The organism is Luteibacter sp. NPDC031894 (assembly GCF_050273135.1).
Lineage (GTDB): Bacteria > Pseudomonadota > Gammaproteobacteria > Xanthomonadales > Rhodanobacteraceae > Luteibacter.
Genome location: NZ_JBNNMV010000001.1, coordinates 620372 through 678042 on the forward strand (window position 1 = coordinate 620372; position 57671 = coordinate 678042).

A 57671-nucleotide genomic window follows, 5' to 3' on the forward strand; every position below is an offset into this window, starting at 1 on the left:
TCGTCCCATGCGCACGAGGGTGACGGCGTTGTACAGAAGCTCGAACATTTCGAACACCATGCCGGGCAGCCTCGTGACGACGGCGGCCAGCCGGCCGCGGCCAACGGCTTGGTGATCCGCGCTTTCCCGTTCGGGATCGGCGCCGGGGAACGACATCACGGATACAGTGTGCCCCAGCTCGCGCAGCGCTCCCACGATGCCGCGGATATGGACGCCTTCGACATGACGACCGCGCGTGCGATGGTGGTACAGGATCCTCATGACGCGCTTCCTGGCAGCGCCGCGAATCGCATCCCCTGATCCATCCATTCCGGCAGGAGTACGTCCAGCGCACCGGCTGCCTTGTCGCTGTCGTCGTGCATGAGCACGATGTCACCGGCGCCGGGGGGATCGTTGCGCAGGCGGTCGATCAACGCTTCGACGGGGCGATCCTGGTAGTCCAGGCTGTCGTACGACCAGTACACGAGGCTACGGCGACGCCGGGCGAAATGGGCGAGCAGTTGCGCGCCCACGTAACCGTGTGGAGGGCGCATGCGGTGGTGCGGCCGGTCGTCGAACAGGCGCAGCAGCGCGTCGGTGCGGTACACCTCGTCCAACTGCTTCGTCAGGTTCATGTTCCGGAAGGACCAATGACTGTACGAGTGGTTGCCGATCATGTGCCCCTCGTCGACCAGTCGCGTCACGATCTCCGGGTGCTGTTCGATCTTCTCGCCGACGAGGAAGAAACTCGCCTTTACACTGTGCTTCGCCAGCGTGTCGAGAAGCCTGGGCGTATGCGCCGGATCGGGGCCGTCGTCGAAACTCAGGTAGCGCAGGTCGGCGTCCCGCGTCCGGGTCAGGACGAGGTTTTCCGGCAAGAGGCCGAGCAGGTCGTGCTTTTTCGGTTTCCAGTTCATGTGTTCGGTATGTGGTTTGGCAAGCCAGGCTCGCGCGAGCGCAGGGCGGCTCGAGCAAGTACTCGCTCGACCCGGTCGATGTTCTCGTCCCAGCGAAAGGTCGCTGCGTGCGCCGCGATCGCCTCGGGATCGAAGTGGCGCTCGAAGGCTTCCACCAGCGCGACGCCCAGTTCGTGCGACTGGTGCGGCGGCACGAGGATGCCCGCGAGGTCGGGGACGACCTCGGGGATGCCACCGACGGTGGTGGCGACAATGGGGATACCGCAGGCCATGGCTTCCAATACCACGTTCGGCACGCCTTCGTTATGGCTCGGAAGGCATAGCACGTTTGCCGCGCGGAACCAGTCGGCCAGCGCGGCGTGGTCGACCGCACCGGCGAAGCTCACCGCGGGGGCGCAACACAGCGAGGCGGCACGGTCCTCCAGATTGGCGCGGCTCGCGCCGTCGCCGACGTACACCAGTCGCGCATCGGGGTGTCGCCGGACGAGCGCCGGGAACGCCTCGATGAGGTCGTGACAGCCCTTGGTCGCCTTCAGGTTGCCCACATAGAGCACGATCGGCACCGTGAGGGGCAGGCCAAGGCGCTGTCGGGCCGCAAGGCGGTCACCTTGGTGGAACAGGACGGTGTCCACGCCGTTGTAGACGGCTTCGACATCGTCCTCGCGTGCACCGAGGGCCGTCGCCTTCCGGGCGAGTGCCTGGCTGACCGCGATCACGCCGCCTGCGCCACGCAGCGCCGAACGGATCTGCGGCCGGCGTAGCCGCGCTTCCGCCTGCACGTTGAGGTCGCTGCCATGCACCTTGACGACGTACGGGATGCCGAGCAGGCGCGCGAGCCACGCCGCGCCCGCGGCATCCGGGTACGCCCAGCTAGCAAGCATCACGTCATAGTGCGCGCGGCGCAGCTGCCGGCCACGCTGCCAGGCGATGCAGATGAAGAAGCAGACCGCGTTGAGGAAACGGCCGATGCCGGGCGGGTGGTAGAAGGTGAAATGGTCGCGCCTCACGCCGGGCACGTCGACCTTGCCGGCGCCCGCGCCCCTGCGTTCGCGGAAATCCACCGCGGTCAGGACATCCACCTCGTGGCGTTCGGCCAGGCGTTGGAATTGCTGCCGGTTGAAGGTGCCGCGGCGAGGGTCCCAGGGCGTCGGGAAAAGGTTGGTGACGACCAGGACCTTCACGAGACCGGTTCCATGTCGCCGAAGTAGAGCTGACCGTAACGCGCGGCCATGGCCTGCATGGAGCCGTTCGTCTCCACCCAGGCGCGCGCCGCCAGTCCGAGCCGGGAGGCACGATGCGATGCGTGCAACAGCTCGAGGATGGCGTTCGCGAGGGCAGGCGGGTCGCACGGCGGCACCAACCGGCCGGTGGCTTCGTCGCGCACGATTTCGGCGTTGCCGCCCACATCGGTGGCGACGATGGGCAGGCCCGCCGCGCAGGCTTCCAGCAAGGCCATCGAATAGCCCTCCGTCACCGATGACAAGGCGAACAGGTCGAACCCCTGCAGCAGGTCGCGGACGTCGTCGCGGTCGCCGAGGAAATGCACGCAACCGGCCACGCCTTCGTCGAAGGCGCAGGCGCGCAACGTCTCCTTCAGTTCGCCGTCGCCGACCAGCACCAACGCGGTATCGGGGCGAGCGTGCCGCACGATGCGGAAGGCGCGAATCAGGCCGGCCTGGTCCTTCGCCCAATTGAGCCGCCCAACCGTCCCGATGATCCGCGTGCCCGGCGGGACACGGATCAGCCGCGTGAGGCGCTCGTGCATGGCGTCCGAGGCGACGTCGAATCCGTCCAGGACGATACCGTTGGGCACCACGCAGGTTTTTCCAGCTGGGGCGATGCCGCGGCGCACCGCATCGTTGCGCGCCGCTTCGCAGACCGCGACCACGGCGTCCGTGGCGGCGAGTGCACGGCGGAACAGCCACTCCCGGCGTCCGGGTTTGCGTTGCGCGCCCATGCCATGCCGCGTATTCACGACCTGGCGGATCCCCATGCCGGCACTGGCGAGGACGGCCTGGTAGTGCGCGACCGCGTTATGCGTATGCAGGACCTCGGTGAAGTGCGTAGCCAGCCACTGCCGCGCACGGCCGAGGGCCCGAAAGTCGAAGCCCTTGCGCTTGTGGCACGCCCAGACCGGGATGCCAAGCGCGTCGAGTTCCCATGCCAGCGAGCCGCGCTCGAACAGGCACACGACCTGCACCTTATGGCCCTGGCGATGCTGCTCCTTGACGAGGTCGAGCACCATGCGCTCCAGGCCGCCCCGATTCAGGTTTTCGACGAAGTGGGTGATGTTCACGGAACCAGCTCCGAAACGGTGACGCGCAGCTTGCCGCTGCGGGTAAGCGGTATGTCGTCGACGAAATGGCAGTGCAGTTCCGCGCTGTCGCCGAGCACTTTGGCGACTTCGCGCCGGATGTAGTCGAGCGAGGCATCCTCGAAGTCGTTGCCGCGCACGATCGACAGGTCGAGGCGGTCGAGGCGGCGTTGCACGAGCTGGAAGCGCGTCAGGCCGGGCACGTCCTTGAGCATGTGCGGAAAGAACTCGCCCGGCAGGACGTGCCCGGCGGGCGTGCGGATGGCATCGAGCTTCCTGCCGTCCACGGAGGCGAGCATGGGCAAGCCCCGGCCACACGGGCAGCGCGCCGTCGACGGTGTCGCCATGTCGCCGTTCACGTAGCGGATGAAGGGCATGCCGTAGTTGAACAGGTCGGTGATGGCGACTTCGCCGCTGCCGGTGTGCGTCGGCAGGCCCTGCCCATCCAGCGTCTCCACCACGAGGTGGTCCGCGTTGATATGCAGCCCGTCGCGGTGTTCGCACTCCGACGCGATAAGCATGAATTCGCGGCAGCCATAGGTGTTGAAAGCCGGCGCACCGAAGGCGCGCTCGACGATCTCGCGCTGGAAGGGATGCAACGCCTCGGCCGCGCCGATGATCGAGGCGGGCCGCGCGACCTGCCGGCCCTCGGCGATCAGCCACTCCGCCAGCCGCACCAGCGGCCCGACATAGGCGACGATCACTTCGGGCCGATAGGCGTCGATGGCATCGGCATAGTCGGCCATGGTGGCTTCGCTCATGCGGAAGCTGTCCAGCAGCTTGCGCGCGAAGACGGCGTTGTAGATGCGGTCCTTCATCTGGTGCGACTTGGTGGGATCGCCCACGGCACCGCCCCAGAGGAACAACGTGCGCCGGCCCATGCGGGAGCCGGCCCAGCCGTAGCCGCGCCACATCACCGCCACGCGGCGGTCGTTGCTCTCGCGGGTATACCCGAAGCGCAACGGCTCGCCCGTCGAGCCGCCCGTGGCCTTATAGGACAGGGACGCCTTCAACGAGGTGGCCTTCAAGTCGTCAGCATGCTCGCGGATGTCGGCCTTCGTGAGCACCGGCAGCTTTGCGTAGTCGTCCATGCTGCGGATGTCGCGGGGCGCGATGCCCAGCGCGTCCCAGCGGCGCCGGTAGAACGGGACCTCGCGGTAGCACCAGTCGAGCAGGCGTTTCAGCCTTTCGAACTGCAGGGCCTGGATCTCCTTGGGCGCGAGCCACTGCTCGCGCTCGTAGCGGCGCATGTGCCGTGGCGTGTCGCGACGACGCAGGCCGCCTTCGTAAGCGGGCCAGAGGACGCGGCGCAGGAGTGTCTCGTAGGTCTTCATGTGGTTCGCAGCAGCACGGCGACGAGGACGAAAAGGGCGAACACGCTGCACGCGCCGGCGGGCACCCAGCGCCAACCGCCCTGGGAAAGGCGGAACATCGGCAACTCCGGCCAGCGCCGGCGCGCGCCCACGTAGTAACCGGCGACCATTGCCGCGATCAGGTAGAGCACCACCATGTAGCTGCGACTGAGGAAGAAGGCCGCGGCGAACAGGCCACACAACGACAGCAGCAGGGCAAGCGCCATCTGCCGTTCGTTCGTCCATGCCGCGCGCACGGCTGGATCGGCGTCCTCCGGCCGCTCATGGCGCACGATCGCCAACATCATGAGGAAACCGTAGGAGACGAAGGCCAGCCACAGCACGAAGCCGACGAAGCCGGTTTCCGCCAGTACGAGCACGAAGGAGTTGTGCGCGGTCAGGTCGTTGTATTCGGTGAAGTTGCCCGGACCCACCCCGAAGAGCGGATTCTCGCGGAACATCTCCAGGCCGGAATACCAGGCGTCGACTCGGCCCGCGGCGGACTCTTCACCCGCGTCCAGTTCGTCCATGCGCGAGGAGAGCAGCTTCATGGCCGCGAGGCCCACGACGCCGAGCATGCCCGCCACGACGATCCCCTTGCGATACCAGATGTAGCAGCCGGCGACGACGAGCACGGCGAGCATGGCGCCGCGCGAGTTGGTGAGGTAGGTGCCGTAGAGCAGGAGCAGGGCGGCGGCCAGCCAGACAGGCCGCATCGCACCCGCGCCCTTGCGGCCGAGGAAGACGGCCATGGGCAGCGTGGCCGCGAAGAGCAGGCCCAGGTCGTTGGGATCGTTGAAGATGCCCACGTACTGGATGCGGCCGCCATCACCCAACGGGATGCCGGTCCAACCGACGCCCACGCTCGCCTGTTGTACGCCGTGCAGTGCGAGGACCGCTGCACACGCCACGAACACGGCCATGGCCAACTGCACGCGTTTCTGTGTGCTGCACGAAGCGCCGAAGACGAAGAAGGCGATCACCACGGGGCCGAAGCGGGCCAGTTCGTCCACCGCGCCGCCGGTCCAGCCATTGGTGACCTGGGAGACCATGAGGATCAGCAGGAACGCCGGAAGGATCACGAACTGCGGCGCCTCGAAGGTCTTCGCGTTCGAGACCAGCCATGCGGCGAAGGCCATGAGCAACACGAGCGGCAGGATCGGCACGGTGTCGAGCCCGGGCACATAATCCTGCGGCCGGATGATGGTGAGCACCACATAAAGCAGGATCAGGGGGAACATGTCGATTCCCTCGGACCCGTCGCCGCGTGCGGCGGCGTGGGATAGCTCATCAGCTGCGGGAGCGCCAGCATCGCGGCGAACCAGCCCGGACCCATGTTGCTCTCCACCGGAAGGCGACTGAGCGAATAGCGGTTCTCACTGGGTTCCGCATTGGTGCCGCAGACGTAGCTGCAAGCCAGTTGGAAGCCGGCGTTGCGCGTGGCCGCGATCACCGCGGCGTTGTACGCGCGATCTCCGCCGACGGGGTACGACATGAGCACGGCGGGATGACGCAGTTCGCGATCCAGCGTGGCCTTGGAGGCACGGATTTCGCGTTCCATCTCGTCCTGCGGCAGGCGGGCCAACATGCGGTGGTGCACGCCGTGCGAGCCGAATTCGAGACCGGCCGCCTCCATCTCGCGCGCCTGGTCCCAGGTCATCGGCCGGCAGTCGGCGGGCCGGGCCTTCGCCGACGGCATGTTCCATTCCGCTTCCAGTCGTTCGGTCATCGCGGTCTGCTCGAGGGCGTCGAGCCACTTCATGCGCAACAGCACGTTGCCCGCGATGCGCCGGCGCAACGCGCGCTCCGCCGGAAGCGCCACGTCGATCGACAGCTCGGGCAGCACCAGCCTCGTGGCCTTCGTGAGCAGGATCATGTGCACCAGCCAGTCGTACGCATACGGCCGGCCCGTGTCGATATGCCCCGTCGACACGAAGAAGGTGGCGGGCACGCCGAGCTCGTCGAGGATGGGCGCAGCGATGCGGTAGTTGTCGTCGTAGCCGTCGTCGAAGGTCACCGCCACGGTGTCCGGTGGCAGGGCCTCGCCGGCGTCCAGCGCGGCGACCACGTCGGTGAGGCGCATCGGCCGGAAATGCTTCTTCAGTCGCAGCATCTGCTCGCGGAACTCGAGCGGCGGCGTGCTGATGAGTTCCAGGTCGAATTCGTAGGTGTCCGGGTCCGGCAATGGCATCACGCGGTGGTAGGCGAGGATGCGCAGGTCACGTTGCCACCAGGCGCGCACGCGCTGCAGCGAGTGCAGCAACCCGCTGGTGTAACAGAGTTCGCCGAGCCGGCCGCGAAGGCCGGGTGCGCCGCGCGGGGTCGTGTCGTTCACCATATATGGAGCCTGCGGTTGCGTGCGAAGGCGAGGAGCGCCTGTGCGGCGAAGAGATTGAGGTAGAAGAAGGCGACCGCGATGCGCAGCGGCAACAGCCGGCCCAGCGGCGGTTGCAGGCGTGCCAGCCCGACGAGCAGCAGGCCTGCGACCAGCCCGCCGAACGCGATCGCGTACATCGGGTGCCGCGTCACCAGCAGTCCGCTGCTGAGGGTGAGGGCGACCATCAGCCACGGCGCCAACAGGCGCAACAGCTTATGGCTGATGAAACGGAACCAGAGCGGATTGCACCAAGGCAGGAGGAGCCATGGCGCGAGCTGGATGAGCTGGTAGTTGCCGGCAAGCGTACGGATCTTGCGGCGCCGCTCGTCGGCCGGAACCTGTGACGGCTCGTCCCAGGCCATGGCCTTCGGCTCGAACACGACACGCTTGCCCTGCGCGGCGACCCGCATCGGCACGAGGACGTCGTCCAGCACCGTACCGGGCGGAAGCGGCTTGAAGAGCGAGCGGCGCATCGCGTAGATCGCGCCGGTGACGCCAATCGTGGAACCCGAGAGGCTCTCGGCGTGGCGGATGCCTTTCTCGTAGCGCCAGTAGAAGTCCACGCCCTGGGCGAAGCCGCTGCGCACATTCTCCATATGCAGCTCGCCGGTCACCGCACCCACGGCCGGGTCGCCGAGGTTGGCGACCAGTTCCTTCAACGCCATGGGCGAAAGACGCTGGCGTACATCGGTGAACAGCAGCACCTCGCCGCGCGTGAGGGCAACGGCATCATTCAGGCAGGCGGCTTTCCCGCGGCGGTTCGGATGGTCGAGCACGGTCAGGCGCGGGTCCGTCGAGCGGCGCGCCATGGCCACCGTCGCATCGTGGCATCCGTCGCACACCAGGACGATGTCGACCAACGCAGTCGGGTAATCCAGCTGCCTCAGATTGGCGAGCTTGGCGCGGATGTGGCGCTCGCCGTCATGCACGGCGAGCACGATGCTCACCGTGGGCAGGAACTCCGCCCGTGCCACTGGTCGCGGGCGCAGGCGCGCCAGCAGCCAGACCAGTACCGGATATCCGACGAAGACATGGGCCAGCAGCGCGGCCGAGGTCCAGCATACGAACCAGGCGATGTGTGTCATGGCGTTCCCCCCGGGCGCCGTAGGTCAGCCACGCCCGAGCAGGCGACTCAGCAGGCCGCGTTTACTCGCGGTCGGTGCCGGTGCCTGCGGAGCGATGGCCAGTTCTGCCGCGAGCGTTCCTAACGTGCCGTTCGCGATGTCCAACAAGTTCAGCTGCACGCCGGTCAGCTTCTGCACGCGGACCGCCATGTCCACGGCGAGCAGGGAATGCCCGCCCACGTCGAAGAAGTTGTCGCTCGTGCGTATGCGCGACATCCCCAGCAGTTCGGTCCACACCGAGGCGAGCAGGCGCTCGCTTTCGCTCTGCGGCTCCGTGCTCTCCACCGAGGGGCCGTGCTGGTGCTCCGCCGGCAATGGCAGTGCTGCAAGGTCCGGTTCGCCCGTCGGTAGCATGGGCAGGGCGTCGAGGACGATGACGTGCGCGGGCATCGACCAGGCGGGAAGCGTCGCGCACAGTGAGGCGCGCAACCCTTCCGCATCGGTGATCGCTCCCGGTGCGCCCACCGCATAGGCATCGATACGGGTGAGCCCGGCATGGTCCGTGCGCGGTACGGCGAGTGCCCGAACGATGCCCGCCTGGGTCAGCAGCAACGACTCGATCGCCGCCGGTTCCACGTCGAGGCCATGGCGGCGCACGCGGCGATCGGCACGGTCGAGGACCTGCAAGTGGCCATCGGGTAGCCAACGCCCACGGTAGCCGGTGCGCCGCACGCGTTCGTCGCCGGGTTGGCGCTCGCTCCCCGCGCGCTGGCCGAAGGGCAACGCGAGGGTAGGGCCGGCAACAGCCACTTGGCCGGTCGCCCCGATGGGACACGGTTCCCCATCCTCGTCGAGGATCCAGACCTGGGCGTGTGCGACAGGCTTGCCTTCGTGCAAGGCGTCGGCCACGCGTTCCACGCGGCCGCAGGTAGCGACCGGCGCTGTCATGGCATCGCCGAACAGCGTCCACAGGGCGGACGAGCCGGCGGCGATGCGCGCCGCCATGTCGGGACTGGGCGTGCCGCCGGTGACGACGGCGCGCATGTGCCCATCGCCGTGCCAGCCTCCTTCGAGCATGGCGTGCCAGGTATCCGGGCTCGCGATGAATGTGTCGAGGTCGTCGAGCCCGGCGAGGTCCTGGTGGGCGCCGATCCTGCCGGCGATGTCTGCCTGCGGGACGACCCATGTCGCCCCGCGTGCCAATGCCAGCAGCGACGCGATCGTCAGCATGGGGTCGGAAGGCAACGCATCGGAAGAGAGGCGCTCGCCGGCGCGAACATCCAGCGCTCCGGCCAGCCCTTCCACGATGCCCGCGAGCGCACGATGCGAAAGCGAAGCGCCGCGCGCCTTGCCATCGCCTGCCGCCGTGTGGAAAGCGATGGCCGCGGTATCCGGGTCCACGGCGTCGAACGTGGTGCCATCGATATCGACGGCATCCAGCTCGGCGTGGTCGGCGTCCAGCCATACCGCGCAGGCACGGGGCCAGTCGAGCGTCGTTTCCAATGCGGCGTCGCCAAGGAGAACGGTCATCCGCGCGTCGGCCAGGATGTCCTTGAGGCGTGCGGTGGGATCCGCGCGATTGAGAAGGAGCGCGGTGCCGCCGGTCATGGCGATGGCCAGTAGCCCGGCGATGCGATCCACGCAAGGGTCGACGCAGACGCCGATGACGCTGCCCCGGATCGCACCGCGATCGCGCAGCAGCAGCGCCATGCGTGTCGCGCGTCGCATCAGCGACGCGTACGTGACGTTGCGTGGCCCCTGTGCGAGGGCGACGGCGTCCGGGGTGCCCGCGGCAGTGGCGGCGACGATGGCGGGGAGGCTCGCGGGCAGGCCGATGGTCGCGGCCGTCTCGTTCCAGCCATGCATGCGTTCGCGTTCCGCGGCCGTGGCGGCGGTGAGTGTGCCCACGGCGATGGCGGGATCGGCGGCGACGCTGCGCATCATGCCGAGGTAGCGTTCGCGCATGAGCCGGGCCGTGTCCGCTTGCAGCAGGTCGGCGTTATAGGTCACGCCACCGACCATGCCCGCATGGCCTTCAAGGAACCACAGACCGAGATCTTCCGTGGCGCCGCTTTGGAACAGCAGGATCTGCTCGTGGGCGAGTCCCGCCCAGTCCACCACGCGCTGGCGTGCGTCCTGGAACGAGAAGAGGGCCTGGTAGAGGGTCGCGCCCGCCCCGTGGCCGACGCGCAGTTCGCGCTGGAGGTATTCCAGCGGCACGTCGGGGTGCCCGAAGGCCTCGATGGCGACGCGCTTGACGTGGCGCACGAACTCCAGGAACGACAGTGCCGGGTCGACGCTCACATGCAGCGGCAACAGGTTGTTGAAGTAGCCCATGACCGATTCCACCTCGGTCTGGTTGCGCCCCCGGACTGGCGTGCCCACCACCAGGTCGCGCTGGCCGGCGGAACTCGACAGCATCGCGAAGTACAGCGCGAGCAGGGTCATGTTGAGCGTGGCATCCGCCTGGCGGGCCACCTCGTGCATCGCGTCCGTGTCTTCGCGCGACACCCGGATCCACTCGGTGCGCCCAAGGCCGGACATGCCCGGACGCCGCGGATGGTCGGTCGGCAGCGCTCGCACGTCGCCCATCTGGGACAGGCGCTCGCTCCAGAACGCCAGCTGGCTGCGGAAGGCGGTGGACTCGAGCCAGTGCGCATGCCACTCGGCGAAATCGCCATAGGTCACCGGCAACGGCGCCAGCGGCGAGGGCAATCCGGCGGTGAAGGCACGATAGAGGGCCGACAGTTCGTTGTAGAGGATGTCGAACGACCAGCCGTCCCAGATGATGTGGTGCGGCATGAAGAACAGCGCGTGCTCGTCATCGGCGAGGCGGAACATGCGCGCGCTGAACAGCGGCGCCGTGCCGAGGTCGAACGGCGTGTCGGTCAATTCCTGCAGGCGCTCCATGAGCCGCGCTTCCCGCTCGTCGTGCGGCAGGTGGCTCAGGTCTTTGGCAGGGAACAGCGGGTAGTCGAGCCGCGGCTGCACCACTTGCGCGATGTCCTGGCCCAGGTCGCGGAACGACGTGCGCATGATCGGCTGGCGCTGGATCAACGCCTGGAAGGCCATGTCGAAGGCATGCTCGTCGAGCTTGCCGCGCAGGCGGTGCGCCGACGGTGCGTTGTAGGTGACGCGACCGGGATGCATGCGTTCCAACGCCCAGAGGCGGCGCTGCATCAGCGAGAGCGGGGCATGGTCCTGCGCCTCGTCGGCACGATGCGCGATGGGATCGGTCGCGGGCGCCACGCCGCTCGCCACCTGCGAGCCGATGGCCGCGGCCAGCTGCTCGATGGTCGGAGCGTCGAACAGGGTTCGGAAGGAAAGCGTCACGCCGAACTCGCGGTTGAGCCGTGCGGTGAGCTGGGCGGCGAGCAGCGAATGTCCACCCAGGGCGAAGAAATCGTCGCGGATGTCGAGGTCGGGCAGGCAGAGCACTGCTTCCATCGCGGCAGCGACGCGGCGCTCGTCCTCATTGCGCGGCGCCACGCGTTCGCCGGACGTGGCCACCGAGTGCGCCACCGGCGGCGGCAACGCCTTGCGGTCGATCTTGCCGTTCGGCAGCAGCGGGATCGCGTCTAGCACGAGGATGTGCTGCGGCACCATGTAATCGGGCAACCGGGCGCGCAACCGGGCACGCAGTGCTTCCTCGCTGGGCTGCATGCCCTCGCGGCCCACGACATACGCCACCAGGCGCACGTCGCCGGGGCGGTCTTCGCGCGCCATCGCGACGGCGCGGGCGACATCGGGTGCGTCTGCAAGCACGCTTTCGATTTCACCCGGCTCGATGCGGTAACCCCGCACCTTCACCTGGAAGTCGAGGCGACCCATGTGCTCGAGCAAACCGTTGCTCAGCCAGCGGCCGCGATCGCCCGTGCGGTACATGCGCGAATCCGGCGTTTCCGACCAGGGATCGGAAACGAACTTCTCCGCCGTGAGCTCGGGACGGTCGAGGTAGCCGAGGGTCACGCCGGCGCCGCCGATGTGGATCTCGCCAGGGACGCCGAGCGGGCAGTGGTTGCCGCGCTCGTCGAGGATATGCACGGTCGTGTTCGCGATCGGGCGGCCGATGTAGATGCCTTCACGCGGGTCCGAGACACGCCAGTAGGTGGAGTACACCGTGGTCTCGGTCGGGCCGTAGCCGTTCCAGACTTCGCCGCAGCGGTCGAGCAGTGCCTCGGCGAGGTCGACCGGCAGCGGTTCGCCGCCCGACACCGCGCGGAAGGCGGGGCGGCCACGCCACCCCGCATCCACGAGGAGGCGCCAGCCGGCCGGCGTGGCCTGCATCATCGTCGCATCGCTGTCCTCGATGAGGCGACGCAACTGGCCGCCGTCGCGCACGTCGTCGCGCCCGGCGACCACGATCTCCGCGCCGCTGGTCAGCGGCAGCATGAGCTCCATGAACGCGATATCGAACGACAAGGTGGTCACCGCCACGAGGCGGTCGTCCGGAGCGATGCCCGGTACCCGCTGCATGCTGGTGAGGAAGTTGGCGGCCGCGCGATGCGGCACGCGCACGCCCTTCGGACGCCCGGTCGAACCGGACGTAAAGATGACGTAGGCGACGGAATCCGGCGTTGCCGCGCGGCGATTGCGTTCCGGCCGCTCGAAGGAGGCCCGCGCGACTTCGTCGCTGTTCAATGCGAGCACGCGAGTGGCGTCGAAATCGAAGGCGAGCGCCGTGTCGTCATCGACGACCAATGCCGCCAGCGCGGCGTCTTCGGCCATGAAGGCCAGACGATCCGCCGGGAAAGTCGGATCGAGCGGCACGTAGCCGGCACCCGACTTCAGGACGCCGAGTACGGCGGCGACCATGTCGATGCCACGAGCAAGGGACAGGCCCACCAGCGCCCCGTGACCGATGCCGCGTTCGCGCAACGCGTTGCCGATGCGGTTGGCGCGCAGCTCGAGCGCGGCATAGGTGAGGGCGCGATCGGCATGGCGCACGGCGGCGCGTTCGGGTGCCCGGTCGGCCTGCTGTTCGAAGAATTCATGGGCGAGGCGCAGCTCGGGGAACGGCGTCGGCGCCGGCTGCAGCGCCGCCAGCTCGCGGTACACCGCGTCGGAGACGACCGGCAGTGAGACGGCCGCTTCATTGGGATCGATCGCGGCGTACCGGAGCAGGGTGACGTAGGCATCGAGCCAGCCCTGGATCGTGGCGCCTTCGAACAGGTCGGCGTTGTACTGGCATTCCAGGCGCAACCCGCCGTCGACCTGCACGGCGTTGACGAACAGCTCGAAGTTCTCGTATTCGCGGGGCACGGCCTCGACGTCGAAGCGCAGCCCGGGGAAACTCACCGTGCTTTCGTCCAGTTGCGCGTCCAGGTTGAACAGCACGGCCACCAGCGGCAGGCGCGACGGATCGCGCGCGAGCGAAAGGCGGGCGAGCAGGCTGCCGAGCGTATAGCGCTGGTGCTCGAAGGCATCGAGCATGTCATTGCGCACACTGCCGAGCACGCTGGCGAAGCTCGCTGTCTCGTCGATGCGCGCGCGCAGCGGCAACACGTTCACGCAATGGCCGACCAGCGTATCGAGCCCTTCGGCGGCCTGGCCAGCGGTCGGGATGCCGATGACGACATCGTCCTGCCCCGCGATGCGGCGGAGCAGGACGGCGAAGGCGGTCAGCAAGGTCGCGTAGAAGCTCGCGCCCTTGCCCGCGCCCAGGCGCTTGATTGCCGCGACTTCCGTCGCGTCCAGCGTGCGGTCTTCGCGCCGTGAGGTGAACGTCCGACGGCGGGGGCGGGAACGGTCCGTGGGGAGGTCGAGTACCGGCACCGTCCCGGCGAACCGGTCGAGCCAGTAGCGTTCGTCCTCACGGGCCGTCTCGCTGCCGGCGTGCGCAGCCTCGGCCAACGCGAAGTTCGAGAACGCGCTCGCCGTGGCGGGGCCGTTGCCCTTGCCGATGCGCTGCGCGTAAAGGGCGGCGAGATCGCGAACGATCACGCCGAAGGACCAGCCGTCGCACACGATGTGGTGCGCGGCGATGGTCAGGAGGTGGCGGTCGGCGGCGAGACGGAACAGCTCAGCGCGGACGAGCGGACCATTCTCGAGGTCGAAGGGCGTGGTGACGATACGCGAGAACGCCGCTTGTGTCCGGGCGTCGCTCTCGAACGGCGCCAGCAGGGAAAGGTCGTGGAAGGCGATCGGCAGCGTCGTGCGTTCGGCGACGAAGAGGCCTTCGCCGTCGCCGCTGAAGGTGGAGCGCAGGGCCTCGTGGCGATCCACGATGCCCTGCAAGGCCCATTCGAGGGCCGGGACGTCGAGCAAGCCCTTGAGGTTCAGCGATACCGCTTCGTTGTACGCCAGCGAGGCTTCCGGCTCCAGCCGGGATGCCAGCCACACCTCGCGTTGCGCTTCCGTCGTCGGCACGAGCCGCGCGAGCGGCGCGCCGGCGAACGGGTCGTAGTCGACCGCCGTGGCGGCGGCCAGCTCGTTCGGCATCATGCGGTCACCCTCAGGTACTTGCCCGGCGCATCCGGGTTGGGAACGAACCACGCGGGCTGGCCTTCGGGATCCTTGCCGAGGCGCGCGCCCGGGACGGGCGGATGCCCGGCGTCGAAGGCGGCCGGCTCGCGGCGGCGCGGCAGGAACTCGGCTTCCTGCATTTCGAGGACGGATTCGCGGAATGCCGTGGCGATGGCGGCGAAGTCCGCCTCGCTGTGCGCCGTGGTGAAGAAGCAGGGGAAGTTGTCGAGGATGTGGATGCCGCGGCTCCGCATCATCGCGAAGAGCAGGTCCTGAAGGGGGTGGTCTTCGGTGAAAACCGTCTTCCACACCGACGAGAAATGCACGATCTGCATCGGCGCGCCCACACTGGCGCAGAACGCGTTCAGCTCGTCCGCCATGGCGGTGACCTTCGCGTTGAGCGACGCCTGCAGCGCCGGCCCCTGTTCTTCGAGGTGCTTGAGCACGGCGTGCGCCGCGGCGAGGGCCAGCGGATGACGCACGAAGGTGCCCGCGAAATAGGTGACGCCCACGGTCGGCGTGGAATCGTCGCCGAAGCGCCAATGGCCACCGTCGAGGGCGTCCATGAAGCGCCGCTTGCCGGCGATCACGCCGATCGGGAAGCCACCGCCGACCACCTTGCCGTAAGAGGCCAGGTCCGCATCGATGCCGAGCATCGCCTGGGCGCCGCGCGGGTGCGAGCGGAACCCGGTGACCACCTCGTCGAAGATCAGCAGCGAGCCCGATTCCTCGGTGATCGCCCGCAGTTCCTGGAGGAATTCGATGGGCTGGAAGTCGGGGCGGCGACTCTGCACCGGTTCCACCAGCACCGCGGCGATCGACGAGGCGCGCTCGCGGATGATGGCGAGCGACTCCGGCGTGCCGTAGTCGAGGACGAGCACGTTCTCCGCTGTATTGCGCAGGATGCCCGGGGCCGCCGGCACCGACCTCAGCTTCTTCGTGCCGCGCACGATCACCTCGTCGAAGATGCCGTGGTAGGAGCCGGTGAAGATCACGAGGGTGTCGCGGCCGGTGACGGTGCGCGCCACGCGAACGCAGCCCATGACGGCCTCGGAGCCCGTATTGCACAGGGCCGCACGATCGAACCCGGTGATGTCGCAGACCTGCTTCGCGACCACGCCGGCCAGCGGATGCTGGGGGCCGATCTCGTAGCCCGCGTCGAGCTGGGTGCGCACGGTGTCGAGCACGAAGTCCGGCTGCCAGCCGAACAGGTTCATGCCGAAGCCGTTCAGCGCGTCGACGTACATGTTGCCGTCGAGGTCCCACACCTTCGAGCCCTTGGAGCGCTCGATGACGATCTGGTAGACGATTTCCTTGAGCAGCGGGCGGAAACCGTTCACCACGCGCGGGTCCGCGAGGTGCGGCCGGTGTTCCTCGGTATAGGCCTTGGACGCCTTGCTGCGCTCGATGTAGCGGCGCATGAAGGCGTCCAGCCGGGCGCGCTGACGCGAGCTCAGGTCGGTGTTCGTGGAGTGGATACGGGCGATGGCGCCGAAGGCTTTCTTGACGTCATAGGTGGTGTGGGCGAGCGCGGTCTCTTCGTCGTTACTCGCGGCATTCGCGGGTGAGGGCATCGGCTCGGCTCCCACCAGGCGGGCATGGACTTCCACCGGGGCAGCAACAGGCGCGGGAGCGGCGGCTCCCGCCAGCAACGCCAACTGTTCCCGCATGATCTGCATCTGCTGCGCGATCACGTCCTGGACCAGTCCGCCGCCGGTGGCGAGAGCCACCGGTGCCGCCGCCGTGACAGGCGCGGCGACGGCCGCGGTCACGGGCACCACCGGCTGGGCTTCAGCCGGCAACAGGCGATCGATGTGCGCCGCGAGACGTTCGAAGGACGAGCAGCCGTCCATCAGCTCGCGGAAGGTGATCTTCAGCGCATACGTCTTCTGCAACTGCAGGGCCACCTGGGTCAGCGACAGCGAGTCGAGTCCCAGCTCCACGAAGTTCGAGGCCGGGTCGACGCCTTCCAGTTCCGCGCCGGATACGTCCTCGAACAGGGCAATGAGTTCGCCGGCGAGGCGCTGGGGGCGATGGCTCGCGGCAGGGGCGGAAGGCATGGGCATGGGGGACTCCGGCAGAACGGGAGAAACGCTGGCAGGCGGCGCGATGGGCGCCGCGATGGCGATCGGGGTGATCGAGGCAGGCATGCGGGCGTCGATCCAGTGCCGCTTGCGCTCGAAGGGATAGGTCGGCAGGCGCACGCGGCGCTTGTGCTCGCGATGGTCGAAGGCATCGGTTGCGATCGCCGCGCCCGCGGACCACAGCGTGCCGGCGGCGGCGAGCCAGGCGGCGCGTTCGTCGGCGGGGCCGTCACCCAGCGAGGCGACGACGGCGCGGCCACGGCTCTGCGCGTGTTGCCGTGCGAGCAGGGCGAGGCTCGGACGCGGTCCCACTTCGAGGAACGCGTGGGCGCCTTCGTCGAGCACGTGCAGCAGCGCGGGCGAGAAGCGCACGGTGTGGCGCATGTGCCGCGTCCAGTAGTCCGGCGACACGGCCTCGGCGTCCGACAATGTGGCACCGGTGAGCGTCGACACGATGCGGATGCGCGGCGCGGCAAGGGCGACCGCGGCCACTTCGACGCGGAATGCGTCGAGCACCGGGTCCATCATCGTGGAATGGAAAGCATGCGACGTATGCAGCAGACGACAGGCGACGCCATCGGCTTCCAGCGTCGCGCGGAAGGCTTCGACGGCGTCCTTCGTACCCGAAACGACACTTGCGTTCGGTGCGTTTTCGGCGGCAAGGGAAAGAGCGTCCGGGAGCCGGGCCCGCAGCTCGGCGGCCCCCAGACGAACGGAAAGCATCGAGCCGGCCGGCAGTGCCTGCATCATGCGGCCGCGACGTGCGACCAAACGCGCGGCATCGGCAAGCGACATCACGCCGGCCAGCACCGCGGCGGCGAACTCGCCGACGCTGTGGCCGATCATCGCCACGGGTTCCACGCGAAGACTCATCCACAAACGCGCGAGGGCATATTCCAGCGCGAAGGTCGCCGGCTGCGTCAGCGCCGTGGCCTTCAATGCCTCGGCATCGTCGGCGAACATCCGCTCCCGCAGGTCGAAGCCCAGTTCCTCGCGCAGCGCGGACGCCACCTCATCAAGGGCTGCCCGGAAGACGGGTTCGGTAGCGTGCAACTCACGGCCCATGCCCGCGTACTGCGAGCCCTGGCCGGGGAAAAGGAAGACGATGCCGGGGGCCGGGTTGGCGCAGGCGCGACACATCGCTGCCGCGGCGACATCGCGCAGCTTCGTCACCGCATCGCTGGCGGACGAGGCGACGAGGTGCGTGCGCTGGGCGAACGCCTTGCGGCCCGAGGCCAATGTCCACGCGATATCGGCGAGGTTGCCGTCCGGATGCGCGGCGAGGTGGTCGGCGAGCTGCGCTGCCGCATTGCCGAGTGCGGTCGGGCTGCGCGCCGAAAGCAGCAGGAGTTGCGGACCGCTCGCCGCATCGGATGGCGCGCGCTCCGGCGCTTCTTCGAGGACGACGTGGGCATTGGTGCCACCGACGCCGAAGGAGCTGACGCCGGCGCGCAGCGGGCCACCGGCGGTTTGCCATGGGCGCAGCGTATCGTTCACGACGAACGGCGAGTCGGCGAGGCCGAGGCGCGGATTGGCCGCCTTGAAGTGCAGCGAAGGCGGCAGGCGGCGCTCGGATAGTGCGAGCGCCGTCTTGATGACGCTGGCCGCGCCCGCTGCCATCACGAGGTGGCCGACGTTGCTTTTCAGCGAGCCGAGGGCACAGAAGCCCTTGTCCGCCGTGGACTGGCGAAAAGCGCGGGTCAAGCCTTCCAGTTCGATCGGGTCGCCGAGCGGCGTGGCCGTGCCATGCGCTTCGACGTAGGAAATGTCGCGGGGCGAGACGCCTGCATCGGCGAGCGCCATGGTGATCACGGCCGCCTGTCCGGCGGCATTGGGTGCGGTGAAGCTGGCCTTGACCGCGCCGTCGTTGTTCACCGCCACGCCGCGGATCACCGCGTACACCGGATCGCCGTCACGCAGCGCGTCGGAAAGGCGCTTCAGCAAGACCACCGCCGCGCCGTCGCTGAAGACGGTGCCCTGTGCGTCCACGTCGAAGGTGCGCGTATGCCCGTCGGGCGACAGCATGGAGCCTTCCTGCGCGATATACCCGCTGTTCGGCGGGCAGGCGATGGACGAGCCACCGGCCAACGCCATGTCGCAACGCCCCGCCCGCAGCGCATCGAAGGCCTGGGCGATCGCGACCAGCGAGGTGGAGCACGCGGTATTGAGGCTGATCGCCGGCCCGGTGAGATTGAGCTTGTGTGCCACGCGGGTGGCAAGGTAGTCCTTCTCGTTGCCGAGCATCACCTGGAAGGCGCCGAGCTTCTCGATGAGGTCCGGTCGGCCGCTGACGTGCTTCTGGTAATAGGTGGCGTTGTGCATGCCGCCGAAGACGCCCACCGGTACAGCCTGGCCGTCCGGCACGTAGCCGGCGCGCTCCATGCACTCCCAGCAAAGTTCCAGGAAAAGGCGCTGCTGCGGATCGGTGAGCTCCGCCTCGCGGGGCGACATGCCGAAGAAGCCGGCATCGAACTGGTCCACGTCGTCGACCACGCCGCGCGCGGCGACGTAACCGGGATCGTCGCGTTCCGCCTGACTCACTGCCGGGTCGAGTTCACCGGGGGCGAAGAAGCGGATCGATTCGCGGCCCGCGCACAGGTTGTCCCAGAAGGTTTCCACGTCGGGCGCGCCGGGGAAGCGTCCTGCCACGGCGACGATCGCGACGGGTTCGCCCGCCGCCGGCGTGCCGCCCGCCAGGCGTCCTGCCAGCGCGTGACGGACGGCACGCCCCTCGATCGTGGCCGCCACCGCGGCCGGGGTCGGCTCGGCGAAGAACCCGACCAGGGTAGGGCTCGACGACAGTTCCTCGTGCACGCGGGTCATGGCTCGCGCCGCAAGCAGGGAACTGCCGCCGAGGTCAAAAAAGTTGTCGTCCCGGCCAACGGTGCCAATGCCCAGCACCGACGCGAAGATCGCGCAGAGCTTCGTCTCGACGTCACCGTGCGGCGCGGCATACGCCGCCGCCAACTCGGGGCGGCCATTGTCCGGAGCGGGCAGGGCGCGCCGGTCCAGCTTGCCGTTGTCGTTCACCGGCAGTGCGCTCATCCGCACCCAGGCGACGGGAAGCATGTAGTCGGGCAGGGTGCGCGCGAGCGCGTCGCGCAGGTCGCGCGCGGTGACGATATCGCTCTCGCCGACGTAATACGCGACGAGCCGCTTGTCGCCGGGGGTGTCCTCGCGCGCGATCACGGCAGCCGCCATGACACCCGGCAAGGCCCGCAGGGCGATGTCGATCTCGCCTGTTTCGACACGGTAGCCGCGGATCTTCACCTGTCCGTCGGCGCGGCCGACGAAGGCGAGGTTGCCGTCCGGCAGCCAGTGCACGAGGTCGCCCGTGCGATAACGCGTGCCGCCCGCGACGAAGCGCTCGGCGGTCAATTCGGGCCGATTGAGGTAGCCACGAGCGACGCCGCTGCCCCCGATGAACAGTTCACCTGTCTCCCCGGCCGCCACCTCGTTGCCGTTCTCATCGAGTACGTGCAGCGAGGTTTCGCCTATCGGCCGGCCGATGGGGATCGCGCGGACGTCATTCGGCAGTTCGTGCGGAATCGTATAGGTCGTCGCGAACGTCGTGCACTCGGTGGGACCGTAGCCGTTGACGAGCGTTGTGGCCGGCAGTGCGGCGTACGCTTTCCGCACGTGGGGGACCGAAAGGGCTTCGCCACCGGTCAGCACCACGCGCAGGCCGGCGAGGTTGCTCGCATTCTCGTCGACGATCGCATTGAACAGGGCGGCGGTAAGCCAGGCGATTTCCGCGCCGTGCTTCTCTACCGTGCGGGCGATGCCAGCGCCCGTCGGCACCCGGTCACCATAGACGATGCAAGTGCCGCCATTGAGCAGGGGCGCGAAGATTTCGAACGTGGAGGCGTCGAACCCCAGAGGTGCGGCATGCAGCACTTTCGGCGCGTCGAAGTCGACGTAGTCGGAGCGCAGCACCAACCTGAGAATTGATACGTGGCGAATCTCGACGCCTTTGGGCGTGCCGGTCGATCCGGAGGTATACATCGCATACGCGAGATCGCCATCGGCTCCCCCGAATGTCTGTGGGAAGCGCGCTGGCGCGCGAACGGGTGCTCGCCCCAGGCTCACATCACCGCCGGCTTCGAGCTCCGCCACCGTGAACACGGGGACATCGTCGGCCTCGGCCAGATCCCGCGCTCCATCGGCAACGACGGCCGCGACATCGGCATCGCGCAGCGCAAAGTCAATACGATCGGCCGGCCAACGCGTGTCGATCGGAAGGTAAGCCGCTCCGGCCTTGAGCACACCGAGTATCGCGACGATCGCTTCGACGGAACGCTCCATCAGCAGAGCGACGTAGGCTCCCGGCTCCACGCCCGCCGCGGAGAGGCCGCGCGCGACGCGATCGCTCCGCGCGTCAAGCTCGGCGTAGCTCAGGGTGGCCACGTCCGAAACGACAGCGGTCCGCTCCGCACAAGCCCGGGCCACGGCGACGAAGCGCCCATGGACGGTAGATGTGTCGTGCCCTGCGGAGGAAATGGCGTCGTTCATGGTGTGGCCTCGTACCCGTTGGGAGAGCACGAAGGCATAGGCCGAACGGTCGAGGCGGCGAAGGCACTGCCGTACCGGACGCCGAACGCGCCCTGGTGGTCTGCCCTCGTGCCCCTGCCGCCCCTCGTCCAGCCTGCCGCGCCTTCGGCTTTCATGCGTTCCCCCGTCACGCGGCCGGGCCGGATGGCCCTTCGCGTCTGTGGAATCTTTATAGCCCCCGGCCTGCAAGGGGCATATACAACTGGCGCGCTAGCCGGGGTGGGCAATTGGCCGATTGCCGAAGGGCGCCGGACCTGCGGCGAAGGCAAAGAAAAGGCGCCGTGCATGCGCGCGGCGCCTCGACCTGAAAGGCACGGTCAGCGTCGGAACTTGAACGAGTCGAGTCGGATGATGTCTTTCGCGCGGAGCTCCACGTGCGAAATTCGCCGGCGCCCACGGTCGTTGTACCTCACCTCTATCTGCCGGGTCTCGGGACCTGCCGGAATCGTGATAACGCCGCTGAGGATGTTCATGGCCGCGTCCTTGAAGGTGATCGTGACTTCCTGACTCATTGAGGTCACCGCAAAGCGCACCACGTCCCAGGCATTCGTGAAGTCCATGAAAATGACGTTCAAACGGTTGTTCAGTCCTTCCGGGTACAACGCGAACCGTTCGTTCCAGGACTATGGCTACGACTTCGACCAGCAGGTCAACGCACTGCAGATCGGCGGAAGCCTCATTGCGCTGGACGGCGACAATGGCAGCTTGCGCGCCGGCTGGGCGGCTGACCATGGCACGACCCGCGTCACGCCGAAAGCCGCGGACGGTAACAGCTCCGCGAAGTACCGCGCGAATGGCGTGTCCGCCTGGGTGACCTGGCAGCACGGCACTGGTTTCTGGGTCGACGGCGTGCTCGGCGCAACGCGGTATCGTGGCGACGTAGGTACCGACCTGCGCGGGTCCGACGTGGGCCGGTTACGCGCTAACGGCTGGTCGATGTCCGTGGAGGCCGGTATGCCGTTCGCCCTGGGCAACGAGTGGACCGTCGAACCGCGCTTCCAGCTGAAGCACCAGTCGTTGAACTTCCGCGATTTCCGCGACGCCGACGACCTCGAAGTGCGCCTGGGTACCGCGAAGCAAACCAGTGCGACGCTCGGTGCGCGCCTTTCGCGCACCGCGAATCCGATCTTCATGCCGTACGTCGGCCTGGACCTCACTCATACCAGCAATGGCGACCCGTCGGTCGACGTCTCGAGCGAAGCATGGGATGTGGCGGATCGCTTCGGTTCCGGACGGGTCGGCAACGCGTATCGTGCATCCGCGGGCGCCGTGAGTCAGCTTGGCGAGCATGTGCAGGTATACGGCGAGGGCACCTACCGGCACTTCGTCGGCAGCTACGGCATGCGCGGCTGGGCGGCTAACGTGGGCGTGCGCGTCACCTTTTAAACTGCCGTAACCGGGGGTGCAGGGACTGCACCCCCGGGGCAATGGATACGCGTCAGGGTCGATACCTCGGGCCGCTGGCGGGCGCGCTCCCTGCGCCTCCCTCCCTGGCACGTCCCTGTGCAGATTGCTCCTGCTTCATCCCTGGCGTCCCTGACTGAGTCCGCCGCGGTCCGGGGTATCGTGGGGCTATGCTATCCCCATGTAATACAAAGAAAAATACGCCTATCGTTGTAGGCGTCGACGTCCGTTTACGGACACTTTCCGAGCCTTTCTCAGCACGAAGTGTCCGGCATCGCGCGCAAAGGCCGGTGTGGTGCGATTTCCCGCACGTATCGTTTTTGCAGCACTGTCCGAATCCGGACGCCGAGGCGGGCCGAGGGAAGTCCGCAAGGCGAACGGACTACCGAATGGCGACGATCCAGAGCGCGGCACCTTGCACGGGCGCGACCGTCCAATGGACGCGATAGGTTCCCGCTTCTTCCACCTGTCGCCACGCGACCGCGCCTTGCACCCCGCTTTCGTCGGGCAGTTCGGTGAAGGCATCGATCAATTCGAAACCATCGCCGGGCTTTACCGTCATCCGCTTGACGCCGCCATCGCCCCACCAGAAAGCCAGGAGCGTGGCGGGGCCATCCACATGGATCTCGTCACTGGCCACCACCAGCGCTGGATCTGCGTACGATTGCGCGATGTCCTGCACGCGCGTCGCATGACGTACTTCCACGAACGGCAGCGAGAGTTCGCCCGTGGGTTCGCCGCGCTTCGCGATGGAGACGGTATGCCCTGCGCCGCCTTTTCCAGAGAGCGCCACGTACGCTTTCACGTTGAAGCGTTCGCCATAGTTGGCGTACGTCATGGCACGGCCCAGCGCCCGCCAGCGATTGTGGTAGGTGTCGGTCGGCACGGCGTCATTACTGGCGTAGCCGGCGTTGAAGACGACGAAGACGCTGCCCGTTGGCGCGGTGTCCACCCCACGGGTGACCGCCGGAGAGACGCCGAGCCCTTCACCCTGGCCCAGGAACACATGCGCGCCGAGCGCCGGTGGCGGTGGCGGTGCCGCCAGCGTCACCGGAGAGAGGGTGCATGAAAAAGCGGCGGCCAGCGCGACGAGGGGCCCGTGAGGCATGGCAATTCTCCAAAAGTGATACTTGTAAGCATGACAGGCATGCGCCACGCTAGCGGACGCGGGCCGCGTACCTGAAGGCATGTCACATGCGCCGCCGCAGGGGACCAACTCGTGGCTGACGACATCGACTTCATCGACCTGTACGGCAAGCTGCGCCTGGAGCCCGGCTGTTCGCTCGAGGATTTCAAGCGCGCGTATCGCCGCAACGTGGCGCTGTGGCATCCGGACCGCCGCCGCGGCTCGCGCGCCGACGTACTGGCGGCAGCGCGGCTGCAACGGCTGACCGTGCAATATGGCGCGGCCATGGAATTCCATCGCAGGCATGGGCGCCTGCCGGGCACGCCGTTGTCGACGCGCGTCGCGGAGTCCGCGCTGGCGTCGGTGGAAACAGGACCTCCCGCGTCGCCTGACCCGGCACCGGAGCCGCACCGGTCGCCGATACCCGTGCGCGGCCATGCCCCACGGTGGTGGTTCCTGGCCGTTGGCGTGGTGAGCGCGGCCGTTGCGTGGTCGTTGTGGCCGACGGACCTGCCGCCAGACGTGGAAACCGGGCAGGCGGTTATTCCGAGACTCGGAAAAGGAGCCGTCGAGGCGCCGATGCTGTCGCTCGGCATGACGCCGGAGGAAGTGGTCGCGATCCAGGGGGAACCGCTGCGACGCGGCGACGAGCGTTGGGAGTACGGTCCTTCCTGGGTGCGCTTCGAACACGGATCGCTAATCGATTGGTACAGCTCGCCACTGGCCGCGCTACGCGTCGCTTCCGTTCGCCCGCGCCCGTGAGCGCCTGACCGGCCGGTGCCGTATTCGGTCATCGCGCCCCACGGCCGAACAGCACGACTTCCACCGTCTCGATGAGGATGACCATGTCGAGGAAGAGGTTGTGGTTCTTCACGTAGAAGAGGTCGTACTTCAGCTTTTCCGCCGCGTCCTCTTCGGAAGCACCGTAGGGATAGCTCAACTGCGCCCATCCTGCGAGGCCTGGCTTGATGCTGTGTCGCAGGCTGTAAAAACGGATCTTCCCCTGCAGGTCCGAGACGAACTGCGGTCGTTCCGGGCGCGGACCCACGATGCTCATGTCACCGCGGATGACGTTCCATAGCTGCGGCAACTCGTCGAAACGAAGCTTCCGACAGATGCGGCCCACGCGGGTGACGCGATCGTCGTTGCTCGACGCCCAGCGCGCGACACCGTCCATTTCGGCGTCCGTGCGCATGCTGCGGAACTTGTACAGCCAGAAGGTGCGGCCGTGTTCGCCGACGCGCTCCTGGCGATAGAAAATGGGTTGTCCACGGCCTGATTCGAGGCGGATCGCGAGCGCGACACCAAGCATGATGGGCCAGCAGAGCAGGGCGATCAGTGCCGAAGCCATCAGGTCGAACGCGCGCTTGAGGAAAAGCGCGATCGGCGTGGCGTTGAACCCACCGGAGAACACGAGCCACGAGGGATCGAGCATGGTCAGCTGCACGCGCCCGGCCTCGCGCTCCACGAATGTCGTGAGGTCGGTGATCTGGACGCCCAGCTGGCGGCAGGCCAGCAGGTCGTCCATCGGCAGGCTGCCGCGGCGATCGTCCACGCCAACGACGATCTCGTCGAGCCGCTCGCGTTGCGCCAGCTCGGCGAGGGAGCCCGCTGGCGTGACCAGCAGTTTCTCCGGGATCGCCACCGTTTCGTTCGGGCCGTGCACGTAGCCAAGCAGGGAGAAGCCGCGCCGGTCCGAGCGACGGCGCATGCGGTTGTGGATCTGCGCAGCTCGCTCGCCTGCGCCCAGGACGAGAACGCGACGCTTCAACGATTCCATTTCCACGAGGCGCATGAAAAGCGCACGGAAGGCCGCCGTGGCGATGAAGGCGATGACCAGGGCCATGCCGAGGACGCCGCGGCCGACGTAGGCCTGCGGGATCACGTAATACCCGACAACGAGGGCCAGGCCGCCGATGGCGAAGGCGATGGCGTGCCGTGCGATCTGGCCGCGCCAGCTCATGCGAAGCGTGGCGCGGTATTCGCCGAGCGCCGCCATGCTGAGGAAGATCACCGCGGCGAACATCGTCGCGCGCGCCGTCAATGAGTGCGTCGAGGCGGCCAGGTCTTCGGGAGAGGGCGCGAAGCGGATCCAGGTGGCCGCGTTGAGCGAGGCGGCAAGCAACAACAGCTCGCAGGTGCCCAGCAGGGTAAGCCAGCGCACGATCGGCTGTCTGAACAGGCGGATCATCGGTCGTTCCCCTAGGTGCACGCGTGTACCGCATGCGGATGCGCAAAGGCTAGGCATCGGGGCCACGACTGTCGATTCCACTTCCGGTCGGCACGCGGCTAGGCCGAATGGCCGTCTGTATCGAGGGTGATACAGGAACTCTCCTTCACCGAGCTACCGGAGGACGTGCAGCCGGATGTCGCGTATGGCGGAGGGTGCGGCAACCGCTGCGACCCAGTCCGGCCCCGCGCGCACGTTGCGCGTCTGGCAGGGTGGATAGTGCAGGGCGCTGGCAGGCGGCATCACAGCAAGGTTCGGCGGTGCGCCCATCGTCGCCGGATCGGTCAACAAGCCCACGCCGAACGCCTTCAGCAAGGCCTCCTTCCGCGTCCATAGCTCGAGCAACGCACGCGTCCTTCGCGGGATGTCGAGCGCCGAGACCTCCGCACTCTCCTCATGGGTGCAGAACACGGGCATGAGTGCCTCGAGGTCGATCCGCGCCGGCCATTGCTCGATGTCCACGCCCACGGTCGCTGCGGGGCAGAGGGCGATGGCGACGAGGTCGCCGCTATGGCTGAGGCTGGTGGACAACGCCGCGCCGGCCAGGCGGGGCTGTCCGTCCATCGTGGTCGCCAGCGGGACGTCCCGTGGGTCGGCATCGAGGCATGCCCCGAGCACAACACGCCATGCGGCGTGGGCCAGGATGTAGGTGTCGCGATCGCGACGGAAGCGGAAGCGGACGGCGCGGGACCGTTCGCGGCGGTCGAGGAGCGTCGTCGCCTCGATCGCGTGCGCCGCCATGTCGCGGGCATCGAAGACGAGCACGCTCGCCTGGTCGGCGCGGGGCGTTGCAAAGTCCGCCTGGCGCAAGGCGTCGGCCATAGCCTGCTCGAACGTTTGTCGCCGGGCGCCCGCCGTCGGTGGGAGGGCGACGACCGATGGCGAGACATGCGGCATCAGAGCAGCCCACCGCTGGCGTTCAACAGCACGCGCAGTTGCTCGGCCAGGCGCAGGCTCAGGGCCACGATGGTAAACGTCGGGAAGGCCCAGCCCCCCGTGGGGAAAACGGAGCTACCCGCGATATGCAGGTTGGCGATGCCGTGCACCTTGCCGTCCGGATCGACCACGCCCGTGGACGGATCCGTGGCCATGCGCGTCGTGCCGAGATGGTGCGCCGTGCCGTGCACCTCCGGCGAGGCTTCGCCGAGTGTCCATGCGGCAGGCTCGAAGCGACCGCCGCAGGCCGCGGCCAGGCGTTCGCCCGCGATCAGGGTCGTGGTCCGCCAGGTATGCCGGTCCAGGTCGTTGAGCCGCCAGTCCACTCGTACGCGGCGCAGCCCGAGGGTGTCACGGTCTTCGCCCAGCAAGATGCGGCTGTCGCGCTGCGGCGCCTGCTCGAAGAAGCCGACCAGCTCGGCACGGTCGCTGCGCACCGTGGGGCGGTCCGCGATCTTCTGTGCCACGGCCTTCACCACGTCGCCCATGTGCAGGCCGAGCCGCATCGCGCTGATCACGAGGTTCTGCTGGACAGCGAGCGCGGCGCCGCCGGGGCCGTTCTGCAAGGCGGCGCTCAGGCGCGCCTCGAGTAACGTCGCTTCGCTGTGGCGCGGCGGCCGGAGGGCCGCGCGTACGTCGCGCAGGGCCCGGATGCCGCGTGGCACCTGGCCTTCGACAGCGAACGGATGCACGCGCGCATTGAGGCTGCGATGAGACCGCTGGGCCTCGAAGGAAAGACCGATTTCGGGAGAAAGCGGCGCGCGCACCTTGCCGATGGTGCGTTCGTACGGACGCGTGAGGCGGTCTGGATCGTCGGAGCGGACGCTGCCGATCGTTCCACTGGGATGGTCCATGAAATAGCGTCCGACCAGGTCGCGATCGTTTCCCAGACCGGCGGGCGCGACGCTATCGGAGAGGAGCAGGATACGGGCGTTTTCGATACCGCCCGCAGCCAGGACGAAATGGCGCGCACGCACGCGGCCGCGACGGCCGTCGAGCGAACCGATGCGCGCACCGGTGACCACGCCGGCATCGGCCGTCGTTTCGAGTTCCATGACGTTGGCGTGGAGCATGACGGTGATGTTCGCGGCCTGCTGCAACTCCTCCCTATAGGCTTCCCCGAACGTAATCGGGCTGCGCGCGAAGATGAAGTTCACCAGCGCTTCCGGGTCCAGGTCGAGTGGCTGGCGCGGGGACGGACCATCGAAATGGCCAGGACCGAAACCGTGGGCCGGATCGATCCGGCAGAAGGCGCGCGCCTTCTCGTACCACGGCGCCAGTTCCGCATAACGCAGCGGCCAGCCGCTGTCGGGCACCCAGTCGCGCGGTTCGAGGTCGGTGTCCGCGAAGGGGATGCAACCGCCTCCCCATAGGGTGCAGCTGCCGCCGAACACGCGCATGCGGGAGGTACCCGCATCCAGCGGAAGGTCTCCCGTCGACTCGCCGTCATAGAGCGACTGGCTGCGATCTTCGCCCGCGAGGCCGCCGCCTTCGATCATGCATACGGCGACGTTCGACCCGATGAATGCCCGGGCGATGGCGATGCCGGCGGGGCCGGCGCCGACGATGCACAGGTCGGCCTGGATGTCACCGGGTGCGGACCGGTCGAGGTAGTCGATAATCACGGTACGTCTCCGCGCGGGCTCGCGTCGCCGTCGAGGGCGCTTGTTGTTATGGGGCGCATCCTATGCACGGTAGTAGCCTCGGTACCAATCCACGAAACGCCCCACACCGTCCTGCACGTCCACTTTCGGCGCGTGCCCGGTGGCCTGGACGAGGGCGGAAACGTTCGCTTCGGTGTCGGGGACATCGCCCGGCTGCAAGGGCAGCATCTCAAGGCGCGCGGTCTTGCCGAGGCATTTTTCGAGCACTTCGATGTAACGCAGCAGTTCCACCGGCTTCTCGTTGCCGATGTTGAAGATTCGGTACGGCGCCACGCCGCTGGTGCCGGGATCGGGACGCTCACCCGACCAGTGTGGATCGCGGACGGGTACGAGTTCGAGCGTGCCGAGCACGCCTTCGACGATGTCGTCCACATAGGTGAAGCTACGCTTGTGCCGACCGTGGTTGAACACACGCACCGGTTCGCCCGCGAGGATTGCCCGGGTGAACAGGAACAACGCCATGTCGGGCCGGCCCCAGGGACCGTAGACGGTGAAGAAGCGCAGGCCGGTGCAGGGGAGGCCGTAGAGATGGGCGTAGGAATGCGCCATCTGCTCGTTGGCCTTCTTCGTCGCGGCGTAGAGCGTGAGTGGGTGCTCTGTCGGCTGGTGTTCCGAGAACGGCATGCGGGTATTGGCGCCGTAGACCGAACTGGTGGATGCGAACACGAGGTGCTCGACATTGGTGTGCCGGCATCCCTCGAGGACGTGCAGGAAGCCGGTGACATTGCTCGACACGTAAACGTGCGGGTTCTGCGCGGCGTAGCGCACGCCCGCCTGCGCGGCGAGGTGCACGACGCGCTGCGGCCGGTGCGTGGCGAACACGTGCTCCATCGCTTCACGGTCCGAGAGGTCCGCATGCACGTGCGTGTAGCCAGCGCGACCCTCGAAATGGGCCAGTCGCGCCTTCTTCAACGACACGTCGTAGTAGTCGGAGAGGTTGTCCAGGCCGATGACTTCCTCGCCGCGCTCCAGGAGACGGTTTGCCACGTGGTAGCCGATGAAGCCCGCGGTGCCGGTAACCAGGATCTTCATGCGGCGTCCATGGGTCAGAGCCGGCCGTCCACCGCGTCGCGGGGCAACACGTACTTCACGTCATAGACCACGGAGAGAGGCTTTCCAAAGGCGCGGATGCCCTCCGCGCCCAGCGCGACGAACTCACGATGCCCGACCGCGATCACCACCGCATCGTAGGCACCGTGCGCCGGTTCGCTCACCGGATCGATGTCGTATTCATGCCGTGCCTCGCTGGCGCGCACCCAGGGATCGTGCACGTCCACCGCGACGCCATAGCCACCCAGGGCGCCGACGATGTCGACCACGCGGGTGTTGCGCAGGTCCGGGCAGTTTTCCTTGAAGGCCAGCCCGAGCACGAGCACGCGTGCATGCACCGGATTGATGCCCTTGCGCACCATCAGCTTGACCAGCTCGGCGGCGATGTACGGCCCCATGCTGTCGTTGGTGCGGCGTCCGGCGAGGATTACATCGGGATGGTGCCCGACCTGCTGCGCCTTGTGGGTGAGGTAGTACGGGTCGACGCTGATGCAATGGCCGCCCACGAGACCCGGGCGGAACGGCAGGAAGTTCCACTTGGTGCCGGCGGCCTCCAGCACTTCGAGCGTGTCGATGCCCAGCTTGTTGAACAGGATGGCGAGGTCGTTGACCAAGGCGATGTTGAGGTCGCGCTGGGTGTTCTCGATGACCTTGGCGGCCTCGGCGACCTTCAGTGAACTGGCGCGATGGGTACCGGCGCCGATCACCGATCGGTAAAGCGCATCGACGAAATCCGCTGCTTCGGGCGTGGAGCCGGAGGTGACCTTCAGGATGCTGCTCACCCGATGCGTCTTGTCGCCGGGATTGATCCGCTCCGGGCTGTAGCCGGCGAAGAAGTCCTGGTTGAAGACCAGTCCGGAACCGCGTTCGAGGATAGGTACGCAGACTTCCTCGGTACAGCCAGGGTAGACAGTGGATTCGTAGACGACCACGTCGCCGCGCTTGAGAACCTTCGCCAGGGTCTCGCTGGCGCGAATCAGCGGCGTCAGGTCGGGGCGACGGGCCTCGTCGATCGGAGTGGGCACGGTGACGATATAGACGTCGCACCCGGCAAGGTCGTCGAGGCTGCAGGAGAAGCGTAAATGAGCGCTTTCGGCCAATTCCGCGGCGTCCACCTCCAACGTGGCGTCGTGGCCGGCGCGAAGTTCCTCCACGCGCTCCGAACGGATGTCGAAGCCGAAGGTGGCGTAACGCTTGCCGAACTCCACCGCGAGCGGCAGCCCGACATAGCCCAGTCCGACAATGCCCAATCGCACGGTGTCGAGCGGGCGGGGCAGCAGGCCACCGGGGACCACCCAGGGGCGCGCGTTCGCAATGGGTTCAGCCACGCCGGCCGTGCCGGTGGCTCCTCTGCGGCTTTCTGTGTCCATGCCCGCGTATACCCCTTTGGCATCGAGAAAACCCCGTCAGGCGGGGGGCACGAAAGCGTAGCAACGCAGACCGGGATTGCCTGTATGGCTTACGGAGGTGGACGAATGGCCGATATCGTGCAGCCGAAACCCGCTATGCGCCTAGACTGATAACGTTTACAAGGGGTGCATGCCGAGCTAAGGTGCGTCCCGCATCGCCCACGAACGTGGGGTATTTGACAGACAATACCGGCTATCTGGTCCACTCATGTCCGCGCGATCCTACATCGGCTCTGTGCGCGTGGCCTTGCTGGACGACCACGCGTTCGTCCTGAAAGGGCTGATCGCACACCTCGAGAAGTCCCCGGCGATCACCATCGTCGGCAGCCATGCGAGCAGTCGCCCCTTTCGCGCCATGCTGGCCACCATGCCCGTGGATGTCGCGATCATCGACTACTCGCTGGCCCTGGACGATATCGACGGCATCGCCCTTATCAAGCAGCTGCGCGCGGGCTATCCGAAGATGAAGATCCTCGTGGTGTCCGCGCACGACCAGGGGCTGGTGATCCACAGCCTGCGCCAGGCCGGTGCCGACGGTTTCGTGGCCAAGAGCCAGGATCCGGACGACCTCATCCGCGCCATCGACGCGATCATGACCGGCAGGGATTTCCTTCCCGAGCGCAACGGGGACACGGACGAGCAACCGGCTCTGGTGCCGCTGTCGCCGCGCGAGTGGGAAGTCATCCGCCAGTTGCTGGAGGGCCTCACCGTCGGGCAGATCGCCACGCGCTCGGGCCGTAGCCTAAAAACGATCAGCACGCAGAAGTCGGCCGCGTTCCGCAAACTGCGGATTTCCTCAGACAACGAGCTCTACCTGCTGCGCGATTACATTCTCGCGTTGGATGGTGGCCCCGCGTGAGGCGCTTCGTCGTCGTCGCGCTCGGGCTGTTCGCTTTCGCCGTCATGGCGACGGAGCCTGCGAATACCGAAACGGAAGCACGAAAGCGCTGGATCGCCGACCACCCGACGCTGCGCATCGCCGTGGATCCACAGCAGGGCTCCGAGATCAGCGGTCGCTGGGCCAATCCCCTGGTGAACCAGTACCTGGCCCTGGTGTCGCGGCATACCGGGCTTCGCTTCGTCACGGTGCGCACGCGGTCGTGGGAAGAGTCGGTGCGGGCGTTCAACGAGCGGCGTATCGACATGCTGCCCTCGCTGAGTGACCGCCTGCTCGCGGCGGACGTCGGCGACCGCGCCTTGGTTTCGAAGCCGTTCTACGTCGGCCGGACGGTCATCATCAGTCGCACGGTGGGCCCGGCGGAGCTCGACATGCGCGCATTGGAAGGCCGTACCGTCGCCTTCAAGGGGGGCGGGGCATACGAGTCGTGGCTGCGTCGCGAGCATCCGTCGATCACCCGGCTTCCGCTGGCCGACATCCACCAGGTGCTGGCCGCCGTCGAGAGCGGCATCGCGGACGCCGGCCTGGGGGTGGACGTGGCGTACCATCCCATCGTGCGGCGCGACTATGCACTGAGCCTTCGCATCGCCGGCAATGTGACCGAAATGCCGATCAGCGTGCGCGTGGCCGTTCGCAAGGATGCGCCCGAGCTGCTCGCGATCATCGACGACAGCCTGCGCAACATCGGTCCCGACGACAGTCGCGCGGTCATCGAGCGCTGGCTCGAGACCGCCTATCTCCGTGCGCCGACCTTGTCGCAAGTCGCGTCCGCTTATCGCGTCGAGATCGGCCTTGGCGTTGCCCTCATCGTCGTCCTCGTCTTCGCCCTGTGGCAGTTGCGACGTGCCCAACTCGCATCGCGCCGCGGCGAGCGGCAGAAAACCATGCTCCTGGCGGTCATGAGCCACGAGGTGCGCAACGCCGTGAATGCAGTGGTTTCATCGGTGGACCTGCTTTCGCGCACGCCGATGGACGGCGCCCAACGGGACCTCATGGCCATCGCCCAGTCGAGCAGCCGCAGCCTGCGGAACCTGCTGAAGAGCGCGCTGGATTACACCCGTTCGGAGAGCGAGGGATTCACATCCGACCTCGCCGCATGCGACGTCATTGCCGTGGCGCGCGAAGTCATCGACGGGCAGCGCGCCGCGATCGAACACAAGGGGCTGGCGGTGCGCCTCGACCTGCCCATGGGCGCATTGCCCTGGCTGCTGCTCGACGAGACCCGCGTCCGCCAACTCATGGAGAACCTGCTGTCCAACGCGGTGAAATTCACCGAGCACGGCCATGTCGGCATGGCCCTATGGCAAACCGCCAACGAGGGCACGGACGAGGTTCGCTACTTCGTGCTCGAAGTGTTCGACACGGGCATCGGTGTGCCGCCCGCGCGTCAGAGCGAACTCTTCCGGCCCTTCTCGCAGGCGCATGGCGCGCACTCCCGGCGGATGGGCGGCACCGGCCTTGGCCTCGGCATTTGCGCGGAAATCGTGCACCAGCTTGGCGGCAGGCTCGACCTGAGCAGCGATCCGGGCAGCGGCACCTCGGTGCGTGTCGAACTCCCGACCAGCCGCATCCCGGTGGCTCCGGTGGCCGCTGAGGCCATCGAGGCCGCGAAAGCGCAAGCGCCCGAAGTCAAGGGGACGGTCCTTCTGGTAGAGGACCACCCGGCGAACCGGCAGATCATTGCCGCGCAGCTGGCGTTCCTCGGTTACGGCACCCATGCCGTGGACCACGGCCAGGCCGCCATCGACGCCTTCGTTCCGGGCGCCTTCGCAGGCGTGCTGCTGGATTGCGAGTTGCCCGACATGCAGGGCTATGACATCGCGGCCGAGTTGCGTGCGCGGGAAGTCGCGGCTGGCGGCACGCACACGCGCTTCATCGCCATCTCGGCGCGTGACGGCGAGGCACACGTGCGGCGTTGCGAGGAAAGCGGCATCGACGCCGTATTGGGCAAGCCGTTATCCCTGGACGGCCTCCGCGACGCCATCGCCGGTGCGCGAGGCACATCGATCGCCGAACGCACGTTCCGTGAAGAGGCCGTGCACGACATCGCCGCCATCCGGGCGGCCCTGCAGGATGCCTCGCCCGAGCGGGCCCTGCACGTGACGCACCGGTTGAAAGGCGCGGCGCTCATCCTCGGCGAAACGGCACTCGCGCGGGACGTGGAGCGGATGGAAGCCCTCCTCCAGGCGAGGCCGATGGCTCGCGGCGACATCGACGAACTCCTTGGTCAAATCGTCTCCCGCTTGTAAAGGCGCGGATCGACCAAGCGCGGTGCGCCGTCTTTCGCTAGTTATTCCGATTCTCCCGCCGCGACCTTTTGCAGGCCGGGAACCGTCCCCAATGTCTTTGGATCACAGCTTTCACCACATGACGGAGCCTCACATGAGCAACATCGACGCATCGGCGAGCGGCACGTTCAGGATCGGCGGCGACCTCGAGGTCAATCGCCTCGGGTTCGGGGCCATGCGCATCACCGGGAAGGGCATCTGGGGCGATCCCTCGGATCCCAAGGCGGCGCGCGCGACACTGGCGAAGCTGCCGGAACTCGGGGTGAACCTGATCGATACCGCGGACAGCTACGGCCCGTACGTCAGCGAAGACCTGATTCGCGAGGTCCTGCATCCGTACAAGGGCATGGTCATTGCGACCAAGGGCGGCCTCACCCGGCACGGGCCTGATATCTGGATGCCGGTCGGTCGTCCGGAGTACCTGCGCCAGTGCGTGCTCATGAGCCTGCGTCGCCTGGGCGTGGATCGTATCGACCTGTGGCAGTTGCACCGCATCGACGCCGCCGTGCCGCGCGACGAGCAGTTCGGCGTCATCCGCGACATGCAGAACGAGGGCCTCATCCGCCACGTCGGCCTTTCCGAGGTGAGCGTGGAGGAAGTCCAGGCGGCGGCGAAGTTCTTCAAGGTCGTGACGGTGCAGAACCTCTACAACCTCGGCAACCGCCAGAGCGAGGACGTGCTCGACTACTGCACGGAGCAGGGCATCGGTTTCATTCCGTGGTTCCCGCTCGCGGCCGGCGAGCTGGCGAAGGAAGGCTCGGTCCTTTCCTCGATCGCGAAGAAGCTCGGCGCGACGGACGGACAGGTGGCGCTGGCGTGGTTGCTCAAGCGCTCGCCGGTGATGCTGCCAATCCCGGGCACGGGTAGCCCGGATCACCTGGAGGAGAACGTCAAGGGCGCGTCGTTGACGCTTTCGCAGGACGATTTCGAGGCGCTCGAGCACGCCGTGAAGAAGTAACGGCGCCCATAACGGAAGTCAGTGCAACTTCACCGGGGGCAGGGTCGTATCCCGCAGCCGGTCGGCCAGCCAGAGCGCATTCGCCTTCGTCCAGCCATGCAGCGCCACGCGGTGCATGTGTTGCAACGAGACGTACAGGAGCTTTGCCAGCCAACCGCGCATCGGGATAGGGCCCGCCTTGTGCACCACCGACGGGAGTTCGCCGGTGGCCCGGTATTCGCCGAGCGAGACCAGCGTCCCCTTCGAGTGGTAAACGAACGGCGGCACGGCCTCCCCGCCGATGGCCCGCGGAAGGACACGAGCGAGGTAGTTGGCCTGCTGGTGCGCGGCCTGCGCCGTCGGTGGCACGGTACCGCCGTGCGGTATCGCGGCGAATGCGCAGTCACCGATGGCGTACACATTCGCTACGCCCTGTGCGGCCAGTCGTTCGTCGACCACGATCCGCCGGTCTTTCGACAAGGTGAACGGACCCAGGTCCGCGACGATGGCATGCCCCGTGATGCCGGCGGCCCACACACGGACATCGCAAGGGACCGTGTGGCCATCGGACAGATGGAACGCGCCTTCGGTCACGGCGTCCACGCCGACACCCACGCGTACATCGACGCCCATCTCCTCGAGAGTGCGTTGCGCCGATGCTGACGTCCGCGGGTCGACCGCGGGCAGCACGCGCGGCGCCATGTCCATCAGGGTGATGTCGAGTTTCGATGCGCCGGACAGGCCGCCATAGCGATGCATGTCGTTGAAGGCATGGTGCAGTTCCGCGGCCAATTCGACCCCGGTGGCACCCGCCCCGACGATGCCGATGCGAATGCGCCGCTGCGGGTCGCCCGCACTGCGCAGGGCGAGGGCGAGGATCTTCCGTCGCAACGCCACCGCTTGCGCCGGGCTGTCCAGCATGTCGCAGTACTCGAGCACGCCGGGCGTGCCGAAGTCGTTCACGCGGCTGCCGAATGCCAGGACGAGCGTGTCGTAAGGCAACGACCGTGGCGGCAGGATCAATTCATCCGTCACGGGCATGCGGACTTCGTCGAGCGCGATGCGCCGTGCGTCGGTGTCGACATGCGCCAGTGCACCCGGCTCATAACGGTAGCCATGGGCCTGCCCATGGGCGAGGTACGACACGGCCTCCTCGCCGTCGCCGAGCAGGCCCGCGGCGAGTTCGTGCAGCCTCGGTTTCCAGAAATGGCTGGCATCGCGGTCGACGAGGACCACCGCCATGTCGCGACGTTTACCCAGCCTCGTCGCCAGCTCGATACCGGCCGCGCCGCCGCCGACGATGACGACATTATGCGAGCGGTGTTCCTCAGGCGTTGCCATCGCGAGTCTCCGGGTCTAACCGCCTCACAGCATACACAGCGGGGGGCTCCTACGCAGGTGGCAGCGCTGCAATCCACCGCTCCAGCGTCGCCGTATTGGTGAGGTCGCCGTCGTAGGGATACTTCGGAAGCAGCGGAACGTTGTTCCCACGCGTGCGCCCACGGTACACCTTCATCGCGGCATTGAGGTGGCCGATGCCGCTGGGCAGGGTGGCGCGTCGGTTATCCATGTATAAGGTATCCGCCGATGTCTCCGCGCCCACATGTATCGCACCGAGCGCCAGCCAAAGGTCGGCCGCGTCGAGGCAGGCGGAACCGCATCCGCTGTCGGTGACCATGACGACACGTGCCTTCGGAGCCGGCAGCGAGGGATGCTCGGTCTTGGCTTCCACGTCAGGCGGTGCGCGCCAGTAAGGTTTTCCATCCTGCACGGCTTTGCCCATGCCGTCGACGATCAGATCCGCCCACTGCAGCATCCGCTTGGACGATCCCGGTGTCTTGCGCAGTTCCTCCGCGAACTCGTGGATCGAGGCGATGTTGGCGGCGGACGCGCGCCAGTCCACGATGTCTTCCTTGTCGGTAGCGGCGACGGCGGCCTCACCCCAGATCGCCTCGGCGACCTGTCGGCTCCAGTCCGACGAACCGCCGTTATTGCCACGCAGGTCGAGCACGATGCGAGGAGCCGACACGATGGCGGCGCGTTCGGCGCGCAGGCGTGCGATGAGGGGCTCGAGAGCTTTGGCGGCCGGCCCGTCCGGGGCCCCGTTGAAGTCGCTGAGGGTGATCCAGACCGTGCCGTCGGGCCACGTGCGCATACCGATGGGATCGCGTTCGCGCCGGTAAGTCGCCTTCAGACGCTGCTCGACCGCAGCGCTTTCGATCGGACGCCAAGCCAGCGTTACTGTCCTGGCATGGCCGTCGACATCAAATACACAGCGGGAGGGACGCGAGATCCACGGATTGTCGTGGTCCAGGAACACGTTGCCGCCATACGACAGGCGCTGCGCGCGCAGCTGCCATCGACCGACAAGGCTACCCACGTTGTCGGCGGCGACGCGGCTTGCGGGTTTGCCGTCGCACGAAACGAGCGTGGCGCCAAGCGGTAGGGGCGCGTCGTCGGCGCGGGTCACTACGCGTTGCGCATCGTCGCGGCTGAACGCCGTGAGGAAGCCCGGCCAGCGCCAGGGCATCGACGGCTGGTCATTCGCCGGGACGTTGAAAGCCAGGTGCCCGTCGTCGAAGCTTGCGGCATAGGCGCGCATGGCGAAGAAGTAGCCCGCGAAGCCGTGAGTACGTTTCGCGCGGTCCAGGGCCATCGCCAGTCCGCGATCGTTTGCGATGGCGAATGCCGGGTTCAGGGGGTCCACGGAGCCCGGATGGTTGGCGGCGAGGTCGTCATGCATCGCCTGCGCATCCTGGCGAAGGGTGGCGCTCCAGTCCGTGGTGGTGGTGGCAGGCATGGTGGATGCGCTCACGGCAAGCGGAAGCAGGCAGGCCCATCCAGCGATTCGACGCATCATGATTTCTCCTTGTGGGTCCGGTGATCTTCGGCAGGCAGGCGCGCGAGGGTCAAGGTACGAAGGTCATGCATGCCGTCCGGCGGGGCGCAAGATCCGGATGGCCGGAGCCGGCTCGGGAGCGGACGATGGATCCATTCCCGAACAAGGAGCACCACCATGTCCTTCCGCATTACCGGTCTCGACCCGAAACCCTTCCTTTCCCTCTATGGCCTCGATGACGCCGCATTGAAGGCGCGCGGCGTGGTCCGCATGCAGGCGTCCGACGACACAGGCTATCCCGAACGCGTCGAGCTGCGGAACGCGAGCTGTGGCGAGTCCTTGCTCTTGCTCAACTACCTCCATCAGCCGGCCGACACACCGTACCGTTCCAGCCATGCGATCTTCGTCCGTGAAGGCGCCACGGTTCCCTACGATGCCTGCGACGAGGTCCCCGAACCGCTGCGCGCGCGCACCATCTCCCTGCGCGGCTTCGATCGAAAGCACTACATCGCCGACGCACTGGTCGTGAACGGCGAGCAGCTGGCCGACGCCATCGAACGGCTGTTCGCAACGGAGTCGGTGAGCTACCTCCACGCGCACTATGCCGGCTACGGCTGCTACGCGGCGCGCGTCGACCGCGCCTGAGCCATCGGGCGAGTGAGTGGCGTATAACGTGGTCGTTCCCAGCGGGAGGCGACCTCATGCAAAGCGAAGACGAACCCACTGTCTGCCCGATCTGCCAGGGCAAGGGCTTCCTCGTCCACGTGGACGAGGAAGTCTGTTGCCAGGTCGAGGTCGCGTGCTGGGCGTGTTCCCAGCCGGACGAAAAGCCGCCCGGTCAGAGCTTGTAGTTCACCCCGAACATCACCGTCCGTCCGAACTTGTCGTACTCGAGCGGTCGCGCGACCTTGACGCTGTTCGGCAGTGCCGCGATCTGTTGCGTCTTCATCGGTGAATTGGTGAGGTTGTTCACCTGGAGCAGGATCGACAGGCCATTCCACGTGCCGTGCTCGAAGGCATAGCCCAGCTGGAAGTCGGTCTGCCTGTCGGCCAGCACCTGGGTGTACCCGAGCTGGTCGAACAACGCCACGGCCTCGCCGGTGAACGACGAGCGATAACGCTCCGCGATGCGCACCGACCACCCATACTTTTCGTAGTACAGGGCCAGGTTGGCGACCTTGCGAGAAAGGCCGGGCAGGGTGGAGGGGCTGCCCGCAATGCTCGATACCGCGCTAACCGGCAGCGTGCTGTTGGTCAGCGAGAAATTCGCCTGCACGCCGAAGCCGTCGAGTGCGCGCGTCAACAGGCCCAGCTCCAGCGCGCCGGAAAGCTCGAGGCCCTGCATCTTGCCGCCCGTGCCGTTCTCGGGCCGGGTGAACGAACCGATCGTGCTCGTGGGGGTGAGCGTGGGATTGTCGTTGACGTAGTTCGAGAAGTCGTAGTCGAGCGTGGTCTGGTTGTAGATGTAGTTCAGCAGGTTTTTGTTGAACACCGCCGCGGCCACGTAACTCGCCGTGCCGAAGTACTTCTCCCACGACAGGTCCGCACCCACCGCGATGTACGGCTTGAGCTTCGGATTGCCGCCGCTGCCCGACCAGAGCACCTGGCCAGCGGCGGGACCATCGTTGACCAGCGCGACGCCAGCCGACGTGGCCACCTTCTCGTCGTCGATGCGGCCGCGCGCCATGGTCTTGGCCAGGCCGAAGCGCAGGTACTGCTTGTCCGCGATCTCGGCCACGAGGTTCAGGCTCGGCAGCACCTTGGTGTACCGGGTGCCGTCGGAAATGCGGCCGACGAGCGCGTCGCCGTTGGTCTGGAAGGCTTCCGACGACTGGTCCGTGCGCACGGCTTGCACGCCCACGTTGCCGCGCAACGGCACATCGCCGAGCGTCGTGTCGATGTTGAACTTCACGTAGGCGACCGGGACCTTTTCGCGAACCGTATAGTTGCGGCTCCAGTCGGACTGCCCGTTGCGCTGGGTGAGATAGAACTCGTTCCCCAGCGCGCCGAGCACGTCGTAATTGACGATGCCAGGAATACCGCCGTAGCTGAGGTCGGTGATGCCGCGCAGGTAGGAGGGGGCGATGGGCGCGGCGAAGCCGGGGACGTACGTATCCTCCGTGGCGCCGTTCCCCTTCAGCCAGGCGAAAGAGACATCGGCTTCCTTGGTCTTGCTTCGGTCCGAGTAATTCACGCCCAGGGTCGCGTCGGCGAAGATCCAGCCGACCGGATGGCTCACCTCGAGCCGGAAGGCCTTGATCGTGTCCTTCTGCTTGTCGAACTCCTGGCGGCCGTTGTAGCCGTAGTCATTCGGGTCGGTGAAAAAGATCGCCGAGGGATCGGCGAAATCCACGCCGGGACGAAAATCGGGAAACCCCTCGTGCTCGGGCGTGGCGAAGTCGGTGGACGTCGTCGCCTGGCCGGGGAGGCCGGCGAACAGGTACGCGTCGTGCAGCCGCTTCTTCGCGCTCGAGTACGACGCGTCGCCTGTGACCACCCACCCGTTGCCGAAGTCGTACTGATTGTTCCAGCCCGCCGAGAACAGCCTATCCTTTTCCTTGGTGTACTCGTTCTGCAAGACGGACTTGAGCCCGTCGATGTGGCCGGTGGTCACGATCGGATAAGGCAGTGCCGGCACATAGCCGACGTTCGAATAGGCGATTCCTGGATCGTACGAGCTGCTCGACCACTGCGCACCGTTGAGGTACGTCTTCTGGTCGAATGTGGAGTAGTACAGGTCCAGCGTCGAGTGGTAATGGTCGTCAGGTGCCCACTCGAGCACCGTCATGAGGCCGTTGCGCAGCTGGTTCTCGGACTTGGCGCGCAACTGCATGCCTTGCTGCGACAGCACGTTGTCCGGCATGCCGGGCGTATGCGGCGCCCCCCAGTTCGTCTCCGCGCCTTGGGAGCCGTTGTTGAGGTTCCACCACCAGGCCTGGTACTGCTTTTCCTGCACCGGCGAATCGAGCTGTGCCAACCCCACGGCCAAGCCCAGCGTGTGGTCGAAGTACTGGTCGATATAGGAGAAGCTCGCACGATGACCGGTGTCGCCCACGCCGGTGCCGTGATTGAGGCTGCCGTGCGAATTGTTTTCGCCACGGACGTTGGCGGCGAACGCGCGCTTGGGCAGATCCAGCGGCCTGATGGTGTGGAGGTCGACGGTACCGGACAGGCCCTGGCCGATGAGGCTCGCATCGGGGGTCTTATAGACGGCCGCACCGCTGATGAGTTCGGACGGGTACTGGTCGAAGTCGACGCCGCGATTCTCGCCGATCGTCGCCTGCTCGCGGCCGTTCAAGGTCGTGCCGGCGAAGTCCGGCGACAAGCCGCGAATGGAGATCTGGTTCGCCCGTCCATCGACGCGTTGCGTGGCGAGTCCGGACAGGCGTGCGAGGCTTTCGGCGATGCTGCTGTCCGGCAGCTTGCCGATGTCCTCGGCGGAGATCGCCTCGATGATGTTGTCGGAGTTCTGCTTCGCCTTGATCGCGTTCTGGATGCTCCCCTGGATGCCGGTGACGACCACGGCGTCGAGATTGCTGGCGGCGTCGGGGTTCGGGTGGCGCTTGGGTTTCGTCGCCGTGTCCGCGGGTGTGCCGGGCGGGGTGGCCGTTGGGTCCTGTGCTGGCTGTTCCTGCGCGAAAGTGCTGCCCGAGGCGAAGGACAGCGCCGCGGCACAGGCGAGAGCCAGCGGCCTTACAGGAACGGCGGGCACGGCTAAGCCGCGCGACAGGTGGCGACGAATCATTCGATTGCTCCCCGCAAGTTATTACGACGCCCCCTTGGCGCCGGTGCGCGGAGAATGGGGGAGCGACACAGGAGTGTCATCCTGCGTCGCAACAGAATGCGGGTTTATCGTTCAGTTCGCGTTGACACGCTCTTCACCCTGAGTCACGCCTTGATGAAGGCCAGCAAGTCGTTGTTGAGTTCTTCCGCATGGATCGTCAGCATGCCGTGCGGGTAACCCTTGTAGACCTTGAGCTCGCCCTTCTTCAGCAGCTTCACCGACAGCGGCGCCGAATCGGCGAAGGGGACGATCTGGTCGTCGTCGCCGTGCATCACGAGCGTCGGCACGTCGATCTGCTTGAGGTCCTCGGTGAAGTCGGTTTCGGAGAATGCCTTGATGCAGTCGTAGTGCGCCTTGATGCCGCCGATCATGCCCTGGCGCCACCAGTTGCCCACCGTGCCCTCGTTCGCGGTCTTGCCGGGGCGGTTGTAGCCGTAGAAAGGGATCGGCACTTCGCGGTAGAACTGCGCGCGGTTCGCGGCGAGCGCCTTGCGGAAGCCGTCGAACACGGAGATGTCGAGGCCGCCCGGATTCGCTGCGCTCTTCACCATGATCGGGGGCACGGCGCTGACCAGGACGGCCTTCGCGACGCGGCCCTTGCCATGCCTCGCCACGTAACGAGCCACTTCGCCGCCACCCGTCGAGTGCCCGATGTGGACCGCGTTCTTCAGGTCCAGGTGCTCGACCAGCGCGGCGACGTCGGCGGCGTAGGTGTCCATGTCGTTGCCGGTATCGGTCTGCGTGGAGCGGCCGTGCCCGCGGCGGTCGTGCGCGATGACGCGGAAACCCTGGGCGAGGAAGAACATCATCTGGGCATCCCAGTCGTCCGCGCTCAAGGGCCAGCCGTGGTGGAAGACGATCGGCTGACCGTTGCCCCAGTCCTTGTAGAAGATCTGGGTTCCGTCTTTGGTGGTGATGAACGGCATTTTTGTTTCCTTCTTTCCAGTGGTTTTTGCGGTGGGGGCGGCGTTTGCCGGTGCGGACGCGACGATCCCGCCCATGCCGGCCAGCGCGCCAGCGGCGAGTACGCCGGCGCCGATGACGAAGCTGCGGCGTGCCGGATCGGGCGCCGATTCAAGGGATTCGGTCACGGTCCTGTCTCCTCTGATGGGTCCCCGCCTTTTTAGGCGCTGGGCCCGTATCCGGATAGGACGCGCGTGCTTTCTTTTTCTCAGCCGCGACGCGCGAGGCGCTCCCGATCGGCGGCTTCCTCGACGGTGAAGCAGGTTTCGGGCACGGCCTCGAGCCGCTCGCGCGGTATCGCTTCGCCATTGCCGTCGGACACGCCGTAAGTGCCTTCGTCGATCTTCTCCAGCGCGCGCTCGACGGAAAGCAGCCGCGTCTCGTTATGGGCGAGCACCGCCTCGTCGTTGGCCTGCTGCGCGAAGCGCTCGCCGTCGTCGCCGGCGTCCTGCGGTTCGCCGCCCGCGGCGGTCTGGAGCGCCTGTTCGTCCGTTCCCGCAGCGTCGCCCACATCGATCAGTTGCCGGCGGAGGTCCAGGAGACGGGCCTTCTGGCGTGCGAGGAAATCGACATCTAAAGGCGTGGCGGTCATCGGGGAGCTCCTGGGAAAAGGACGGTATAGCAGCCACCTGGTGACGTGGCTTGTCGATTCCTCCCGCGGCTGCCGTCGGCGCCGGGATGCCGAAAGGCCCATGGTGCGGCCTGGAGCCGGGCCGCTAGGATGGCTGGACGCCATCACGCGCCTGGGGAGATCGCATGAACGCACGTCCTTTCGTCACTGTCGGTACGGCCGTATGGCTGGCCCTTGCCGCCGCGCCCACGTTCGCCGCCACGAAGGACGAGGCCGCGGTGCTCGCTCCGGTCCAGGCGATGTTCGACGGCATGGCCAAGTTCGACCAGGACGCCATGCGCGCCACAGTCCAACCTGAGGGAAGCGTGGCGCTGCTGCGCAAAGGCAAGCTCGTGCGGATGACGCTCGGCGAGTTCATCAGCCACATCAAGCCCGGGAAGGACGCCATCGAGGAGCGCATCCACGATCCGCTGGTCCGCATCGACGGCGACCTGGCCATGGTATGGACGCCGTACGAGTTCCTGGTCAACGGCCAGGTGAAGCATTGCGGCACCGACCTCGTGCACCTGGTGCGCACGGAGGGCCGTTGGGTCATCGCGGGCATCGCGGACAACAGCCGCGACGAGTGCCCGAAGTAACCGAAAGCGACCACTCAAGTTTCCATGCCGCCTGCCGTCAAGCGACGTAGCCCACGGAACGACGGGAAGCGAGGCATGATCGGGAGCGTATCGACAGTGACGGGCGGCGTGTACGCGCCCGCGGTGCGTGCGGCAGCCGTCACCGTACCCGTGTCGGTGGCCGACGGGCCACCGTCCGTCGTGGTCACCCTCGGTGCCGAACAGGACGTCGCGCCCACTTACTCCCTGGGGGGACTCGTGCCGCCGGCTGGGCGCGCTTCCGCGTCCGACGCGCTCACGACCGCGACCCTCACGGTCCGAACGGCGAGCGGCAAATCGGTGGTACTCGACGTCACGGGCGACGAGGGAAGCCAGGACATCGGCATCCGCAGCGACGCGACGCTCGACGAAGGAGAACTCGCCGCGGTGGGCAAGCTCGCCCGAGCCTTCCAGGCCGCGCTCACCGGCATCGTCTCGAACCCGCCCCACATCGATCTCGATGGGCTCGCGCGATTCGACGCCGCAACCTTCTCCGCGGTCGACCTGGCCGTGCAGACGGTCGACCTAGGTCAGGCGCCGGTGCGTTTCGCCTTCCATGCCGATGCCGCGTCACGCACTCTCACGCTGTCGAATGGGTCGGGCGTGATCGACATCGGCGTGGACATGGGCTCCCCCGCCATCCTCGGCTCAACCGGGCAGCGCGCCGAGGCCCTGGCCGGCTATCTGCGACAGTTCGACACCGCCACGTCGCGCGGGCAGGGCGATCGGGCGTTCATGGACATGTTCAAGGATGCTTTCACCCAGCTGACCGCCGTACCGGACACGAGCGCGCAAGGCGTGCTGCCGACCGCTGGTGCGCTGTCGCGTGGCGCGCACGCCATGCTTACCGGCCTGCCGGACTTCCATGCGTCGATGACACAGGCATCGAGTGCCTCCAATCCCTACAAGCCGGCCGAGAACGACGGCTTCTCGTACGACGTATCGCAGGAAACGAAGATTAGCGGCAACGGCCCGTTGGATTGGGGGGTGTCCCAGCACCTGCACGCGCAGTTGAGCGCCGCGTACCATTCGCCGCTCACGCCCGATGCCTCGTTGATGCTCACGCTGGATCCGAAATCGCAGAATTACTACTACACGCGGATCGACGATGTCGCCGACAGCCAGACCGACATAGCGTACGAAAAAGGGCGGCTGATGAAAGCGTCGATGACCCGATCCGCCAGCGAGACGACGGATAGGTCTAAATATGTCATGGGGAAGCTGGTTGAGCAGACGGCGACGCCGTACAGCAAGTCGGCCACACGCGACCTGCTCGGCCTCCTGCGTTCGGTGGAGGACGACGGCTCACCGCCGACGCGGCAACGCCAAGCCGAGCGCGACCGTGTATATGCGGGCGTGCACGCGGGCATTGGCCTGGAATCGGATCCGGGCCGCATCGCATAGCGGCGTCCATGGCGCGATCTTCACCGCCGAAAGTCGCCGCGCATACATGGCCGTCCGCAGCATCGAGGTCTTCACCGTGCAGCAGGCAGACCGGACATGAGACTCCAGAACAAGAAAGCCGTGGTGACGGGCGCGGACAGCGGTATCGGGCGCGCGATCACCGAGACCTTCGCGCGCGAAGGCGCCGACGTGGTGGTGCACTACCGGAGCGACAAGGACGGGGCGGAAACGACGCTGCGTGCCGTGCGCGACACGGGCCGGCGTGGTGAGATCGTGCAGGCCGACCTGGGCGACACGAGTGCCGTCACCGCGTTCTACGACGAAGCGTGCAAGGCGTTCGGCAAGCCCGATATCTGGATCAACTGCGCGGGCATGGGCTCATCCGCATCGTCGTCACTGGAGATCGATCCCGACGCGTTCCAGAAGGTGATCCAGGTGGACCTGGTCGCGCCATGGCTCCTGTGCCAGGCGGCCGCGCGCGACATGTGCGCCGGCAGTGGCGGCGCCATCGTGAACGTGACGTCTGTCCACGAGGAGATCGTGGCCCCCGGAAGCGCTCCTTATGACGCCGCCAAAGCGGGACTCCGCTCCGTCACGCGCACGCTGGCGCTCGAACTGGCGGGGAAGGGCGTACGCATCAACAACGTCGCGCCCGGCATGATCGCGACCGAGATGACCGCGGACCGGCTCGACGACCCGAAGAAGAACGAGCAGGCGCGCTCGCAGATTCCCATGCATCGTCCCGGTGAACCGCAGGAAGTGGCCAACGTGGTCCTGTTCCTCGCGTCGGACGAAGCCAGCTATGTCACGGGGAGCAGCTACTTCGTGGATGGCGGCCTGATGGTACACATCGGCGGGGCCTGATCGGCTCCGTCGTCGGATGCACGGCACCGGGCGTACTCGTGCGCCCGGTGCCGCATTCCTGCACATCGGCTATTCGATGTTCCCGTAGCTCTTCATGACTTCCTGCGGACCGCCGTACTCCTGATCGTCCAGCTGTTCGATCACGTCCATCACCTCTTTCGGCGCACCGTTCTCCCGGGCGCGCCCGACGAGCGTCGCCTTGTCGGCGGGATAGCTGACGCCTTCGAGGTACGTTTGAATGTTTGCCGGGGATTTGCCGCCTACACCTCGTGTCATGACCGACCTCCTGTGTGTTGGGGATGCCGAAAGCATGGCGGTCGATGCGTGAGCCGTGGGTGGCACGTGTCGACGGCGAACGCTCACATTCCTGAGCGGGCACGCGTGGCGGCGTTCCCGAATGTGGGCGGCGTGCGCACGTCGCGCGCGTAAGTCCTTCACACGCGGAGCCCTAAGGTGAGCGGGTCTTGTCCACCACGGAGCAATCCCAGTGAAAGCCGTCGTATTCCATGGCCTTGGCGACATTCGACTCGACGATGTACCGGAACCCACGCTGCAAGCGGAAACCGATGCGATCGTCCGCCTCACGGCATCCGCCATCTGCGGCACCGACCTGCATTTCATTCGCGGCACGATGGCCGGTGTGGAGCCGGGCACGATCCTCGGTCACGAAGGCGTCGGTGTGGTGGAATCCCTCGGCGAGGGCGTGCGCAACCTGAAGGTCGGGGATCGCGTGGTCATTCCCTCGACCGTGGCCTGCGGCTACTGCTCGTACTGCCGCGCGGGCTACTACTCGCAGTGCGACAACGCCAACCCGAACGGCCCCGGCACGGCATTCTACGGCGGTCCGAAAGAAGCAGGCGGCCTGAACGGCATGCAGGCGGAAAAGGTCCGCGTGCCGTTCGCCCACGTGAACCTGGTGAAGTTGCCGGACTCGGTGAGCGACGACGAGGCCATCCTGATCTCGGACATCTTCCCGACCGCTTACTTCGGCGCCGATATGGCGAACATCAAGCCGGGACACACGGTCGCCGTGCTCGGATGCGGGCCCGTGGGTCAGTTCGCGATCGCGTCTGCATGGCTGCTCGGCGCGGGGCGGGTGATCGCCATCGACCAGCACGAGGACCGGTTGTCGATGGCTCGCGACCAGGGCGCCGAGCCGGTCGACTTCAGCCGGGAAGATCCCGTGGAGAGCGTGAAGAAGCTCACGGGCGGCATCGGCGTCGATTCGGTGATCGATGCCGTGGGTGTCGACGCCGAGCATGCGCACGGGGGACCGGCGGCGGGCAACCCGGCGCCGGGCACGGCGAAGGATGCCTCGCCGGAAGCGAGGGAGGAGGGCGCGAACTGGAAGGCCGGCGATGCGCCGATGCAAGCCCTCGCATGGGCCGTGGAGATGGTCGCGAAGGCAGGTACCGTGTCCATCATCGGGGTCTATCCTCCCACCGACAACCTGTTTCCCATCGGTGCCGCGATGAACAAGAACCTTACGGTACGAATGGGAAACTGCAATCATCGGAAGTACATCCCCATGCTCGTCGAGCGCGTGCGCGCGGGGGATGTGCAGCCGACGCGGATACTCACCCAGCGGGAGTCCTTGTCCCATGTGCTCGATGCATACGAAGCCTTCGACCGGCGGCAACCCGGCTGGATCAAGGTCGAACTCGATCCCAGCGGTGGATAACACGGACAACGCGGTCAGCATCGGCGAGGCCGCGTTTCGCCGCGATGCCGCCCATGCGCTCAGCACGCCGTTGGGAAGCCTGCTTCTGCAGGCCGAATTGATCGACCACTACCTGGGCAGCGGCAAGGTCGGACAGGCGCGCGATGCCGTGGGCACCCTGCTGCGGGATTTCGAAACCTTCGGGCAGCGCTTCCGCTCGGTGTTCTCGGCCATGGCGGATATCGCCGAGGACGGCACCAGCGAAGGCGATCCGCGGGCGTGCCTCGCCGAGGCGCTGGTCGAACTCGGCGAGGAGACGGTGCATGTCGGCTATCGCGGCGTATCGCCGCGGGTGGCGGTGCCCGCCCATGCGCTCACGGCGCTGATGCGGCGCCTGGCCATGCTTGCGACCACGCTGGGTGGTGGCCAGGTGACGCTGATCGCCGCCAAGGCGGAGGAGGAATGCCTGCTGTCCTTGACCGCGGCGGAGACGGGCGAGGCAGGCGACGCGGAGTCCTCCTTCGACTCGCCTCGCTCGCTGCACTTCCGCGTGGCACTCGAGATCGCGGCAAGGCATGGCGGCAGGTTGAAGTCCGGAACGGCTCCCGGCGCGATCGCGCTCCTGACGCTACCCCTCGCCCGCGAGCCGGCCTAGGCCGGCTTCTGGGGTTTCGAAGCGGTCGGCTTGCCCTTGCCGCGCGCCTTCTTCTTGCGCGTGACGCTGGCGAGGACGAAGAGGAGCGCGCTCATCGACACGGGTTTGCTGAGATGGGCGTCGAATCCCGCTTCCAGCGCCTTGCGTTCGTCCTGCATCCGGCCGAAGCCCGTCAGGGCAAGCGCCGTCACGTTCGCCGCGTTCTCGTTCGCGCGGACGCGCTTGATCAGTTCGATGCCGTCCATCCCAGGCATGCCGAGATCCGACAACAAAGTGTCGTAGTTGCCGGTCGCCAGAATGTCCAGTGCTTCCTGGCCTGTCTGTACGGCGGACACCTCGGCGCCTTCCATGGTCAGCAACTCGGTGAACGGGCCCAGCAACTCGGCGGAATCGTCGACGAGCACGATACGGCGACGGTCGAGCTTGCGCCCTTGGAACCCGTTTTCCGACGGCGATGGCGAGACGCCGTCGACATCGTGGAGTGGCAGCCGGACCATGAAAGACGCGCCCTTGTCCGGGCCATCGGAGTGGGCGGCGACGGAGCCCCCATGGAGTTCCACCAGCTGCCGGACCAGGGCCAGGCCGATGCCGAGGCCCGCGCTGGCGTGGCTGCGGCGATTCAGGCCCTGCTCGAACATATCGAACGCGCGCTCGACCACCTCGGGCGTCATGCCGACGCCGTCGTCAGTCACGCTCAGCGATGCCTCTTCGTCGTCCCGTTCCAGTACGAGGCGCACGTGCCCACCCTCACGTGAGAATTTCGTCGCGTTGCTGAGCAGGTTCCAGATGACTTGCTCGATACGAATGGTGTCGGCCAGCAACACCACGTCGTCCGTGAGCAGTTCCATCTCAAGCGTGATGCCGCGACGGGAGAGGTCTTGCGACATGCCGTGCGCCACGCGTCGGATGCATTCGGACACGTTGACCGGCGAAAGGTTGAGCGTGAGCTTGCCGGTGTTGAGGCGCGACAGGTCGAGCAGGTCGTCGATGATCTGCGCCTGGCCTTCCACGGTCTTGCGGATCGCCTCGGCGGAGCGCCGGAGCAGCGGATCGTCGTTCGTCGCGGCGGCGCGCGCCACGAGTTCGGCGTTCATCAGGATCAGGTTGAGCGGATGCTTCAACTCGTGCGACATGACCGCGAGGTACTCGTCCTTCATTTCGATCGCATTCTGCGCCTGCTGCCTCGACGCTTTCTCGGCCCGGAGCAGATCCTCGCGCTCGCGCTCGCGTTCCTTGTCGAGGGTGACGTCCCTGGCGATCTTCGCGAAGCCGTGGAACTCGCCGTGCTGCAGCGGCGTGGTGATGCCGCTGCAGAAAATATGTCGGCCATCGGCGCGGATGTGCCAGCGGTCGTCGTGGGCGCGTCCGTCCCTCCTGGCCTGTTCCATCTCGAGCCGGAATGCACCGCGCGCCCTGTCTTCCGGGGTGAAGATGATGTCGCCGTCACGGCCGATGACTTCGCTCGCCTGGTAGCCGAAGATGCGCTCGGCGCCCTTGCTCCACGAGGTGATGCAGCCGTCCCGGTCGGTGGTGATGATGGCGTAGTCGGTGGCGCTGTCCGCGACCAGACGCATGCGCTCGTCACTGCTCCGCGCGGCCTCCTCGGCACCCCGACGCCGGGTAATGTCGATGAAGGTGAGCACGGCGCCTTCGATGCGATCCTCCGCCGTGCGGTAGGGCAGGATGCGGGCGATGTACCAGCGGCCGTCCTGGCTGCCGACTTCCCGCTCGATCGAACGCAGCGCCTGGAAGGCGCTCTCCGCGTCCGCGGCGAGGTTCGGGTAATCCAGGCTGTGGCTCAGGTCGAGCAGCGAGCGCCCGACGTCGGCGGAGATGAGGCGGAACACGTCCGCGGCGCGCGGGGTGAAACGCTTGATGCACATGTCGCGGTCGACGAACACCGTGGCGATGTCGGTGGACGCGACGAGGTTCTGCAGGTCGTCGTTGACCTTGGCGGTTTCTTCCACCTTGAGCTTCAGCTCGTGGTTGACCGTGATCAGCTCCTCGTTGATCGACTGGAGTTCTTCCTTGCTGGTTTCCAGTTCCTCGGTCGCCGAGCGCAGCTCTTCGTTGATCGATTGCAGCTCCTCATTGGAGGCCCGCAACTCCTCGCTCGAGCTTTCCGACTCCTCCATCGTTGCCTGGAGCTGTTCCTTTGCCCGCTTGAGTTCTTCCTCCAGCTGGAGGAGGAGGGGGACTTGTTCCTGCTGCGTTTCGCTCGTCGCCGCCTCCGGCGCGGGACCCTCGCGGAAGATCACCAGCTGGTACCCGGCGTCGCTTTCCTGATTGCGGACGGGCCAGACCTCGATCGTGACGGAGAGCGACGTGTCGCCCCGGTCCAGCGCCACGGCACGCGACTGGACGGGCTTGCGCTCCTGCGATGCCTGGAACAGCGACGTGCGGAGCTCCAGTCGCAGCTCGGGCACGATGAGGGAAACCAGTTGGTAGGACGGTGCGCCCCCCGCCATGCGCAAGTAAGGCCCGGCGGATTCCGACATGTGGGCGATATGCCCGTCGCGGTCCACGAGGACGCTCGGGGGCGCGTGCTCGTCCATCGCCTTGCGGTGGATATCGCCCAACGACGGAAGGCGCCGTTCCTGCGCAACGGGAGCCGTCGTCGCCTGTGCTGTGAGCGCGGTCCGGCCACCCGGCGACGAACGCAGGTAGAGCCCGGTTGCCCGTTCCGGCTGCGCCCGGTAGATGCGGTTCTTCTTATCGACGGGCGTGAAGAAGCGCGAGGCGACGTCCGCGGATTCGGAGCTACCGAGGAACAGGTAGCCGCCAGGTCGGAGCGCGAAATGGAACATCTCCAGTACGTGGGCCTGGATATCCCGGTTCAGGTAGATCAGGAGGTTGCGGCAGCAGATCAGGTCCAGGCGCGAGAACGGCGGATCCTGGAGCACGTTGTGCCGGGCGAAGAGCACCTTTTCGCGGAGGGGCTTCGGCACCTGGTAGAAGTTATCGTCGCGCGTGAGGAAGCGGCTGAGCCGCCCCGGCGAGATATCCGTGGCCACGGCGGCGGGATAGCTGCCCTGGCGCGCGTAAGCGATGGCGTCGTCGTCGATGTCGGTAGCGAATACCTGGACGGCGACCTCCGGCGGCGCCGCCTCCGTCAGCAGCATGGCGAGCGAATAAGCCTCCTCGCCCGTGGCGCAACCGGCGCTCCATGCGCGCACCCGGTCGGATTCGGCGAGGTTCTCGAACAGGTGCGGGAGGACGTTGCGCTCGAGCGATTCGAACGCTTCGCGGTCGCGGAAGAAGTTCGTGACGCTGATCAGCATGTCCTTGAGCAGGGCCGGGCGCTCATGCGGATGGTCGTGCAGGAAGTGGCGGTACTCCTCCAGTGTCCTGAGGCCGTTGACCTGCAGCCGGCGCTCGATGCGGCGGAGGACCGTCGCCCGCTTATAGGCCCGGAAATCGTGCCCCGTCTTGGCGCGCAGGATCGACATCACGTCGCGGAAGGCGTCCTCGTCCACGCTGCCGATGGGCAGCGACTTTCCTTCGGCGTCGTCCCCGGACTCCCCCTCGTCCGGTAGTGGAATGGTCGAGGCGTTGCGCGCCAGCGTCAGGATCCTGTCGGGGAGCTCCGCCACAGGCAGGACGATGTCCACGGCGCCCGTGGCGATGGCGGCCCGCGGCATCTGGTCGTATTCCGCGTCGTCGGGGTGCTGCGCGAAGGTGATGCCGCCGCGCTCGCGGATACGCGCGATACCCACTGAACCGTCGGCACCGGTACCGGTGAGCACCACGGCCAGCGCGCGCTCCCTATGGACTTCCGCGAGGGTCCGGAAGAAGTAGTCGATGGCGACGTGCTGGCCATGCGATTTCTTCAGGTCGACCAGGCGAAGGTAGCCGTCGGTCATCGACAGTCCCTTGCGCGGTGAGATCACGTAGACCTCGTTCTTGCGCAAGGGCGTGGGCTCGACGACCTGCACGACGCGCATGCCGGTCGAGCGCTGGAGGATGCGGTCGGCGACGCTGTCGTGCCGTGGCGAGAGGTGCATGACCACCACGAAAGCCATGCCCGGTTCCGCGGGCATGCCGCTGAAAAACCGTCCGAGCGCCGCCAGTCCGCCGGCGGAGGTACCGATGCCCACCACCGGGAAGTCCAGGTGGCTCACGCGAAGACTCGGATCGGTTTCCGGGTCGTGCGGCGGGAGCGTGTTCGTCATCGGGGCGGCCATGGAAAGCGAGAACCTGATTGTCCTCCATCTGCCATGCGCTTGCCCATTGACGCGTCCGTCACCCCGGATCGCTCGCGCGGAGCGGCGCCGCGACGCTACCGCGGTAGCTCGCCAGTTTGTTGTAGATGGTCCGCGTGCTTATGCCGAGGCGCCGGGCTGCTGCGGCGCGGTCGCCACCGCAGGCGGCCAGCGTGTCGAGGATCACGTCGCGCTCTACCTCAGCGAGCGTCTTCGTCGCCGGCGCGCCGGGCAGTCCCGACTCGGCCGGACGATGCAGGGTCAGGAGCGGCCCGCCCTGCAGATAGGCGCGCTGCACGACCTGCCTGAGCTCCCGGACGTTTCCTGCCCACGAGTAATGACGCACCGCATCGAAGGCATGCCGGTCGAAGCGCCGGAACGTGCCGTATTCGGCGTTCAGTTCATCGAGGATCGCCTGTGCGATCACTTCCACGTCTTCCGGACGCTCGCGCAGTCCGGGCATCCGGATCTCATAGCCGGCGACGCGGAAATAGAGATCGGCGCGCAGTCGCCCCTCGGCCACGGCCCGGCGCGGCACGAGATTGGTGGCGGCGACGATGCGCACGTCGACCTGTCGTGGTGAGCGGCTCCCCAGTGGCGTGATCTCTCCGGACTCCAGGAAACGGAGCAGGGCGGCTTGCACCCCCGGCGCCGCTTCGGTCAATTCGTCGAGGAAAAGCGTGCCGCCGTCGGCCTGGGCGATCAGTCCCGCGTGGGTTTCCACCGCGCCCGTGAAACTGCCGCGCTGGTGGCCGAAGAGCTGGCTGGCAAGCAGGTCGGAGGAGAGTGCCGCACAGTTGATGGCGAGGAACCGCCCGCTGCGCCCGCTCCGTGCGTGCACCAGGCGCGCGGCCAGCTCCTTTCCCGTGCCGCTTTCGCCATGGATCAGGAGCGGAAAGCGACTCGCCGCCACGGCGTGCAGCTCGTCCAGGGTCGCCCGCATGGCCGGCGAGTCGCCCAGGAGGTTAGATCGCGACGTCGCCGCGGCGTCGTCGCGGGACAGGGGCGACTTCGCCAGCAACTCCCGGAAGGCCGAGAAGCGAAATGGCTTCGTCAGCACGCCCAGTGTCCCCGGCACGCTCTTGCCGGCCCATTTCGCCAGCGCGGCGTTGCCGCTCATGACGATCTTGCGCGTCTCGACCAGGCGCGGCTCCGAGAGCAGCTCGAGCCCACAGCCGTCCGGCAAGCCGATGTCCACGAGCGCGCAATCGAAGCGGCGGCTGGAAGCCGCTTCCACCGCCTCCCCCAGCGTCATGACGGGATGGGCCTCGAATCCCACCTCGCGAGCGAACTCGCTCGCCCTCTCCGCGAAGGAACGGTCATCGTCCAGGATGAGCAAGGTGTTTTGAGGCATGAGGTGTGTTGGCGTGGCGAGAAAACAGGTCGGGAAAACCTTAAAGTGAGGCGTGCGTCGTGACGAAGTAGTCAAGGGCGCGTCGGTGCCCGGACTCCCGTTTCGTTTAGGTTCGTCCGGGGACCTTCACGGATGCCGTGCGAGCGACGGGGCAACGCTTCCACATCATCGTCGCTCCTTTCCCGAGCGAGACCCTCATGAGCCCGCGCGCGGCCGACATGGAAAAGGCCGCTGCCAGCAAGCAAGGCCGCATGAGGTGGCTCGGCAGTGGCGTCGTCACCGGGGCCGCGGACGATGACCCGTCGGCCATCGGCACGTACGCGAGCACAGGCGCGCGATACGGCCTTGGCGCCTTGTGGATCGCTCCCGTCCTGCTGCCGATGATGTACGTGGTGATGTACGTCTCGGCGAAGCTGGGTCGCGTCTATGGAAAGGGCCTTTTCGCGGCGTTGCTGGACCGCTTCCCGCGCAGGGTCGTCTATCCCATGGCGGTGCTGGCCATCGCGGGGAACGTGATCGAGGCGGCGGCAAACCTCGGCGGTGTCGGCGCTGCCTTGAACCTGCTCTTGCCGGTGCCTGTGTGGGTCCACGTGGTCGCCGTGGCCGCCGCGGTCACCGGCCTCCAGGTACTCGGCTCCTACGAGTTGCTGCGGCGCATTTTCCGCTGGCTGGCCCTGGTCCTGTTTGCCTACGTGGGGGCGGCGATCATGGCGCGACCGGACCTGCGCGACGTGCTGCGCGGCACGCTCATGCCGTCGGTGCGGTGGGACGCGGGCTTCGTGGGGATGCTCGTCGCCTGCATCGGCACGTCGCTATCGGCGTACGTCTATACCTGGCAGTCGAACCAGGAAGTGGAGGAGCGCATCGCGGCCGGGGATCCGGCGCCATGGGAACACAAGGGCGCCTCTCGCACGTCGATGGCGCTGGTACGGCGTGATGTCATCGCAGGCGTGGCGTTCTCGAACATCGTGCTGTACTTCATCATCATGTCGACGGGGGCCACGCTCCACGCAACGGGGCAGCACGACATCGACAGTGCGGCCCAGGCGGCGAAGGCACTCGAGCCGATCGCCGGTTCCGCAGCCCGGTGGCTCTTCGCGTTGGGTGTCATCGGCGTCGGGTTCCTCGCGATTCCCGTGATGACCACCGGTGCGGCTTACGATCTCGTGCAGGTGCTCGGCAAGCCGGGCAGCCTCCACCATGCGCCGGCACAGGCGCCGCTCTTCTACGGCACCATCTTCGTGGTCACGGTGGCCGCGATCGCGCTGAACCTGCTCGGCTTCAATCCGATGCGGGCGCTGGTTTGGTCCGGCATCGTCCAGGGCTTCTCGGTTCCTCCACTTCTTTTCCTGATCATGCTCATGACGAACGACAGGCGGATGATGGGGGACCGCGCCAATGGCCGTCTCACCCGTGTCCTCGGCTGGACCACGACCGCCGTCACGGGCCTGACCACCGCCGCGCTTGTCGTGCTGTGGGCGCGCGGACTCGGCTGACGCGCCATGAGACATCCCGAACCCATCACGTGACCGAAGGAGGAACGATGACCGGCTCTAACCCGGAGACCATGCGGGCCGCCGTACTGGCGGCGCCCGGCGAGGTTCGCATCGAGGACGTGGCAGTGCCGCGGCCCGGGCCGACCCAGGTGCGCATCCGCCTGCAGGGGAGCGGCCTGTGTGCCTCGAACCTGCCGGCTTTCGAAGGTCGGGAGTGGTTCTCCTATCCGATGCCCGCGGGCGACCTCGGACACGAAGGCTGGGGCGTCGTCGACGCGGTCGGCGACGCCGTGACGGACTTCGTCCCGGGCCAGCGCGTGGCCGCGCTGTCGTATCGCGCCTATGCGGACTACGACGTGGCCGAGTCGGCGCACGTGGTGCCCCTTCCTCCCGCGCTGGATGGACAGCCGTTTCCGGGCGAGGCACTGGGCTGCGCGATGAACATCTTCCGGCGCGCGGACGTGCGTCCCGAACACACCGTGGCCATCGTCGGCGTCGGGTTCCTGGGTGCCGCGCTGATCCAGCTTTGCGCGAAGGCGGGGGCGCGGGTGGTGGCGGTAGCGCGCTCCGAGTCCGCGCTCGATCTCGCCCGCCGCTGCGGCGCCGCGCAGACCTTGCCGATGCACGATCACGCGACGGTGATCGGACAGATGGAGACGCTCACCAACGGTGCGTTCTGCGATCGCGTCATCGAGTGCACCGGTAAGCCGTGGCCGCTCGACCTGGCCGGCGAATTCACGGGTGTGCGTGGCCGGTTGGTCATCGCCGGTTTCCACCAGGACGGCCTGCGCCAGGTCAACGTGCAACTCTGGAACTGGCGCGGCATCGATGTCGTCAATGCGCATGAGCGCGATCCTGCCATCGCGACGGATGGTATTCGCCTGGCGGTGGATGCGGTACTGGATGGACGCCTCCACCTGTCGCTGCTGGTCAGTCATCGCTTCCCGTTGACCGATGCCGGGGCGGCGCTGGCGGCAGTGCGCGACCGGCCGGACGGATTCACCAAGGCCGTGCTGCTGATGGAGGAGACGGCATGACACGCAAGTTGAAGCTGGGTTTCGCGGGCGTCGGCTGGATCGGCAGGCATCGCATGCAGGCACTGTTGGACTCGGGCCTCGCCGAGGCGGTCGGCATCCTCGACCTCGACGAGGCCTGCGTTGCCGAGGCGCGCGCCCTCGCGCCGGACGCCGTGGTCTGCGCTTCGTTCGAGGAACTCCTATTGCTTGAACTCGACGGCGTGGTGATCGCCACGCCGAGCGCGGGGCATGCGTCGCAGTCGATCGTGGCGCTCGAGCGTGGCCTTCCCGTGTTCTGCCAGAAGCCGCTGGGTCGAAACGCCGAGGAAGTCACGGCGGTGGTGGATGCGGCGAAGAAGGTGGACCGCCGCCTCGGTGTCGACCTCAGTTATCGGCACCTGGCCGGCATGGCGCAGGTGCGCGAGATCCTCCGCAGCGGGGAACTGGGTCGCATCTATGCCGCGGAAGCGGTCTTCCACAATGCGTACGGGCCTGGCAAGCCATGGTTCTACGACCGCGCGCATTCGGGTGGCGGCTGCGTCATCGACCTCGGAATACACCTCGTCGACCTGGCGCTGTGGCTGCTTGGCGAGCCCGCCGTCACCGGCGTGGACAGCCGTTGCTTCGTGCGTGGCGTGCCGTTGCGCGAGGCGCCGGATGCCGTCGAGGACTATGCGACGGCCCGCATCGACCTCGAAGGCGGCGTCGTCGTCGATGTGGCCTGCTCATGGAACCTTCCCGTCGGCACCGACGCGGAAATCGGATTGCGTATCTACGGCACAGGCGGAGGGATCGGCCTGCGCAACGTGGAAGGCTCGTTCTATGACTTCATGCTTGAACGCTTCGACGGCAGGCAGCGCAGCGTGCTGGCTTCACCGCCGGACGCGTGGGGCGGCAGGGCCGCGGTCGCCTGGGCGGGGCAGGTATTGGAGTCGCCTAGCTACGACACCGAAGCCGACTCACTGGTGACGCTGGCGCAGGTACTCGATCGCTTCTACGCCTGATCAAAAGGGCGCACACCCGTAGGAGCCGCTATAGCGGCTCCTACATCGCTGTCTGTTCAGGCGCTCGCCGCCGCGTTCAGGGTCGCGCCGCCGCGTACGCGCCGCTTGCGGGCGGGGAACAGTTCGCGGCGGAAAGCCTCGATGGTCAGGGCGAGGCC

41 protein-coding genes (2 of these 41 running past the window's edge) are annotated in these 57671 nt (G+C 67.1%); 15 read left to right on the top strand and 26 right to left on the bottom strand.

The window, feature by feature from the left end:
• The 11 genes from ACQKIE_RS03045 to ACQKIE_RS03095 all read right to left on the bottom strand — a co-directional run.
• Window positions 1-261, bottom strand: partial view of a glycosyltransferase family 4 protein gene (locus ACQKIE_RS03045; RefSeq protein WP_427455638.1) — the 5' end (the start) only. The gene continues 906 nt to the left of window position 1, outside the view; only the first 261 of its 1167 coding nucleotides appear in the window; its start codon is at window positions 259-261; its stop codon lies beyond the left edge, outside the window.
• Entirely contained in the window at window positions 258-896 is a 639-nt protein-coding gene (locus ACQKIE_RS03050; protein WP_427455640.1) for a polysaccharide deacetylase family protein, read from the bottom strand. Before ACQKIE_RS03050 ends, ACQKIE_RS03045 begins: the two co-directional genes overlap by 4 nt.
• A complete protein-coding gene (locus ACQKIE_RS03055) occupies window positions 893-2077 on the bottom strand; it encodes a glycosyltransferase family 4 protein (protein ID WP_427455642.1) in 1185 nt (394 codons plus the stop codon). The genes ACQKIE_RS03050 and ACQKIE_RS03055 overlap by 4 nt, the downstream gene beginning before the upstream one ends.
• Window positions 2074-3192 carry a glycosyltransferase gene (locus ACQKIE_RS03060; RefSeq protein ID WP_427455644.1) on the bottom strand — a complete coding sequence of 373 codons (1119 nt, stop codon included), beginning with the start codon at window positions 3190-3192 and terminating at the stop codon, window positions 2074-2076. The genes ACQKIE_RS03055 and ACQKIE_RS03060 overlap by 4 nt, the downstream gene beginning before the upstream one ends.
• Complete coding sequence (locus tag ACQKIE_RS03065; protein ID WP_427455646.1) at window positions 3189-4544, bottom strand: phenylacetate--CoA ligase family protein; 1356 nt, start codon at window positions 4542-4544, stop codon at window positions 3189-3191. Before ACQKIE_RS03065 ends, ACQKIE_RS03060 begins: the two co-directional genes overlap by 4 nt.
• Entirely contained in the window at window positions 4541-5803 is a 1263-nt protein-coding gene (locus tag ACQKIE_RS03070) for an O-antigen ligase family protein (protein WP_427455648.1), read from the bottom strand. The genes ACQKIE_RS03065 and ACQKIE_RS03070 overlap by 4 nt, the downstream gene beginning before the upstream one ends.
• The gene (locus tag ACQKIE_RS03075) at window positions 5791-6897 is read right to left on the bottom strand and encodes a polysaccharide deacetylase family protein (RefSeq protein ID WP_427455650.1); all 1107 of its coding nucleotides are present in this window, start codon (window positions 6895-6897) and stop codon (window positions 5791-5793) included. The genes ACQKIE_RS03070 and ACQKIE_RS03075 overlap by 13 nt, the downstream gene beginning before the upstream one ends.
• Window positions 6894-8024 (bottom strand): glycosyltransferase family 2 protein, encoded by a 1131-nt coding sequence (locus ACQKIE_RS03080; protein WP_427455652.1) that lies wholly within the window; start codon window positions 8022-8024, stop codon window positions 6894-6896. Before ACQKIE_RS03080 ends, ACQKIE_RS03075 begins: the two co-directional genes overlap by 4 nt.
• 24 nt (window positions 8025-8048) lie before the next feature.
• Window positions 8049-14447 carry an amino acid adenylation domain-containing protein gene (locus tag ACQKIE_RS03085; protein ID WP_427455654.1) on the bottom strand — a complete coding sequence of 2133 codons (6399 nt, stop codon included), beginning with the start codon at window positions 14445-14447 and terminating at the stop codon, window positions 8049-8051.
• Window positions 14444-21064 (bottom strand): amino acid adenylation domain-containing protein, encoded by a 6621-nt coding sequence (locus ACQKIE_RS03090; protein ID WP_427455656.1) that lies wholly within the window; start codon window positions 21062-21064, stop codon window positions 14444-14446. The genes ACQKIE_RS03085 and ACQKIE_RS03090 overlap by 4 nt, the downstream gene beginning before the upstream one ends.
• A gap of 356 nt (window positions 21065-21420) precedes the next feature.
• Window positions 21421-21663 (bottom strand): hypothetical protein, encoded by a 243-nt coding sequence (locus tag ACQKIE_RS03095; protein ID WP_427455658.1) that lies wholly within the window; start codon window positions 21661-21663, stop codon window positions 21421-21423.
• Between ACQKIE_RS03095 and ACQKIE_RS03100 the strand changes: the two genes are divergently transcribed.
• Window positions 21662-22489, top strand: coding sequence for an autotransporter outer membrane beta-barrel domain-containing protein (locus tag ACQKIE_RS03100; RefSeq protein WP_427455660.1), 828 nt, complete (start codon window positions 21662-21664; stop codon window positions 22487-22489). The two genes, ACQKIE_RS03095 and ACQKIE_RS03100, sit on opposite strands and share 2 nt — an antisense overlap.
• 400 nt (window positions 22490-22889) lie before the next feature.
• Here the strand turns inward: ACQKIE_RS03100 and ACQKIE_RS03105 are convergent, their stop codons facing one another.
• Window positions 22890-23615, bottom strand: a complete 726-nt coding sequence (locus ACQKIE_RS03105) for a hypothetical protein (protein ID WP_427455662.1) — start codon at window positions 23613-23615, stop codon at window positions 22890-22892.
• Window positions 23616-23726: 111 nt separating this feature from the next.
• Here ACQKIE_RS03105 and ACQKIE_RS03110 point away from each other — a divergent pair, with 111 nt between their 5' ends.
• A complete protein-coding gene (locus ACQKIE_RS03110; RefSeq protein WP_427455664.1) occupies window positions 23727-24395 on the top strand; it encodes a J domain-containing protein in 669 nt (222 codons plus the stop codon).
• Window positions 24396-24423: 28 nt separating this feature from the next.
• Here ACQKIE_RS03110 and ACQKIE_RS03115 read toward each other — a convergent pair whose 3' ends face one another.
• From ACQKIE_RS03115 to tviB, 5 genes are all read right to left on the bottom strand, one after another.
• Window positions 24424-25824 (bottom strand): TIGR03013 family XrtA/PEP-CTERM system glycosyltransferase, encoded by a 1401-nt coding sequence (locus ACQKIE_RS03115; protein ID WP_427455666.1) that lies wholly within the window; start codon window positions 25822-25824, stop codon window positions 24424-24426.
• Window positions 25825-25977: 153 nt separating this feature from the next.
• The gene (locus ACQKIE_RS03120; RefSeq protein ID WP_427455668.1) at window positions 25978-26685 is read right to left on the bottom strand and encodes a 4'-phosphopantetheinyl transferase family protein; all 708 of its coding nucleotides are present in this window, start codon (window positions 26683-26685) and stop codon (window positions 25978-25980) included.
• A gap of 74 nt (window positions 26686-26759) precedes the next feature.
• Window positions 26760-28424 (bottom strand): GMC oxidoreductase, encoded by a 1665-nt coding sequence (locus ACQKIE_RS03125; protein ID WP_427455670.1) that lies wholly within the window; start codon window positions 28422-28424, stop codon window positions 26760-26762.
• 60 nt (window positions 28425-28484) lie between these two features.
• A complete protein-coding gene (locus ACQKIE_RS03130; RefSeq protein WP_427455672.1) occupies window positions 28485-29495 on the bottom strand; it encodes an NAD-dependent epimerase in 1011 nt (336 codons plus the stop codon).
• Window positions 29496-29509: 14 nt separating this feature from the next.
• The gene (gene tviB, locus ACQKIE_RS03135) at window positions 29510-30790 is read right to left on the bottom strand and encodes a Vi polysaccharide biosynthesis UDP-N-acetylglucosamine C-6 dehydrogenase TviB (protein WP_427456788.1); all 1281 of its coding nucleotides are present in this window, start codon (window positions 30788-30790) and stop codon (window positions 29510-29512) included.
• 340 nt (window positions 30791-31130) lie between these two features.
• On the opposite strand from tviB, the gene ACQKIE_RS03140 reads away from it, so the two are divergent.
• From ACQKIE_RS03140 to ACQKIE_RS03150, 3 genes are all read left to right on the top strand, one after another.
• Complete coding sequence (locus ACQKIE_RS03140) at window positions 31131-31781, top strand: response regulator (RefSeq protein WP_427455674.1); 651 nt, start codon at window positions 31131-31133, stop codon at window positions 31779-31781.
• Window positions 31778-34069 (top strand): hybrid sensor histidine kinase/response regulator, encoded by a 2292-nt coding sequence (locus ACQKIE_RS03145; RefSeq protein WP_427455676.1) that lies wholly within the window; start codon window positions 31778-31780, stop codon window positions 34067-34069. The genes ACQKIE_RS03140 and ACQKIE_RS03145 overlap by 4 nt, the downstream gene beginning before the upstream one ends.
• Window positions 34070-34202: 133 nt before the next feature.
• On the top strand, window positions 34203-35066 hold the full coding sequence (locus tag ACQKIE_RS03150) for an aldo/keto reductase (protein WP_427455678.1): 864 nt from the start codon (window positions 34203-34205) through the stop codon (window positions 35064-35066).
• A gap of 18 nt (window positions 35067-35084) precedes the next feature.
• Here the strand turns inward: ACQKIE_RS03150 and ACQKIE_RS03155 are convergent, their stop codons facing one another.
• Both ACQKIE_RS03155 and ACQKIE_RS03160 read right to left on the bottom strand, forming a co-directional pair.
• On the bottom strand, window positions 35085-36386 hold the full coding sequence (locus ACQKIE_RS03155) for an NAD(P)/FAD-dependent oxidoreductase (protein WP_427455680.1): 1302 nt from the start codon (window positions 36384-36386) through the stop codon (window positions 35085-35087).
• A 49-nt stretch (window positions 36387-36435) separates the two neighbouring features.
• Window positions 36436-37905: a hypothetical protein gene (locus ACQKIE_RS03160; RefSeq protein WP_427455682.1), complete on the bottom strand. Its 1470-nt coding sequence runs from the start codon at window positions 37903-37905 to the stop codon at window positions 36436-36438.
• A 156-nt stretch (window positions 37906-38061) separates the two neighbouring features.
• On the opposite strand from ACQKIE_RS03160, the gene ACQKIE_RS03165 reads away from it, so the two are divergent.
• Together ACQKIE_RS03165 and ACQKIE_RS03170 are read left to right on the top strand one after the other, a co-directional pair.
• A complete protein-coding gene (locus tag ACQKIE_RS03165; protein ID WP_427455684.1) occupies window positions 38062-38529 on the top strand; it encodes a DUF1203 domain-containing protein in 468 nt (155 codons plus the stop codon).
• Between the two features lie 56 nt (window positions 38530-38585).
• Window positions 38586-38735, top strand: coding sequence for a hypothetical protein (locus tag ACQKIE_RS03170; RefSeq protein ID WP_427455686.1), 150 nt, complete (start codon window positions 38586-38588; stop codon window positions 38733-38735).
• Here the strand turns inward: ACQKIE_RS03170 and ACQKIE_RS03175 are convergent.
• The 3 genes from ACQKIE_RS03175 to ACQKIE_RS03185 all read right to left on the bottom strand — a co-directional run bounded on the left by ACQKIE_RS03175 (window position 38723) and on the right by ACQKIE_RS03185 (window position 43223).
• Window positions 38723-41629, bottom strand: coding sequence for a TonB-dependent receptor (locus tag ACQKIE_RS03175; protein ID WP_427455688.1), 2907 nt, complete (start codon window positions 41627-41629; stop codon window positions 38723-38725). The two genes, ACQKIE_RS03170 and ACQKIE_RS03175, sit on opposite strands and share 13 nt — an antisense overlap.
• Window positions 41630-41772: 143 nt before the next feature.
• Complete coding sequence (locus ACQKIE_RS03180) at window positions 41773-42594, bottom strand: alpha/beta fold hydrolase (protein ID WP_427456790.1); 822 nt, start codon at window positions 42592-42594, stop codon at window positions 41773-41775.
• A gap of 245 nt (window positions 42595-42839) precedes the next feature.
• On the bottom strand, window positions 42840-43223 hold the full coding sequence (locus ACQKIE_RS03185; RefSeq protein ID WP_427455690.1) for a TraR/DksA family transcriptional regulator: 384 nt from the start codon (window positions 43221-43223) through the stop codon (window positions 42840-42842).
• Between the two features lie 164 nt (window positions 43224-43387).
• Here ACQKIE_RS03185 and ACQKIE_RS03190 point away from each other — a divergent pair, with 164 nt between their 5' ends.
• The 3 genes from ACQKIE_RS03190 to ACQKIE_RS03200 all read left to right on the top strand — a co-directional run bounded on the left by ACQKIE_RS03190 (window position 43388) and on the right by ACQKIE_RS03200 (window position 46126).
• Window positions 43388-43840 carry a nuclear transport factor 2 family protein gene (locus ACQKIE_RS03190; RefSeq protein ID WP_427455692.1) on the top strand — a complete coding sequence of 151 codons (453 nt, stop codon included), beginning with the start codon at window positions 43388-43390 and terminating at the stop codon, window positions 43838-43840.
• Window positions 43841-43915: 75 nt separating this feature from the next.
• Window positions 43916-45262 carry a hypothetical protein gene (locus ACQKIE_RS03195; RefSeq protein ID WP_427455694.1) on the top strand — a complete coding sequence of 449 codons (1347 nt, stop codon included), beginning with the start codon at window positions 43916-43918 and terminating at the stop codon, window positions 45260-45262.
• 96 nt (window positions 45263-45358) lie between these two features.
• Window positions 45359-46126, top strand: a complete 768-nt coding sequence (locus ACQKIE_RS03200; RefSeq protein WP_427455696.1) for an SDR family NAD(P)-dependent oxidoreductase — start codon at window positions 45359-45361, stop codon at window positions 46124-46126.
• Between the two features lie 69 nt (window positions 46127-46195).
• Here ACQKIE_RS03200 and ACQKIE_RS03205 read toward each other — a convergent pair whose 3' ends face one another.
• Window positions 46196-46402 carry a DUF2795 domain-containing protein gene (locus tag ACQKIE_RS03205; RefSeq protein WP_427455698.1) on the bottom strand — a complete coding sequence of 69 codons (207 nt, stop codon included), beginning with the start codon at window positions 46400-46402 and terminating at the stop codon, window positions 46196-46198.
• A gap of 211 nt (window positions 46403-46613) precedes the next feature.
• Here ACQKIE_RS03205 and ACQKIE_RS03210 point away from each other — a divergent pair, with 211 nt between their 5' ends.
• A complete protein-coding gene (locus ACQKIE_RS03210) occupies window positions 46614-47807 on the top strand; it encodes a zinc-dependent alcohol dehydrogenase (RefSeq protein WP_427455700.1) in 1194 nt (397 codons plus the stop codon).
• Entirely contained in the window at window positions 47800-48441 is a 642-nt protein-coding gene (locus tag ACQKIE_RS03215; RefSeq protein WP_427455702.1) for a hypothetical protein, read from the top strand. Before ACQKIE_RS03210 ends, ACQKIE_RS03215 begins: the two co-directional genes overlap by 8 nt.
• On the opposite strand, the gene ACQKIE_RS03220 is transcribed toward ACQKIE_RS03215, so the two are convergent.
• Both ACQKIE_RS03220 and ACQKIE_RS03225 read right to left on the bottom strand, forming a co-directional pair.
• A complete protein-coding gene (locus tag ACQKIE_RS03220) occupies window positions 48438-52625 on the bottom strand; it encodes a CheR family methyltransferase (RefSeq protein WP_427455704.1) in 4188 nt (1395 codons plus the stop codon). The genes ACQKIE_RS03215 and ACQKIE_RS03220 overlap by 4 nt on opposite strands.
• Window positions 52626-52683: 58 nt before the next feature.
• A complete protein-coding gene (locus tag ACQKIE_RS03225) occupies window positions 52684-53997 on the bottom strand; it encodes a sigma-54-dependent transcriptional regulator (protein ID WP_427455706.1) in 1314 nt (437 codons plus the stop codon).
• 197 nt (window positions 53998-54194) lie between these two features.
• On the opposite strand from ACQKIE_RS03225, the gene ACQKIE_RS03230 reads away from it, so the two are divergent.
• Genes ACQKIE_RS03230 through ACQKIE_RS03240 form a run of 3 tightly spaced genes read left to right on the top strand, consistent with a single transcriptional unit; the run spans window position 54195 to window position 57513 of the window.
• Complete coding sequence (locus tag ACQKIE_RS03230; protein ID WP_427455708.1) at window positions 54195-55493, top strand: NRAMP family divalent metal transporter; 1299 nt, start codon at window positions 54195-54197, stop codon at window positions 55491-55493.
• A 47-nt stretch (window positions 55494-55540) separates the two neighbouring features.
• Complete coding sequence (locus ACQKIE_RS03235) at window positions 55541-56530, top strand: MDR/zinc-dependent alcohol dehydrogenase-like family protein (RefSeq protein ID WP_427455711.1); 990 nt, start codon at window positions 55541-55543, stop codon at window positions 56528-56530.
• Window positions 56527-57513, top strand: coding sequence for a Gfo/Idh/MocA family protein (locus ACQKIE_RS03240; protein WP_427455713.1), 987 nt, complete (start codon window positions 56527-56529; stop codon window positions 57511-57513). Before ACQKIE_RS03235 ends, ACQKIE_RS03240 begins: the two co-directional genes overlap by 4 nt.
• A gap of 56 nt (window positions 57514-57569) precedes the next feature.
• On the opposite strand, the gene ACQKIE_RS03245 is transcribed toward ACQKIE_RS03240, so the two are convergent.
• Window positions 57570-57671, bottom strand: partial view of a UDP-glucuronic acid decarboxylase family protein gene (locus ACQKIE_RS03245; protein ID WP_427455715.1) — the end only. Its footprint extends 939 nt past the window's final position; the window shows 102 of its 1041 coding nt (coding positions 940-1041); the start codon falls outside the window, past its right edge; the stop codon is at window positions 57570-57572.

Excerpts from the sequence above, each read along its gene's own strand:
- ACQKIE_RS03090 (WP_427455656.1), bottom strand. The coding sequence starts at position 21,064 with ATGAACGACGCCATTTCCTCCGCAGGGCACGACACATCTACCGTCCAT.
- ACQKIE_RS03085 (WP_427455654.1), bottom strand. The coding sequence starts at position 14,447 with ATGATGCCGAACGAGCTGGCCGCCGCCACGGCGGTCGACTACGACCCG.
- ACQKIE_RS03155 (WP_427455680.1), bottom strand. The coding sequence starts at position 36,386 with ATGGCAACGCCTGAGGAACACCGCTCGCATAATGTCGTCATCGTCGGC.
- ACQKIE_RS03080 (WP_427455652.1), bottom strand. The coding sequence starts at position 8,024 with ATGACACACATCGCCTGGTTCGTATGCTGGACCTCGGCCGCGCTGCTG.
- ACQKIE_RS03070 (WP_427455648.1), bottom strand. The coding sequence starts at position 5,803 with ATGTTCCCCCTGATCCTGCTTTATGTGGTGCTCACCATCATCCGGCCG.
- ACQKIE_RS03170 (WP_427455686.1), top strand. The coding sequence starts at position 38,586 with ATGCAAAGCGAAGACGAACCCACTGTCTGCCCGATCTGCCAGGGCAAG.
- ACQKIE_RS03190 (WP_427455692.1), top strand. The coding sequence starts at position 43,388 with ATGAACGCACGTCCTTTCGTCACTGTCGGTACGGCCGTATGGCTGGCC.
- ACQKIE_RS03095 (WP_427455658.1), bottom strand. The coding sequence starts at position 21,663 with ATGGACTTCACGAATGCCTGGGACGTGGTGCGCTTTGCGGTGACCTCA.
- ACQKIE_RS03165 (WP_427455684.1), top strand. The coding sequence starts at position 38,062 with ATGTCCTTCCGCATTACCGGTCTCGACCCGAAACCCTTCCTTTCCCTC.
- ACQKIE_RS03230 (WP_427455708.1), top strand. The coding sequence starts at position 54,195 with ATGAGCCCGCGCGCGGCCGACATGGAAAAGGCCGCTGCCAGCAAGCAA.
- ACQKIE_RS03130 (WP_427455672.1), bottom strand. The coding sequence starts at position 29,495 with ATGAAGATCCTGGTTACCGGCACCGCGGGCTTCATCGGCTACCACGTG.
- ACQKIE_RS03180 (WP_427456790.1), bottom strand. The coding sequence starts at position 42,594 with ATGCCGTTCATCACCACCAAAGACGGAACCCAGATCTTCTACAAGGAC.
- ACQKIE_RS03160 (WP_427455682.1), bottom strand. The coding sequence starts at position 37,905 with ATGATGCGTCGAATCGCTGGATGGGCCTGCCTGCTTCCGCTTGCCGTG.
- ACQKIE_RS03150 (WP_427455678.1), top strand. The coding sequence starts at position 34,203 with ATGAGCAACATCGACGCATCGGCGAGCGGCACGTTCAGGATCGGCGGC.
- ACQKIE_RS03220 (WP_427455704.1), bottom strand. The coding sequence starts at position 52,625 with ATGGCCGCCCCGATGACGAACACGCTCCCGCCGCACGACCCGGAAACC.
- ACQKIE_RS03235 (WP_427455711.1), top strand. The coding sequence starts at position 55,541 with ATGACCGGCTCTAACCCGGAGACCATGCGGGCCGCCGTACTGGCGGCG.
- ACQKIE_RS03185 (WP_427455690.1), bottom strand. The coding sequence starts at position 43,223 with ATGACCGCCACGCCTTTAGATGTCGATTTCCTCGCACGCCAGAAGGCC.
- ACQKIE_RS03195 (WP_427455694.1), top strand. The coding sequence starts at position 43,916 with ATGATCGGGAGCGTATCGACAGTGACGGGCGGCGTGTACGCGCCCGCG.
- ACQKIE_RS03200 (WP_427455696.1), top strand. The coding sequence starts at position 45,359 with ATGAGACTCCAGAACAAGAAAGCCGTGGTGACGGGCGCGGACAGCGGT.
- ACQKIE_RS03115 (WP_427455666.1), bottom strand. The coding sequence starts at position 25,824 with ATGATCCGCCTGTTCAGACAGCCGATCGTGCGCTGGCTTACCCTGCTG.
- ACQKIE_RS03205 (WP_427455698.1), bottom strand. The coding sequence starts at position 46,402 with ATGACACGAGGTGTAGGCGGCAAATCCCCGGCAAACATTCAAACGTAC.
- ACQKIE_RS03100 (WP_427455660.1), top strand. The coding sequence starts at position 21,662 with ATGAAAATGACGTTCAAACGGTTGTTCAGTCCTTCCGGGTACAACGCG.
- ACQKIE_RS03225 (WP_427455706.1), bottom strand. The coding sequence starts at position 53,997 with ATGCCTCAAAACACCTTGCTCATCCTGGACGATGACCGTTCCTTCGCG.
- ACQKIE_RS03240 (WP_427455713.1), top strand. The coding sequence starts at position 56,527 with ATGACACGCAAGTTGAAGCTGGGTTTCGCGGGCGTCGGCTGGATCGGC.
- ACQKIE_RS03050 (WP_427455640.1), bottom strand. The coding sequence starts at position 896 with ATGAACTGGAAACCGAAAAAGCACGACCTGCTCGGCCTCTTGCCGGAA.
- ACQKIE_RS03140 (WP_427455674.1), top strand. The coding sequence starts at position 31,131 with ATGTCCGCGCGATCCTACATCGGCTCTGTGCGCGTGGCCTTGCTGGAC.
- ACQKIE_RS03120 (WP_427455668.1), bottom strand. The coding sequence starts at position 26,685 with ATGGCCGACGCCTTGCGCCAGGCGGACTTTGCAACGCCCCGCGCCGAC.
- ACQKIE_RS03105 (WP_427455662.1), bottom strand. The coding sequence starts at position 23,615 with ATGCCTCACGGGCCCCTCGTCGCGCTGGCCGCCGCTTTTTCATGCACC.
- ACQKIE_RS03175 (WP_427455688.1), bottom strand. The coding sequence starts at position 41,629 with ATGATTCGTCGCCACCTGTCGCGCGGCTTAGCCGTGCCCGCCGTTCCT.
- ACQKIE_RS03065 (WP_427455646.1), bottom strand. The coding sequence starts at position 4,544 with ATGAAGACCTACGAGACACTCCTGCGCCGCGTCCTCTGGCCCGCTTAC.